Genomic DNA, 57157 nt, shown 5'->3' with positions numbered 1-57157 from the left:
CGGGTTCGGCCATCCTGATCGGCATCTTGCTGCTGACGTTCGCCCTTTGGCGCCTGAGCGGAAATCCGCTGGACGTCACCCGCATCAAGAACCGAGGCGGCGAGCTGTTCTACTGGGTGGCAATCCTGTTTTCCAACACCCTTGGCACCGCGCTGGGCGACTTCCTGGCGGACGACTCAGGCCTCGGTTTCGCCGGTGGCGCACTGCTGATCGGCAGCACCATCGGCCTGGTGGTGCTGGCCCGCTACTGGACCCGTATCCCAGGCGTGGCGCTGTTCTGGATCGCATTCGTCCTGACCCGCCCATTCGGTGCGACCTTGGGCGACTTCCTGACAAAACCGCACGAAAAAGGCGGGATGGACTTCGGTACGGTGGGCTCTTCAGCGGTGCTCGGCGGCATCTTGTTGGTGCTGATTCTGATGGCGTCGTTCTATAACCGCGAAGCGCGTCGGGAGTTAAAAGCTTCCTGACGGCCGTCACTGTCTGGGGCGTAATTGGCTCACTGCTCGCCGAACCATGAAAAAGGGGCGCTCCGTCAGCCGGAGCGCCCCTTTTCGATTACCGCGTGAGCAGGATCAGTCAGTCGTGATCCGCGAATGCTTGGCGGTGTCTTTCATGGTCGCGTAGACCAGCAGCGAGCAAGCGATGCAGCCGGTGACGTACCAGTAGAAGCCGGTTTCCATGCCGTTGCTCTTGAACCACAGGGCCACGTACTCGGCGGTGCCGCCGAAGATCGAGACGGTCAGGGCGTAGGGCAGGCCGACGCCCAGGGCGCGGATCTCGGTGGGGAACAGCTCGGCTTTGACCACGGCGTTAATGGAGGTGTAGCCACTGACGATGATCAGCGCCGCCATGATCAGGAAGAAGGCGCCCCACCAGGTCTGCACGGTGTGCAGGGTGCTGAGGATCGGTACGGTGAACAAGGTTCCGAGCACGCCGAAGGCGATCAGGATCGGACGACGACCGATCTTGTCGGAGAGTCCACCGATCACCGGTTGCAGGCACATGAACAGGAACAAAGTGGCCGCCGAGATGGTGGTCGAGTCGCTGATGCTCATGCCTACGGTGTTCACCAGGTATTTCTGCATGTAGGTGGTGTAGGTGTAGAAGGCCAGGGTGCCGCCCATGGTCAGGCCGACCACGGTGAGCAGTTCCTTGGGATGGCGCAGCAGGGTGCGCATCAGGCTTTCCTTGGACTTTTCCTTCTTGGTGAAGGAGCTGGTCTCCTCCATGCCGCGACGCAGGTACAAGGCGACCACCGCGCACAGCGCGCCGATCACGAAGGGTACGCGCCAGCCCCAGGCATACAGCTGCTCGGTGGTGAGCGTCTGTTGCAGGATGATCAGCACCGCCAGGGCGATCAGCTGACCGGAGATCAGGGTCACGTATTGGAAGCTTGAGAAGAAGCCGCGGCGATCCTTGCTGGCCATCTCGCTGAGGTACGTGGCCGAGGTGCCGTACTCACCGCCGACCGACAGGCCTTGCATCAGGCGCGCCAGGACCAGCAGGATCGGCGCGGCGACGCCGATGGTCTCGTAGCCAGGGGTCAGGGCGATGACCAGGGAGCCTGCGCACATCAGCAGGACCGAGGCCATCAGCGCGGCTTTGCGGCCCTTGCGGTCGGCATACAGGCCCATCAGCCAGCCACCGATCGGGCGCATCAGAAAGCCCACGGCGAAGATGGCGGCGGTGTTGAGCAGTTGTGCGGTGGTATCGCCGGCCGGGAAGAAGGCCTTGGCGAAGTACAGTGAAAACGCCGCATAGACGTACCAGTCGTACCATTCGACCATGTTGCCGATGGAGCCACTGAAAATCGACTTGAGACGGCTTGCGGTGGTTTTTTCCGCGGCGGGCGCAATGGCCGCCCCGGTGGGCAGGGTGCTGGCGTTATCCATCAGGGGATACCTTCTCGTTGTTTTTGTGGAGCGCGCAGGTCAGCGCTTGAGAAGGGTTTTGCAGAAGCTATGCCAAAGGCGTGCACTGGCGGGCCTGAATGCCCCATCTCGGCGCACGACCATTCCATAACCCGCGAATCCAAAGGCCCTGCAGGCGCAACGTCGCCACGCGATGGGCTGCGTAGCCGCGCCCTTCAATACTTTCGATAAGCGGTTTTTTGCTCATCGGCCATGATGGCTAGGCAAAAAACCGCTCATTCGCGCTCGAGAAAATCGTCCCGCACCAGCCCATGACGCTGCATCTTTTCGTTGAGTGTCCGCCGAGGCAGTTGCAAGGCCTCCATCACGGCCTTGATCTCACCCTTGTACTGTCGCAGCGCGGCGCGCAGGCACTGTGCCTCGAACGCCTCCATCTGGCCGGCGAGCGATTGCCCTGCGGCGCTGGCCTCGACGCTCGGCGCGCCCAGCCCCAGGGCGTGGCGCTCGGCGGCATTGGCCAGCTCGCGCACATTGCCTGGCCAATCATGGGCCAGCAGTTGCGCCAACTGCCCACCGCTCACCGGCGGGGCCGTGCGGCCCAGGCGCTCGGCGGCAGCGCGGGCAAAGTGTTCGAACAACAGGGGGATGTCCTCGCGCCGTTCGCGCAGTGGTGCCAGGCGCAGTTCGGCGACGTTCAGACGGTACGCCAGGTCTTCGCGAAAGCGTCCGGCGCGGGCTTCTTCGAGCAGGTCCGGTTTGGTGGCGGCGATAATGCGCAGGTCGACACTGATGCTCTGGTTGGCGCCCAGGCGCTCCAGCTTCTGCTCCTGAATCACCCGCAGCAGTTTGGCCTGCTGGGCCAGCGGCATGCTCTCGATCTCATCGAGAAACACGGTTCCCCCGTTGGCATATTCCAGCTTGCCGATGCGCTTGCCCTGGGCGCCGGTGAAGGCGCCACTCTCGTGTCCGAACAGCTCGGCCTCGAACAGCGTTTCAGGAATCGCCGCGCAGTTGAGGGCGACGAAGGGCTTGTCGGCGCGCGGACCGAAGTCGTGCAGGCAACGGGCCACACGTTCCTTGCCGCTGCCGGTTTCGCCGCGGATCAACACGTTGACCGGCAGGCTGGCCAGGTCCAGCACCTGCCGGCGCAGGCTCTGCAAGCCTTGGGACATGCCCAGCAGGGTGTTTTCCAGGCGCGCCTTGAGATCGGCCTGCTGGTGCAGGCGACGGTTCTCCAGCACCAACTGGCGTTTCTCCAGGGCGCGGCGCAGGCTGCCGAGCAGGGTCTGCGGCGTAAAGGGTTTTTCCAGAAAGTCATAGGCGCCGTTGCGCATGGCCTCGACGGCCATGGGCACGTCGCCATGGCCGGTGAGCAGGATCACCGGAAGGTCCGGGTCCAGTGCCTGCAGCCGTTCGAGCAGTTGCAGGCCATCGATGCCGGGCATGCGCACATCGCTGACGATCACGCCTGGGAAGTGTTCCGGCAATTGGGCCAGGCACTCTTCGGCGCGGGCGAACAGTTGCACGCTGAAGCCCGAAAGGCTCAGCCACTGCTGCACCGCGGTGCGGATGCTGGCTTCATCATCGACGACGATCACCGAATTCAACATACAGGCTCCAGGTCGCGGGGCAAGGTAAGGCTCAGGCGGGCGCCACCGGGCAGGTTTTCGGCCTGCAACTGGCCGCCGGCCTCATGGACGATGCCATAAGAGATCGCCAGACCCAGGCCGAGCCCTTCGCCGACCGGTTTGGTGGTGAAGAACGGATCGAAGATTCGGGCCAGATCCGCCTGGGGGATACCGCCGCCGGAGTCCAGCACGCTCAGGCGCCACTGACCATCATCGGCTTCGATTCGGATCTCCAGGCGTTTGTAACGCTTGTCGGCCATGGCGTCGAGGGCATTGCGCAACAGGTTGATCAACACTTGCTCGAGGCGGATCGCATCGCCCCTGACCCACGCGGGGCGCGCCAGGTACAGCGCCACTTCGACGCCCTCGCCACGGATGCGGGCATCGAGCAGGTGCAACGCCTGGTCGACCACGGTGGCCAGGTCCAGGCGCTCGCGTAGCCCGCCGGGGCTGTTGCGGGCAAAGGTCTTGAGATGGCCGGTCAGTGCCGCCATGCGCGTGAGCATCTGCTCCAGCGGCTCCAGGGCCTGCCGGGCCTCGTCGTAGCGACCGTGGTCGAGCAGCAGGCGCAGGGTCTCGAGCTGCATGCGCTGGGTGGTCAGGGGCTGGTTGATTTCATGGGCCAGAGCCGCCGACATTTGCCCCAGGGCCGCAAGCTTGGCTGACTGCACCAGGCCCTCTTGGGCGGTGCGCAGTTCGCGGGTGCGCTCTTCGACCAGGCGCTTGAGTTCGTTGCGGCTGCGCTGGCGCAGGCGTGCCAGGCGCAGGCGCTGGCTGACGAACAGTGCGGCGAACACCAGGCTCAGCCAGATCGCCGCCGCAGTCAGGGCGGCGTTGCGTCCGTCGGCGCTGACCTGGGGCTTACGCAGCAGATGCAAGGTCCAGCCTTCTGCCTCCAGCGGCAGGCTTTCCCACAGGTAGTCGACGCTGCCATCCGGGCCTTGCACGCGGCTCAAATGGCTGTTGGCGCCGAAGTCGGTCAGCACCTGATGCTGCAGGGGGACCAAGGGTTGCTTGTCGTACTGGCGGGTCTCGGCAAGCTCGGCGCGGTCGGCTGGGGAAATTGGCTGTAGCTCACGGTAGCGCCAGCCGTCCTGGTTGGCGATGAAGGTGATGCCTCGGGCATCGCTGACCAACAGGATGTCGCTGCCTTGGCGCCATTCGCGCTCAAGTTCGGGGAACTCCAGTTTGACCACCATGGCGCCGAGGAAGCGTCCCTGTTCGTCGGTGACCGCGTTGGCCAGGAAGTAGCCTGGTACGCCACTGGTGACACCGACCGCGTAGAAGCGGCCGCTGCCGTGGCTGCGGGTCTGCTTGAAATAGGGGCGAAAGCCGTAGTTGGAGCCGACATAGGTCGTCGGCAGCCGCCAGTTGCTGGCCGCGATGGCCAAGCCCGTGCGATCGAGCAACTCCAGGGTGGAGGAGTTGGCGGCGCCGTTGATGCGTTCGAGCTTGCGGTTCAGGGCGTCCTGCACCTGTTCGGTGACCGGGCCGCGCAAGGCCGCGATCAGCTCCGGGTCCAGCGCCAGTACGGCGGGCAGGGCACGGTAGCGCTCGATCAGGGTGTGCAGGGCATTGGCGTAGAGGGTCAGTTGCTGGCTGGCCCGACGTGCGTCGGTCTCCATCGACTGGCGCTTGGCCTGGTGCATCGCCCAGCCAGCGCTGAGCGCGGTGCCGATGACAATCACCAGGACGATCAGGGCCAGACGCAAGGTTCGGAAGGAAAATAGCATGCGGCTGATCCTTGGCCTGTGCTGGGTGTGTTTAAGGTTTTTCACGCAGACTGTGGGCGCGGGTAAACCCACGCCCACAGGGCTGTGCTTAGGGCGCAACCCTGCGGGCGGAAGTTGTCACAGCAACTCGAAGCTCTGCTGCTGCACAGCCTCGGAGTCGAGGCCGACCTGGACATTGAACTGCCCCGGCTCTGCGACCCGTTGCAGCTGGCCATTGTAGAACTTCAGATCATCCTCGCTGATGCGGAAGGTCAAGGTGCGCGACTCGCCAGCCTTGAGCATCAGTTTCTGGAAGTTTTTCAGTTCTTTGACCGGGCGGCTCATGGAAGCGCTGACATCCTGAACGTAGAGCTGGACCACGGTTTCGCCGTCGCGCTTGCCGGTGTTCTTCACCGTCACCTTGGCCTCCAGCGTGCCGCCACGCTTGAGCTGCTGGCTACCCAACGACAGGCCGGACAGTTCGAAGCTGCTGTAGCTCAGGCCATAGCCGAACGGGTAGAGCGGGCCGTTGGGCTCCTCGAAGTACTGCGAGGTGTAGTTGCCTGGCTTGCCCGGAGTGTATGGCCGGCCGATGCGCATGTGGTTGTAGTACATCGGGATTTGCCCGACCGAACGCGGGAAGGTGATCGCCAGCTTGCCGGACGGGTTGTAGTCGCCGAACAGTACATCGGCGATCGCGTTGCCGCCTTCGGTGCCGCTGAACCAGGTTTCCAGCAATGCGTCGGCCTGCTCACGCTCCCAGGCCAGCGACAGCGGGCGGCCGTTCATCAACACCAGTACCAAAGGCTTGCCGGTAGCCTTCAGCGCCTTGATCAAGTCACGCTGCACTGCCGGGATTTCCAGCGTGGTACGGCTGGAGGATTCGTGGGACATGCCGCGAGACTCGCCGACCACCGCCACCACCACATCCGATTGTTTGGCGGCCTTGACCGCTTCGTCGATCAGCACGGCGGCTGGACGCGGGTCGTCGACGATCTCGGGCGCGGCGAAGTTGAGGAAGTTCAGGTAGTCGAAGATGGCCTTGTCGCCGGTGACGTTCGAGCCTTTGGCGTAAAGCAGCTTGGCCTTGCCCTCCAAGGCGCGGCGCAGGCCTTCGCGCACGGTCACAGAGTGTTCCGGTTTGCCGTCGGCGGCCCAACTGCCCATCATGTCGATTGGTGCATCGGCCAGAGGGCCGACCAAGGCGATGGTGCCGGCCTTCTTCAGAGGCAGGGTCTGGTCGCGGTTTTCCAGCAGGACCAGGCTGCGGCGTGCCACGTCACGGGCGGCTTCGCGGTGCAGGCGGCTTTCAGCGTAGTAATCCTTGACGTCGTTTTCGGCCTTGCCGATGCGCACGTACGGGTCCTTGAACAGGCCCATGTCGTACTTGGCGCCCAGCACTTCGCGCACGGCCTGGTTCAGTTCGGCCTGGGTCACTTCACCGGACTTGAGCAGGCCGGGCAGTTCCTCGCCGTAGAGCGTGTCGTTCATGCTCATGTCGATACCGGCCTTGATGGCCAGCTTGGCGGCTTCGCGACCGTCCTGGGCCACGCCATGGCGGATCAGTTCCTGGATGGCGCCGTGGTCGCTGATGGTCACACCCTTGAAGCCCCACTCCTTGCGCAGCAGGTCGTTCATCAGCCAGGTGTTGGAGGTGGCCGGCACGCCATTGATCGAGTTCAGTGCGACCATCACGCCACCGGCGCCGGCCTCCAGGCTGGCGCGGTAGGGCGGCAGGTAGTCGTTGTACATCTTCGGCAGGCTCATATCGACTGTGTTGTAGTCGCGCCCGCCTTCCACCGCGCCGTACAGGGCGAAGTGCTTGACGATGGCCATGATGCTGTCGGGTTCGGCCGGGCTGGTGCCCTGGAATGCCTTGACCATTACCTGGCCGATTTTCGAAGTGAGATAGGTGTCCTCACCGAAGCCCTCGCTGGTGCGGCCCCAGCGTGGGTCGCGGGCGATATCGACCATCGGGCCGAAGGTCATGTCCAGGGAGTCGGCGGCCGCCTCGATCGCCGAGGTGCGGCCGACCTTGGCAATGGCGTCCATGTCCCAAGTCGCCGCCAGGCCCAGGCCGATCGGGAAAATGGTGCGCTCGCCATGGATGGTGTCGTAGGCGAAGAACATCGGGATCTTCAGGCGGCTGCGCATAGCAGCGTCCTGCATCGGCCGGTTCTCGGGGGCAGTGCGCGAGTTGAAGGTGCCGCCGATGCGTCCGGCCGCGATTTCTTCACGGATCTTCTCGCGGGGCATTTCCGGGCCGATGCTGATCAGGCGCAACTGGCCGATCTTCTCGGCCTCGGTCATCTGGCCGATCAGGTGTTCGATGAACGCCTGCTTGTCCTGCAGCGGCGGTGCGGAGGTGGCGGCCTGGGCCGCCTGACTGGCAAGGCCCATGGCCAGGCCCAGCAAAGACAGTTTCATCATGAATTCCATTGTCGTGGCCCCTTGCCGTATCCAGGGGGATACGTGCACGGCCGGAGTTTTTCTTGGCGGCTATTGTTGTACAGTTCGCCGGGCTTCACTTGGCTGATCGGCCCTGCCTGGTCCAATGCAGCGGCGGATTATGCCTTATATGGCGGGCATCATGAGATACACTTCCCGCCGACCGGCTGTCGGGACAACAACAATAAGAACGATCGAGAGACCCATGGCATGACTGTCTTCAACGAATACGAGCAGCGCCAGATTGCCGAGGCCATCGCTCGGGCCGAGCAACGCACCGATGCGGAACTGGTGACCGTGCTGGCGCGCCGCGCGGACGATTACGCCTACTTGCCCCTGCTATGGGCCGCGCTGCTGGCTTTGGCCATACCGGGCCTGGCGCACATGGCCTTGGGGTGGCCTGATTTGCGCAGTCTGTTGGTGGTCCAGGTAGTGACGTTCGTCGGCCTGTGCCTGCTGCTGCGCAATCCACGTTTGGCCAGCCGCCTGGTCCCGCGCCTGTTGCGTCAGCGCCGCGCCTCGGGCCTGGCTCGGCAACAGTTTCTCGAGCTCAACTTGCAACACACCGCCGGTGCTACCGGGGTGCTGATCTTCGTCAGCGAGGCCGAGCGACATGTGGAGATCCTGGTCGACGAGGGCATTGCCCGGCATCTGCCCGAGCAGCCGTGGGATGCCATCATCGCCCGCTTTACCGAGCAGGTGTGCCAGGGCCAGACCCTGCAGGGCTTCGTCGATTGCATCGAAGCCTGTGGCGAGCTGCTAAGCGAACACGTACCGCCGACCTTCGCGCGCAACGAGCTACCCAACCGCCTGGTGATCCTGGACTGAGCCGCGTCCATCGATTAAAGCTTCGCGCTGGCCGGGCATCGACGTAAAATGCCGGCCATTGCGCGCTGCGCGCCCCCCCCCCGCGATTCGAGGCACCCACTTTCCATGTCCGCCACTCCCTCCGCTACCACCGCGCCGGATGCGCGTGCCCAGTTCCTGGCTTTGCTGGCCGATGCCTTGCAGGCCGGTACCCTGGTCAAGCTGGTGCTGGCGCGCCATGTCGGCGTTGACCAGACCCTTCAGCGGATCATCGCCAAGCCTTTACAGGTCAAGGGCCAGGACTGCCTGTCGCTGGTCTACCGCCACCAGACCCGTGACATTACCCGCAACCTGCCGCTGGAGCAGGCCCAGACGCTGGTGGCCGAGCTGTTGCCCGAGTGTTTTCGCAATGCCCATCTGTTCACCGCCGAGGGCGAGGTGCAGCTGGGTTTCAGCAAAAAGGGCAAGCCGATGCTCCAGCGCCACATCGCCCAACCTGCCCGTGAACAGGCTGCCACTACCCATGATCGGGAGAAGAAGCGCTACCTGGAGCTGTCGCGGCCGTTCTTGCGCGATTTAGGAGTGACCGATGCCCAGGGCGCGTTGATTCCGTCCATGTCGCGCAAGTGGAAGCAGATCAACAAGTTCATCGAGGTCTTCGACCACGCCCTGGCCAGCGCACCCCTGACCATGGACCAGCCGCTACGGGTGGCGGATTTTGGTTCGGGCAAGGGCTACCTGACCTTCGCCATGCACGACTACCTGCGCAACAGCCTGGTGCGTGAAGCCCTGGTGACCGGTGTCGAGCTGCGTCAGGACATGGTCGACCTGTGCAACGCCGCTGCCGCGCGGCTGGAGCACCCTGGCCTTGAGTTCCAGTGCGGCGACGTGCGCAGCGTGGTGCCCGAAGCCATCGAGGTGATGATCGCGTTGCACGCCTGCGACATTGCCACCGACTACGCCATCCATACCGGCATCCGTTGCAACGCCGCGATCATCATGTGCTCGCCGTGTTGCCACAAGCAGATCCGCCCGCAACTGCACAGCCCAGGCCTGCTCCAGCCGATGTTGCAGTACGGCCTGCACCTCGGCCAGCAGGCCGAGATGCTCACCGACAGCCTACGCGCCCTTTACCTCGAGGCCTGCGGCTACGAGACCAAGGTGTTCGAGTTCATCTCCCTGGAGCACACCAACAAGAACAAGATGATTCTGGCGGTCAAGCGCCGGCAGGCGGGGGACAACACCGCATTGCTGGCCAAGATCGAGCAGCTGAAGGCGTTCTATGGCGTGAAGGAGCATTGCCTGGAGACGTTGTTGCGTCAGGATGGGTTGCTCGCCGCTTGACCTGTCTTGGGGTGTACAGCAGCCCATGACAGGTGGAGCATTCATCTGGGTCGGGCGTGTTCTGCCGGCCCCACGATTGCCAACGCCGGGTTGCCCAGCGGGTGGCTGGCGGCGTCGAAGAAGTGCACGGCCGTTCCTGGCAGGTCGGCGAAGCGCTGCATGAAATGCTGCTTCTGGTTGATGATCGACGCCTCGCTCAAGGGGCGGATGGCGATCGACAGGTGCGTGGGCCGGGCTTGGCGAATGGCCTCGAGCAGGTGCTGATCGCTGGCGTCCAGATGCTGGCCGAACAGGCATAGGCCCTCGCGTTCCCCGGACAGTTGGCCCAACCCCCACGACAGGTAGTCCGAGGCGCGGATGGCGCGCAGTTTTTCTTCGCTGCGGCTCTCGTTGACGAACAGCGGCACTTCCCCCGGAATGTTCACGGCAAAGCCTTCGAGCAGCTCGGCGCATTCGGCGCTGCGCTGGCGGGTGGTGCCGTCGGGGAGTTTGAGCAGGTGCAGCCCGCCGTGCAGATGAACGATGCGGATGCCTTCGGTCGCGGTGCGGCGCACATCGAAGAAGCCCTGCTCGTCGAACAGCGTGGCGAAGCCTTCCGGCGCCTGATTGACAGCCCAAGGCAGGAGCAGGTCGTAGTTACTGGTGTAGACGTTGCGGTAGCTGCGCAGAGCCTGGTTGATCGTCGCCAAGGTGTCGCTCGGCACGCGCGTCCAGGGCAGGTGCACGGCGCGCGTGGCGTGGATCAGGGCTTCCTTGATCGAGTAGTAGCGGTTCAGTGGCGCGGTGGAGTTGATGGCCAGCGCGGCATTGGCGCGTACGGTGGTGTTCAGGGTGCTGAGCACCGGCTCGAACAGCTCGGTACCCAGGGACTTGAACAGCGCCTGGTCGCTTACGCCCAAGGCCTTGTGACGGACCCGCTGGGCCTCCTCGAACAGCGAGAAGTAGCCGAACGGCTTCCACACGGCACGGCTGGCGCCGTTGCCCACCAGCAGGGCAGTGCAGGGATGGCGGTCATTGAGCGCCTGCCAGGAGGGCAGGTGGGCATCGAGAGAAGGCATGGCAGGTCCATTGGGCAAGGCGAGGAACGCGGGGACTTTAGCATGCCGCAGCCTTGATGCGGGACGCGCACCGCGCTTGCCTAGGCCAGGCCTCCCCAGCGCGTGCCTGCTCGTGACCGGGCCACGGACTGCTTACGGTTCGAGTACCGGATGTCGGCGTGTGCGGTTGCGCCACACCCGATACGCCCGAATTCCTGCACGCACCGAGCCGAACAGCAGCTTTTCTTCCATTTCCCGCGCCATGCCTGAGCGCACCAGCATGCGCAGGAAGTTGCCACGGGCGCGGGCGATGGCGAAGTAGATACCTTGGGCGGCGAGGGTGTCGCGCACTTCGCGCAGGGCGGCGACGCCGCTGACGTCGATGCTGGTCACCGCCTCGGCGTCGAACAGTACGGCCTGGGGCTTGCTCTCACCTTGGACGGCATCGAGCAGGCGCATCTTGAAGTAGTCGGCGTTGAAAAACAGGATCGCGTCGTCGAAGCGATACACCACAAGGCCCGGCACCGTCCGCGCTTCGGGGTGATGGCGAACGTCGACCTGGCCCTCGACGCCGGGCAGCCAGCCAAGGACGGCGTCGGTGGGCTGATAGATGCTGTACAGCAGGCGCAGGATCGCCAGGGTCACGGCGAAGATGATCCCAGGCAGCACACCCAGACTGAGGACGCCGGCGGTGGTGAGCAGGCACAGCCAGAATTCGAAGCGGCTGAGCTTGTGGATCTTGCTCAGGGACTTCACATCGATCAGCCCCCAGCCGGCCATCAACAAGACGGCGCCCAGCGCCGCCTGGGGAATCCACGCCATGGGGGCGGTGAAGAACAGCAGAATCAAGGCGATCACCAGCGCGGCGATGATGCCGACCAGTTGGCTCTTGCCTCCGACCATGTCGTTGACCGCCGTGCGCGAGTCGGCGCCGCTGATGGCAAAGCCCTGGGACATCCCCGCCGCCAGGTTGCTCACGCCGAGGGCAACGAACTCGTGGTTGGCATTGATCGCATAGCCGTGGCGGGCGGCGAAGCTGCGAGCGGTGAGCATCGCGCTGCAGAAACTGACGGTGGCGATGCCCAGGGCATCGCGCAACAGGCTTTTGGTTTCCGCCAGGGTGCTTTGCGGCCATGCCAGCTCCGGAATGCCCGCTGGCACCGGGCCGAGAATGGCGACGCCGAAGCGGTCGAGGCCGAACAGGCCGGCCAGCAACGTGAATACCGCCACGGTCACCAGCGCTGCCGGCAAGCGGGGGTAGCGTCGCGGCAGCCAGACCAGCAGGCCCAGGCCGACCAGGCCGATGGCCAGGGTCAGCCAGTGGATCTCGCCCAGGCGCTGGAGAAAGTTGATCAGGCTAAGGATGAAACCGTCGCCTTCGATCTTGAACCCCACCACCTTGCTCATCTGCCCGGCGATCAGACTCAGGCCGATACCGTTGAGATAGCCGATCAGGATGGGACGCGAGAAGAAGCTGGCGATGAAGCCCGCCCGCGCGACGCCGGCGGCGATCAGCATCATGCCGACCAGCACCGTGACGATCACCGAAAGCTCGGCGATGCGGTGCGGATCGCCCATCGCCAGTGGGGCGACGGCGCCTGCGATCATGGCGCAAGTAGCGGCGTCCGGGCCGACCATGAGTTGGCGGGAGCTGCCGACCAGGGCATAGACGATCATCGGCAGCACGCAGGCGTATAGCCCGTACTGGGGTGGCAGGCCGACGATCTGGGCGTAGGCGATGGCAATGGGGATCTGGATCGCGGCCACCGAAAGGCCGGCCTGAAGGTCAGCGTGGAACCACTCGCGGCGGTAGTGCAGCAGATTGGCCAGGCCCGGTAGCCAGCGGGAGAGAAACATGCACGCATCCTGGGAAATGTTTCGGGGTGCTGATCAGCATAAGTGTCCTGAGGCCGCTTCGCTTGCGAGCCCACGGACAGCATTCAAGCTGATCGGGTCGATGATGGCTATGGGCTAGGTCAAGAACAGCGGAGATTGGGCAGCGAAAGGGAGGTTCACAATCCCGGAAGCTGTCGGAGCCTGCGATGGATAGCGGCCTTTGGATTGTCCAGGACTACGTAGATACGAACAGGCGCGCCTCGCGATAGGCGATGGGGGCTTGTATTGATTAAGGCTGGATCGGCGCGGGCTGCGCCTGGAGGAAAGTGGAGCGGGTAGAGGGAATCGAACCCTCACCGATAGCTTGGGAAGCTATAGTTGTACCATTCAACTATACCCGCTTCAGAAGCCGACATTTTTACCAGAACACGCCAGTCATGAGAAGCCCGGCCGTGCAAAAAGGCCTGTCGGCGACGTGTAGCCCGGGGCACTACAAGGGCTAGACGTCGCCGAACCACTCAGATAGCCAGTGCATGCTGCCCCTGTACGTAGTGACTGCGTTGACGGGGTTGGCGCAGCGTCGGGTTGAGGAAGCCAAGCATCGCGGCGCGGGTGTCCTCGCACGCGCTCTTGTGCTCGATATCCAGGAAGTGACCGGCATCGCGGATGACGCTGAAATGGCTTTGGACCACGTGCTGGCTGAAATGCCGCGCATCCTCGACGGTGGTGTACTCGTCACGGTCGCCATTGATGAACAGCACCGGGATGTCGATGTTGCGCGCCGATTTCAGGGCTCGCTCCAGATCATGATCCAGCACCTGGTTGATGTGGAAGTGCATTTGCGCGTACTCATGGCTGTCCAGGCTGCTCACATGGCGGTAGTTGAAGCGCTTGAACAGCGACGGCAGGTACTTGCCGATGGTGTCGTTGACCAGGTTGCCCACCTGGTAGCGGTCGCAGGCGGCCAGGTACTGGCAACCGCGCGCCAGGTAGTCGCGCATTGGCTCGTTGATGATCGGCGAGAACGAACTGACCACGGCCTTCTTCACCCGGCTCGGCTGGTGCGCCAGCGCCAGCAGGGCACAGGCACCGCCCCAGGAGAACGACATCACATGGTCGGCCTGGAAGTGCTCGATCATCTCCAGGAGAATGTGCGCCTCGGTCTCCTTGGTGATCAGCCGTTCCTGATGGTTGTGCGGCTTGGACTTGCCAGCATAGGGCTGGTCGTACAACACAACGTTGAAATGCGGGTGCAGGCTGCGCACCGTCTGGGCGAAAGAGGCCGTTGTGGCCAGCGATCCGTTGATCAGGATGATCGTCTTCTCTGCTGCTTCCGCGCGATAGAACTCCGTGTAAACCCGATACTGACCTTGGATATCAAGCACAGCGATTTCTGGCCTCATGTCATCGACTCCTGGCGCAAAAAGGGTATTCGCGTGACCTAGGGTGCACGTTGTTTATGACAGGTAGGCATACGCCTGGAAGAGAAACCGGGGGCCCTTGTGTCGATCCATGGCACGGTCGTCGACGGTATTTGTTCTAGGTGGGCGGTTTGCCGTGCCCCAGGGCATCGAGACCCTGGGTGACCGGCAAAAGGCGTCTTGGACTGCAATCGTGACCGATAAGTCACATGCGGACCGACGAGTTTGATTCAAGCAGCAGGGTGGCGATCTCGCAAGTGCCGTTCAGGGGGATGGCACGAGAAAAACAACGGGATGAACCTGTCTATACCGCTCTATGCAGGGGCCCACCTGCGCAGAGGCTTCGAGGTTCAGACCGAGGCGATCTCTTCGGCCGTCAGTTCACGATACTCACCCGGAGCCAAAGCAGGATCCAGGCCAATGTAGCCCATCCGCTCCCGGTGCAGCCCCACCACCTTGTTGTCGAAGTGCCCGAACATGCGCTTTACCTGGTGATAGCGGCCTTCGACGATTGCCAGCCGCGCCTGGCGCGGTCCGAGAATGTCCAGTTGCGCGGGGAGGGTGGTGAGATCCTCGAAGGCGAAGTAGAAGCCTTCGCGGAACTTGGCCACGTAGTGCTCGCCGATCTCGTCTTCGGTCTGGACGTGATAGATCTTCGGCAGCTTGGTCTTGGGCTGGGTCAGGCGCCGCGACCATTGACCGTCGTTGGTCAGGATCATCAACCCGGTGGTGTTGTAGTCCAGGCGGCCAGCGATGTGCAGGTCTTCGCGCAGTTCGGCCGGCAGCAGGTCTAGCACGGTAGGGTGCTGTGGATCCTGGGTGGCGCTGACGCAGCCGCTGGGCTTGTGCAGCATGAGGTAGCGCGCCGGGCGACCGGCTTGGAGTACTTGCTCGTCCACTTCGACCCGGCTGAATTCGCGTACTTCCTGGCGCGGGTCGGTGGCAACCATGCCATCGACGCGCACGCGCTGTTGCACCAGCAGCAGGCGGACCTGCTGGCGGTTGTAGCAGGGCAAGTTGGCGAGAAAACGATCAAGACGCATGGCACTGAGCGGTTCGAAAAAAGGGCTAGCGGTTGGACGCTGATTGCGCCGCCTTGAGCTGGTCATCGACCTCGGCGCATCGAGGACACAGGCAAGCCTTGTTGCGCAATTCGTCGGGCAGCGCCCTGAGCGCGGCCGGATCGATGGTGACGGTGAAACACCAGCAGGGCTGCGGGGCGAGGCGTGGGTCGGCCAGGCTGCACTGATTCAGGGCGCCACAGGCCGGGCAGCGCTGTTTGTCGTTCATGTCGGATCCAGACGTCTAGGTAGCAGGCATTCTACCGGTTATGGCGACAGGGTGTTTCCGGCTGTCGGCAACCTGTTTCAATTCATTGCGAAAATGGCACTGCACCCGGGCGCAACGGTCTTATTCGGTGTCGATGTACGTATTGCCATCGATGCTCGCCAGCGCCGCTGTGCCGGGCACTCCCGCGGTCCAGGAGGCCGCCATGTACCTACGAATTCTGCTGATCGCCTTGTTGGCACTCCTCACCAGCGCCTGCGTCCCTTACTACGAGGACGGAGGTTACTACCGCTCGGGTTACTACCGCTCGGACTACTACTCAAGCGACCGCGACTATTATCCGGGCTATTATCGTCAGGATCGTTACTACATCAGCCAGCCGCGCTACTACCAGAGCGCGCCTCGCTACTATCAACCCGCACCTCGTTATTACCGCCCGGCGCCCACGCCCCACTATCGGCCTTACCCGGGGCATCAGGTGAATCAATGGCATGGCAATCCGCGCAACGACTATGGCAACCGTCATCGCTATGACTATGGGCGGGACCGGGACCGTCATGACTATCGCAACGACAATCGCCGGCCGCAGAACGACCGTTGGCATTCCAATGGTCGAGGCGACAACAATCGTCGTCATGATGGCAGGCACGGGGACGACGGTCGTAACTGGCGGCGTTGATCACCGGGCTTGAGCCCGGTCTGCCTGCCGGAGCGGCGCTCATTCCAGATCAGCCAGGGGATGGCGCCCCTCCCAGACTTTGGTGAAATGCGCCTCGACCACCGCCGCTGGCACCTGGGCGATGTCCGGCCAGTGCCAGCGTGGCTGGTTGTCCTTGTCCAGCAAACGGGCACGCACGCCCTCGCTGAACTCCGGGTGACGGCAGCAGTTCAGGCTCATGGTGAATTCCATCTGGAACACTTGGGCCAGCGACAGGTATTTGGCCCGGCGGATCTGCTCCCACACCAAGTGCGCGGTCAGCGGACAGCCCTCGTGCAAGCGTCGGCCGGCCTCGGCCAGCAGTGGGTCGGCATGACGGCTCAGGTCGGATAACGCCCGCCAGGCGGCAACAGGGTCGGCTACGTCGAGCAGCTCGTCGATCAATGCCCGGCGCGGCAACCACTGGGCTTCGGGCAGGTCGGCGCAGGCCCGGTGCTGTTCGGCCTTGAGCAGGCTGTTCAGCTGTAGGGCGGTCTGCTCCTGCCAATTCAGTTGCAGCAGTTCCTCGATCAGGGCTTCTTGCTGATGCTCGCCCAGCAGGCGATCAGCCAGGCCAAGGTCCAGGGCGTCGCGGGCGTTGATCGGCGCGCCAGTCAGCCCAAGGAACAGGCCGAGCTTGCCGGGCAGGCGGGAAAGGAACCAGCTGGCGCCGACGTCCGGATACAGCCCGATGCTGATTTCCGGCATGGCCAGCCGGCAGCTGGGAGTGACGATGCGGATGCCCGCGGCCTGCAGAAGGCCCATCCCCCCGCCGAGCACGTGGCCATGCCCCCAGCACAGCAAGGGCTTGGGATAGGTGTGCAGGCGATAATCGAGCCGGTACTCGGCGGCGAAGAAGGTGGCGGCCAGGGGCGGGACGCTACCGGGGTGGTCGCGGCAGGCCTGGACCAGCGCACGTACATCGCCGCCTGCACAGAACGCCTTGGGCCCGCTGCCGCGCAGCAGCACGCAGACGATGCCCGGATCGTTGGCCCAGGCGCGCAGGCGCTCATCGAGGACCTCGATCATAGGCAGGTTCAGGGCATTGAGCGCCTTGGGCGCATCCAGGGTGGCGATGCCGATGCGCGCGCCATCGGCGCCTGTGAGTACCTCGCATTGAATGGACATGGGCGACCTCGTGTAGTCATCGCACAAGTATGGACCCCACAGACGATCATGGCGGTCGTCGGTCGGATCGATTGACAAGGCCGGGCGGCTTACCTAGTGTCGCGCCATTGTTTACGGATGGCCCCATGACTGACGACGATCGCATCAAACTCGAACCCGGCTGGAAGGCCGCGTTGCGCGCCGAGTTCGACCAACCCTACATGCACAAGCTGCGCGAGTTCCTGCGCGAGGAATATGCGGCGGGCAAGGAGATCTACCCGCCGGGGCCGCTGATCTTCAACGCGCTCAATTCCACGCCGCTGGACAAGGTGAAGGTGGTGATCCTCGGCCAGGACCCGTACCACGGGCCAGGCCAGGCCCATGGCCTGTGCTTCTCGGTGCAGCCTGGCGTGCCGACGCCGCCGTCGCTGGTGAACATCTACAAAGAGCTGCACCGCGACCTCAACTTGCCGATTCCCAACCATGGTTACCTGCAAAGCTGGGCGGAGCAGGGGGTGTTGCTGCTCAACACCACCATGACCGTGCAACGCGGCAACGCGGCCTCCCACGCCAACGCGGGCTGGCAGCCATTCACCGATCGGGTCATCCAGGTGGTCAGCGAGCAGTGCGAAAACGTGGTGTTCCTGCTGTGGGGCTCGCATGCCCAGAGCAAGCAGAAGCTGATCGACGGCACTCGGCACCTGGTACTCAAGTCGGTGCACCCGTCGCCGCTGTCGGCGTATCGGGGCTTCTTCGGATGCGGGCATTTCAGCCGTACCAACAGCTTCCTCGAGCAGCGTGGGCTGGCGCCGATCAACTGGTCGTTGCCGCCGCTCTGAAAAAACGTGTGGCCTTCTTCGCGGGAACGCTCCCACAGGGGCGGCGATAAGCCTTGTGGGAGCGGGTTTACCCGCGAAGAAAACTGCACGCCGTCACGGTCGGTTCGTGTTCCAGCGCCGGAACAACGGCTCGGCCAGAAACAGCACGAACAGCAACCTCATCACCTGCAGTGCCGTCACCAACGGTACCGACAGCTGCAAGGTCTCGGCCGTCAGGCTCATTTCGGCGATACCGCCAGGCATCATTCCCAGGGTCAGCGAGCGCAGGTCCAGTTGGGTCATCACACTCAACACCCAGGCCGCGCTGGCGGCGATCAACATGCACAGGAAGGTCGCCAGCAAGGTCCGCCCCAGGAAGGACGGCGCCCGGCGAAAGAACGCCCGGTTGAAGTGGCAGGCCAGGCCACTGCCGATCAGCCACTGTCCGATCTGGCTGGCGCCGGGCGGCAGGGCGATCTGCAGGTTCCCCGCCAGGCTCACGCAGGCGGCAATCAACAGCGGACCGAACAGCCACGGGTTGGGCTGGCGCAGGCGCTGCCAGATCAACGCGGCCAACACACCAAACGGCGCGATCAGGGTCAGCCAGCCCCAACTGACGCTGCCTGCGTGGGTCAGCGGCACGCCATCGCCGAGCAAGAACTTGAACAGCGCCGGCACGCACAGCACCACTGCCAACACCCGCAGGCTCTGGGCTGCGGCCACCTGGCTGAGCACCGCACCGTTGCGTGCGCCCAGGTTGACCATCTCACCCGAGCCCCCCGGCATGCTGGCGAAGAACGCCGTGGCGCGGTCTTCACCGGTACGCCTGAGCAGCCAGACGCTGATCACTGCTGACAACGTGGTGAACAGTGCCCCGAAGAAGATCAGACCAAAGTGGCTGGCCACTTGCTCGATGACCGCTGGGGTGAAGTGCAGGCCGATACCGATGCCGATGATCCACTGCCCGCACTTGCGGCCATTGGGGATTTCCGACAGCTGCCAGGGTGTCAGGCAGCGCACCAGGATGATTGCCAACAACGAGCCGACCATCCACGGCAAAGGCCAGCCGACCTTGCTGGCGAGAAACCCGCCAGCAAGACCGACCAGCCCGGTAGCCCAGAACGGCGGTGACCGATCAGGCATCGGCCATCGCCCGACGCTGCAGGCTACGTTTACGCCAGCTGCGCAGCAACGGCAGGGTCAGCATGCAGAAGGTCAGCACCCACACCGACATGCTGATCGGGCTCGACCAGAGGATGCCCAGCTCGCCGTTGGAGATCGATAGTGCGCGGCGCAGGTTCTGCTCCATCAGCCCGCCCAGGATGAAGCCGAGCAGAATCGGCGACAGCGGGAAGTCCAGCTTGCGCAGGATGTAGCCCATGATGCCGATGCCGACCATCAGGAACAGATCGAAGGTGGTCGCATGCACGGCGTACACGCCGATCCCGGTGATGATCGCGATCACCGGCACCAGCGCCCAATTCGGCACGGCGAGGATGCGGGTGAAGATGCGGATCATCGGAATGTTCAGGATCACCAGCATGATGTTGGCGATGAACAGCGAGGCGATCAGCCCCCAGACAATGTCAGGTTGCTGTTCGAACAGCAGCGGGCCTGGGGTGATGTTGTACAGGGTCAGTGCACCGATCATCACCGCGGTGGTGCCGGAACCCGGCACGCCCAGGGTCAGCATCGGCACCAGGGCGCCGCAGCAGGAGGCGCCGATGGCGGTTTCCGGAGCGGCCAGGCCGCGCGCGTCGCCCTTGCCGAACTTGCCCTTGTCGCCAGCGATGCGTTTCTCGGTCATGTAGGCCACGGCACTGGCCAGGGTCGCGCCGGCGCCGGGCAGTACGCCCATGACGAAGCCCAGCAGGCCGCAGCGCAGGTTGACGATGAACACCGAAGCGGCTTCCTTGAGGTTGAACAGCATGCGCCCAGTGGCCTTCACCGCTTCGTGGCCATGGTGGGTCTTTTCCAGCAACAGCAAGATCTCGCTGATGGAGAACAGACCCAGTACCAGCACCACGAACTGGATGCCATCGGCCAGGTGCACGCTGTCGCCGGTAAAGCGGTACACGCCGCTGTTGGCGTCGATGCCGACGCTGGACAGGAACAGGCCGATCAGCGCGGCGATGAAAGTCTTAAGTGGTTTGTCGCCGGCCATGCCGCCCAGGGCGACGATGGCGAACACCATCAACACGAAGTATTCGGCGGGCCCGAAGGCGATCGCCCATTTCGCCAGCAGCGGAGCGAATAGCACCATGCCGCAGGTGGCGATGAAGGCGCCGATGAACGAGCTCCACGCCGACAGCGACAGAGCGACGCCGGCCAGGCCTTGGCGGGCCATGGGGTAGCCGTCAAGGGTGGTCATCACGGTGGAGGCTTCGCCGGGAATGTTCAGCAGGATCGAGCTGATCCTTCCGCCATACTCGCAGCCGAGGTAGACCGCGGCCAGCAGGATCAGCGCCGATTCAGGTGGCAGGCCCAGGGCAAAGGCGATGGGGATCAGCAGTGCCACACCATTGATCGGCCCAAGGCCCGGCAGCAGGCCGACCACGGTGCCGATGAGGGTGCCGGTCAGGGCGGTGACCAGGTTGTACGGGCTCAGGGCGACGCCGAAGCCCTGGCCCAGATAGCTCAAGGTATCCATGTGTCAGTTCTCCAGTACATCCAGCAGGCCGAGGGGCAGAGGTACATCCATCACGCGGTCGAACAGCCAGTAGAGCAGCAGGCTCATGGCGCCCACCACGATCAGACTGTGCAGCCAGCGCCCGCCATACAGGCGTGCCATGGGTACGCCGACGAGTACGGCGCTGAGGATGAAACCGAGCGACTCGAAGGTGCTCGCGAAGACGATCAGCAGGCCCACACAGCCGCTGATCTTGACCAGGGTTTCACGGTCCAGTGGCGGTTCGTCGTCCTTGCGCACGATGGGCGTTGGGCGAACGGCCAGGTAGAGCAGAGCCACGCCCATCAGGCCGAGCATCAGCAAGGGATAGGCCCGTGGACCTACAGGCTCGTAGGAAAACGCAGCCTGGTACGGCCAGGCCATCACGGCCAGGGCGGCGCATACCGCCAGCAGAGCCAGGGCAAAAATGCGTTGCAGGATCATGAGGGAATCCTCGGAATTGTTCGGTACGGCGCCGACCCTTTGGGAGCGGGTTTACCTTCGACCCAGGGCGCAGCCCAGGCCACGCGTCGGCGGTGTCCGTTTCGCGGGTAAACCCGCCCCCTAAAGGGGAGCGGCGTTGCAGCTCGATCTACTGGACCAGGCCGAATTCCCGGGCCAGGGCCTTGTAGTCGGCGACCTGCTTCTTCACGTAGGTGTCCAGCTCCTGCCCGGTCATGGCGAACGGGAATAGCTCACGCTGGTCACGCAGCTTGGCGAAGTCCTCGGAGGCCAGCAGCTTGTCGAAGGAGGCTTTCCACCAGGCGTAGTCCTCGTCGCTGACCTTTGGCCCTAGGTAGAAGCCGCGTACTACTGGCCAGACGATGTCGTAGCCTTGTTCCTTGGCGGTGGGGATGTCTTTCATTTCCGGCTCGTCCAGGCGGGTTTCGGAGAACACCGCGAGGATGCGCATGTCACCGCTCTGGATGTGCGGCATGGAGTCCGAGATGTCGGTGGAGCCCACCTGAATATGCCCGCCGAGCAGCGCTGTGGCGATTTCACCGCCGCCTTCCAGGGCCACGTAGCGAAGGTCGCGAGGATTGATGCCGGCGGCCTTGGCGATCAGGGCGGTCTGCATCCAGTCCTGGCTGCCGACGGTGCCGCCGGAGCCGATGACGACTTTGCTCGGGTCTTTCTTCAAGGCCGCGACCAGATCATCGAGGGTCTTGTAGGGCGAGTCGCTCTTCACGGCGATGGCACCATAGCTGGTGCCGACAGCTGCCAGCCATTTCACGGCGTTCTCGTCGAAGCGCCCGAACTTGCCCTGGGCCAGGTTGAGCAGGGAGCCGCTGGACCAGGCCACCAGAGTGCCGGCATCGGCCGGGCGCTGGGCGACCACGGCGTTGTAGGCCACCGCGCCGACGCCGCCGGGCATGTAGGTCACGCGCATGGGCTTGGAGAGGATCTTCTCGTTGACCAAGGCGCTTTGCACCAGTTTGCAGGTCAGGTCGAAGCCGCCACCGGGCGAGGCGGGGGCGATGCATTCGGGGCGTTTCGGTTCAGCGGCCAGGGCGTTGCCAGCCAGCAGCAGGCAACCGGTAGCCAGGACGAGGCGGCGCATTGAAAAGGTCATCGTCTATCTCCGTGAGCGTTGTTGTTATGGGTTACCACAGAGCCACGCTGTAGCTCACCAGCAGCCTGACTTCGTCGGCGTCGCGGGCGAAGTTGGAGCGGAAGGTGGCGTTGCGCAGGCGAACGGCGACGTCCTTCAACGGGCCGCTTTGTACCACGTACTTGAACTCGGTGTTGCGCTCCCACTCCTTGCCCTCGCCACCGTCGGCGCGGCTGACGTTGTCGCCGCTGATATAGCGGGTCATGAAGGTCAGCCCGGGGATGCCCAGGGCAGCGAAGTTGTAGTCGTAGCGTGCTTGCCAGGAGCGCTCGTCGGCGCCGGCGAAGTCGTTGATCTGGACGAAGTTGACCAGGTACGGGTCGGCGCCATCGACGTAGGGGAAGGCGCTGTCGCCCGACAGGTGCTGGTAGGCGGCGCTGACCTTGTGACCGCCAAGGGCATAGCTGAGCATGCCGTTGACGGTGGTGTTGTCGATGTTGCCGGCCTTGGCCTGACCTGCATCGTCGCTCACTGCCAGGCGCAGGTCGGCACCGAAGGTGCCCGGGCCCCAGGGCTGGGTAGCGACCATGCCGATGAAATGCTGACGGTAGATGTCGTCGAGTTCGGCGAAGTGGTAGCTGCCGGTGATGCGATCGGTGAACTGGTAATCCAGCCCGGCCAGGTCGAAGTTGTCGGCGCTGAAAGTGCCGCCGAAACGGCCATTCTTGTTGTTGAGGGCGAGGTCTTCCCAGTTGGTGTCGTTGCGGTCCTTGGCTTTTTCCAGGCGCCCGCCGGTGAACGTCAGGCCCTTGAGCTCCTTGGAGGTGAGCAGGCCGCCCTCGAAGGTCTGCGGCAGGATGCGCCCGTCGTTGGGCTGCAGGGTCGGCAGTTCTGGGATGAGTGTGCCGACCTTGAGCTCGGTGTTGGAGACCTTGATCTTGCCGGTCAGGCCGAGCTTGGAGTATTCGTCGGCGGCCTTACCGTCATCATGGGTCGGCAGCAGGCCTGTGTCGGTGCGGTCTGGGCTGGAGTCGAGCTTGATGCCGAGCATGCCCAGCGCGTCCAGGCCGAACCCTACGGTGCCGTCGGTGTAGCCGGACTCGAAATTGAGCATGAAGCCCTGGGCCCATTCGTCGCGCTTGGATTGCTGGCTGCTGGTGCCATCGCGAAAGTCACGGTTGAAGTACATGTTGCGGGTTTCGAAGGTGGCCGTGCTGTCTTCGAAAAAAGCGGCCTGGCTCAGCGGGGCGACACCGGCTAGCGCAAGGGCGCTGGCGATGGCGGACGGGCGTGCGGACAGGGAACGGGTAGGCGCGAACGCCTGCGGCTGCATGGACAGCATCGTCGGGAGACTCCGTTTATTGTTCTTATCGGGCGCACCTTGCTGGTGCTTTTTTTCGGCGCGCGGGGCGACCGTGGTGCGATGCTAGGTAATGAACCTTTCGCTAACCTTTCAGAGTGAAAGGTTTGCCGGGAGGGCTTCACAGGCCCCCCGACGGCGGTACACTCCGCGCCAAAGCCCCACCCGAGCAGGGAGAATCCGATGCGAGTGTTGCTGGTCGAAGACCACCTGCAACTGGCCGAAAGCGTGGCCCTGGCCCTTAAAAGCCAAGGTCTGACCGTGGATGTGCTGCACGATGGCGTGGCCGCCGACCTGGCCCTGGCCAGCGAGGACTATGCGGTGGCAGTCCTCGATGTCGGCCTGCCGCGCATGGACGGCTTCGAAGTGCTGGCGCGCCTGCGTGGCCGTGGCAAGACGCTGCCGGTGCTGATGCTCACCGCGCGCAGCGATGTCAAGGATCGGGTACATGGCCTGAACCTGGGCGCCGATGACTACCTGGCCAAACCCTTCGAACTGACCGAACTGGAAGCGCGAGTCAAGGCACTGCTGCGCCGTAGCGTGCTCGGTGGCGAGCGTCAGCAGCGCTGCGGGCCGCTGGTCTACGATTTGGATACCCGCCGCTTCACCCTGGGTGAAGAAGCTCTGACCCTGACCCAGCGCGAACAAAGCGTGCTCGAAGCCCTGATCGCCCGCCCGGGCCGAGTGATGAGCAAGGAGCAACTGGCGGCCCAGGTATTTGGCCTGGACGAAGAGGCCAGCCCCGATGCCATCGAGATCTACATCCATCGGCTACGCAAGAAGCTCGATGGCCATCCAGTGGCTATCGTCACGTTCCGCGGCCTGGGTTATTTGCTCGAGCACCGCGATGCGTGACAACGGCAGCCTGCGTGGGCGTTTGCTGGGCAATTTGGCGCTGCTGTTGGTGGTGCTGATGCTCGCCAGCGGCCTGAGCGCCTACTGGAACGGCCGCGAGGCCGCCGACACCGCTTACGATCGCACGTTGCTGGCTTCGGCACGGACCATTGCCGCAGGCCTGTCGCAGCGCGACGGGACCCTGAGCGCGGATGTGCCCTACGTGGCCCTGGACACCTTTGCCTACGACAGCGCCGGACGTATCTACTACCAAGTGCTGGATATTCATCAGCGGCTGATTTCCGGCTACGAGAACCTCCCGCCTCCGCCGCCGGGCACCCCGCGTACCGACGACTATCCGGCCTTGGCGCGTTTCTACAACGCCACCTACCAGGGCCAGGATGTACGCGTGGTCAGCTTGCTCAAGCCAGTCAGCGAACCGAACATGAACGGCATGGCCGAGATCCGCGTGGCCGAGACCGAGGAGGCACGGGTGCGCATGGCCCGGGGCCTGATGGCCGATACCTTGCTGCGTCTGGGCATGCTGGCGCTGGGGGCGCTCATGATGGTCTGGTTCGCCGTGAGCGCAGCACTGCGGCCGCTGGAGCGGCTGCGTACGGCGGTCGAAGAGCGCCAACCTGATGACTTGCGGTCCTTGCCGGTGGTTCAGGTGCAGCGAGAGCTCGGGCCCTTGGTGCACGCCTTGAACCATTTCACCGAGCGGCTGCGTGGTCAGTTCGAGCGTCAGGCACAATTCATCGCCGACGCCGCCCATGAGTTGCGCACGCCGTTGGCCGCCCTCAAGGCGCGGCTTGAGCTGGGCTTGCGCTCCCAGGAGCCGGAGCAGTGGCGACAAACCCTCGAAGCCGCCACCCAGGGTACTGACCGTCTGACTCACCTGGCCAATCAGTTGTTGTCCCTGGCGCGGGTGGAAAATGGGGCCCGGGCGATTGCCGAAGGGGGTGCCCAGCGTCTGGACCTGTGCCAATTGACGCGTGAGCTCGGCATGGCCATGGCGCCTCTGGCCCATGCCCGGGGCGTGGCCCTGGCGCTGGAAGCCGAGGCGCCGGTATGGCTCAAAGGCGAGCCGACTTTGCTCAATGAGCTGCTCAGCAACCTGGTGGACAATGCCCTGGCCCATACGCCCAAGGGTGGCAACGTGATCCTGCGCGTGATGGCCCCGGCCATGCTGGAAGTGGAGGATGACGGGCCGGGTATTCCCGAGTCTGACCGCGAGCGCGTGTTCGAGCGCTTCTATCGACGCAGCGCCCAGGGCACAGGCCTGGGGCTGGCGATCGTCGGCGAAATCTGCCGCGCGCACCTGGCGCAGATCAGCCTGCATGATGGCGAAAAGGGCGGGTTGCGCGTGCGGGTGAGTTTTATCGCCGATTGAGCGGCTTCCCGGGGCTTGGAGAGCAACTGTCCTGGGTTATCTGCGCTGGCCTATTCTCGGGTAAACCCGCTACCACGGGGTTGGCGGTGATCCTTGTGGAGCGGATGTCTTGCTTAGCGCAGCATGCTGCGGGCATCGAGCAGGTCGGCGACATCCAACTCGGTCCCGTAAGGGAGTCCGAGATGCTGGTAGGCAGGCAAGGCCGCCAGGGGCCGGCTGCGGGTCCGATGGCTGAGGTGACGGGCGATCTGCACGATGTCGATGTAGTCGATGCTCTCGGTGCGTCGATCCAGGTCCTGCACTTGGCTGGGCAGGTTGACCAACTGCTCGGGAAACTCCCAGGCCTTGAGAATTTTGTCGCCCAGCACCGGCTGGATCTGCTCGATCACATAGTGCAGGCACACAGGGTCCGAAAGCAGCTCGTTGTGCTCCTCGGCGTAGATCAGAACTGGCAGGGCGCCGATTTGGTAGACCAAGCCCCCTAGGGTGGCCTGGTCAGGCTTGAGCTGGGTGTAGCGGCGGCAGAGTTCATAGCTGATACCCGCGACTTCAAGGCTGTTGGCCCAAATATCGCGCAGTTTTTGTTCGACGGCCGGTGAGCGGGCGTGGAAGATCTGCTCGATTACCAGGCCGATCGCCAAGTTGCAGCTGTAGTTGATACCCAGGCGAGTGATGGCGGTGTGCAGGTCGGTGACCTCCACTGCCGCACGCAGCAGCGGGCTGTTGACCACCTTGATCAGGCGCGCCGAGAGGGCGGCGTCGCGGCCGATCACCTTGCTCAAGGCGGCGACGCTGATCTCGCTGTCCTCCGCCGCCTCGCGGATGCTCAAGGCAACCTCCGGAAGGGTCGGCAGGACCAGGTCGTCCTTGTCGATGGCTGCGAGCAATTGTGCTTGAACCGTCTCGGCCAGCTTGTTCATCTAACTTCTCTACCGCAGTGGTGGTGCGACCCCGCAGGGCAGCGGGGCAGGCTGGTCAGCGAAGGATTTCCCGGTCGCGGTCCAGTTCATAGGGCAGGTCCAGCAGTGTCAGGCGCGGGCCTTCGAGGCTAGCCAGGTGCAGGTTGTCGTCTGCCACGGCTTCGGCACTGAGCACGGCGAGCAGTTCGCAGCCGTCACCGGTACTGGCGGCGATGACCACTTCGCCCACCGACGAACCGTGGGTGGGCGAGAAGATCTCGGCACCAGGGGCGGGCACGTCCCGCTGGGCCAGGGCCAAGCGGTACTGTCGGCGCTTGAGCTTACCCAGGTACTGCATACGCGCGACGATCTCTTGGCCGGTGTAGCAGCCTTTCTTGAAGCTCACCCCATCGACCGCCTGCAGATTGATCATCTGCGGGATGAACAGTTCACGGGTGGGGCCCATGACCTGGCCGATGCCGGCACGGATCTGGCCCAACAGCCAGTCGTTGAGGCTGCCTTCGGTCAGGTGAGTGGCGAGGGTCTGGCGCACGGTGTCTGCTTGCGCGGCGGGCGCCCAGAGCTCCACACGGCCGGTGCTGACGCCAATGGCGATCAGGCCGTCGTGGCGTACCGTGGCGCCAGCTTCGGTCGGCGTGGCCAAGCCCAGCGCGTTTAGCGCGGCATCGCCTTGCGTCAGGCCGAAGCGGACCCACGCGGCGCTCTCATCGGTCAAGGTAGCCTTGGAGAAGACAGCGTACTTCTTGAGGTCGGCCAGTTGCGCGTCGAGCAGCTCGCTGGCCATGGCCAGCAAGTAACCGTTGCCCTCGGGGAGAATGCGGAAGCTCGACTGCATGCGGCCCTTGACCATGCACCGGGCGCCGAGGCTCGCGTGCTCTTGGCTCAGGTAGTTGATGTTGCAGGTCAGCTGGCCTTGCAGGAACTTGCCGGCATCGGAGCCGCGGACGGCGAGGATGCCCTCGTGGGACAGGGGACAGAAGAAAGCGGAATCGGCCATGGGTCATCGCGGTTGCTTGAGACTGGCGGCCATCATAGAACGCCGGTAACAAAATAGGTAGGTGACTAGACCAACGCCTTGTGCCCCCGCGAGCGCCCCGCTGTATACTGGCGACCCATTCGAGGAGGGCCCCATGGTCGAACAAACTGAACTCAACCGGCTTTTCTGGCACAGCCGCCGCGGCATGCTGGAACTGGACGTACTGCTGGTGCCATTCACCCAGGAGGTCTACCCCACCCTGAGCGAAGCGGACCGCGAGCTGTACCGTCGCCTGCTGACCTGCGAAGACCAGGACATGTTCGGCTGGTTCATGGAGCGCACCGAGTCCGACGACCCTGAGCTGCAACGCATGGTTCGCATCATCCTGGACCGTGTCCAGCCCAAGTGAGCATTTCGAGTGCCGCTGGCAAGGCTCGCGCCTGCTGCTGGCGGCCTACCTGACCTGCCAGGTGCTCGCACTCTGGGCCATGGTCCTGAGCGCGCAGCCCTGGTGGTTGAGCGTTCCCCTCGTCCTTGCTTGCCTTGCCCACGCCTGCTGGGCCATCCCCCGTCGTATCTTGCTGACCCATCCCGAGGCCATCACTGGCCTGCGCCGTGATCGAACCGGCTGGCGGCTGTTCAGCCGTGCCAGAGGATGGCAGCAGGTGAGGTTGTGTCGGGATAGCGTGGCGATGCCAGGTCTGGTTGTGCTGCGCTTTGTCAGATCGGGACGCTGGTTTGGCGAGAGCCAGTGCGTACCGCGCGATGCCCTGGATGCGGATCAGCATCGGCGTTTGCGCGTGAGGTTGAAGTTCAGCCGCAGGCGCTGGGCCGAGGTTTCAGTGCAATAACCCGCTCCCACAGGGCTCGCAGGGTTCTGTGGGAGCGGGTCGAACCGCGAACGCGTCAGTTCAGACCGGACTGAGGATGGTGTCCTTGGCCTCGGGCAGCATTCCCGGATAGTCCAGTGTGTAATGCAGCCCGCGGCTTTCCTTACGCTGCATGGCTGAGCGGATCATCAGCTCGGCGACCTGGGCCAGGTTACGCAGTTCGATCAGGTCGCGGCTGACCTTGTAGTTGCTGTAGAACTCGTCGATCTCGTCGAGCAGCAGGCGCACCCGATGCTCGGCTCGTTGCAGGCGTTTGCTGGTGCGCACGATACCTACGTAGTCCCACATGAAGCGCCGCAGTTCGTCCCAGTTGTGCGCAATGATCACGTCCTCGTCCGAGTCGGTAACCTGGCTTGCGTCCCAGCAGGGTAGGGCGGTCGGAGCCTGCACTTCATCAAGGTGCGCCTCGATGTCGGCGGCAGCGGCACGGCCATAGACGAAGCATTCGAGCAACGAATTGCTGGCCATGCGGTTGGCCCCGTGCAGGCCAGTGAAGCTGGTTTCGCCAATGGCGTACAGGCCGGGGACATCGGTATGGCCGCGATCATCGACCATCACGCCGCCGCAGGTGTAATGGGCGGCCGGGACCACCGGAATCGCCTGGCGGGTGATGTCGATACCGAAGGCCAGGCAGCGTTCATAGACCGTAGGGAAGTGATTCTTGATGAAGTCGGCTGGCTTGTGGCTGATGTCCAGATAGACACAATCAACGCCCAAACGCTTCATTTCGTGGTCGATGGCGCGGGCGACGATATCTCGGGGCGCGAGCTCCTCGCGGGGGTCGAAGCGCGGCATGAAGCGTTCGCCATTGGGCAGGCGCAGCAGGGCGCCTTCGCCGCGCAGGGCCTCTGTGATCAGGAAGCTCTTGGCCTGCGGGTGGTACAGGCAGGTGGGGTGGAACTGGTTGAATTCCAGGTTGGCCACCCGACAGCCGGCGCGCCAGGCCATGGCGATGCCATCTCCGCAGGCACCGTCGGGATTGCTGGTATAGAGGTAGACCTTGGCCGCACCGCCGGTGGCCAGCACGGTGAAGCGCGCACCGAAGGTGTCGACTTCGCCGGTATTGCGGTCCAGTACATAGGCGCCCAGGCAACGTTCGCCTGGCAGGCCCAGACGACGCTCGGTGATCAGGTCGACCGCGACGCGCTGTTCCAGCAGCTCGATGTTCGGCCGTTGGCGTGCTTGGTTCAGCAAAGTGGTGAAAATCGCGGCGCCCGTTGCGTCGGCGGCATGAATGATGCGTCGGTGGCTGTGACCTCCTTCACGGGTCAGATGGAACTCGAAGCCGCCGTCATCGACGCTGTAATGCTCGTCGCGAGTGAAGGGCACCCCTTGTTCGATCAACCACTCGATGGCTTCGCGGCTGTGCTCGACGGTGAAGCGCACGGCATCTTCATGGCAGAGGCCGCCGCCGGCATTGAGCGTGTCCTCGACATGGGACTGGACGGTATCGGTGTTGTCCAGGACCGCGGCTACGCCGCCCTGGGCCCAGAAGGTCGAACCATTGGCCAGGTCGCCCTTGCTCAGCACGGCGATGCGCAAGCGGCTGGGAAGGTTCAGTGCCAGGCTGAGGCCAGCGGCGCCGCTGCCGATCACCAGGACATCGTGTTGGAATTGTTGGCTCATGTCTTGACACTAGTAATCTTGGGAAGGGGAGCGGCACAATAGTCATGCGCAGATGGCATTGTGAAACTATCGTTAAGCCTGTCCGGCTGCCTTTATAGCAGTCACAGGTGTCTGATTTCCAATGGCATCTGCACCGGCGTCGCGATCTTTATGGGAACTTTCCGATACCGGTGGAAATCCTAAGAAGGCTGCCCGCACGCCACCAAATGCCACGGCGACGCATGGCGGTAGCTCTTTCGGGGCTGACACCTGCGTATTCGAAATCAGATTATCGACGCAGCCGGCCGTGACCGCGCTGCGTCTTTCGTGCGAGCCGACCAAGGGCCGCAGGAAACTTGCTTGGAGGGGAGAACTTTTGCGCAAAGGCCGAGTCTATGGTTGCAAGCCTGAACGATGGCTGTTGCAACGCTCCTTCGAGACCACTGAGGAGTGTTCATGCTAACCCAGGAAGAGGATCAGCAGCTTGTCGAGCGCGTGCAGCGCGGCGACAGGCGAGCGTTCGATCTGTTGGTGCTGAAGTATCAGCACAAGATTCTCGGGTTGATCGTGCGGTTCGTACACGACACCCACGAGGCCCAGGATGTGGCGCAGGAGGCTTTCATCAAGGCCTACCGGGCGCTAGGAAATTTTCGCGGTGACAGCGCTTTCTATACCTGGCTGTACCGCATCGCCATTAACACGGCGAAGAACTACCTGGTGTCCCGCGGAAGACGGCCACCAGACAGTGATGTGAGCTCCGAGGATGCGGAGTTTTACGACGGCGATCATGGCCTCAAGGATCTCGAGTCTCCAGAGCGCGCGTTGTTGAGGGATGAAATCGAAGGCACCGTCCATCGCACCATCCAGCAACTGCCCGAGGACCTGCGCACGGCATTGACCCTACGTGAGTTCGACGGACTGAGTTACGAAGACATTGCCAGTGTCATGCAATGTCCGGTAGGTACCGTGCGCTCTCGAATTTTCCGCGCTCGGGAGGCCATTGATAAAGCCCTGCAGCCTTTGTTGCAGGAAACCTGAGACAGCGGCGACAGCCAAGAGAGGAACCGCCATGAGTCGTGAAGCTTTGCAGGAATCGCTGTCCGCGGTGATGGATAACGAAGCGGACGAACTTGAACTGCGTCGCGTGTTGAACGCGGTCGACGATCCTGAAACCCGTGCCACCTGGTCCCGCTACCAAGTGGCGCGCGCAGCGATGCACAACGAGCTGGTACTGCCCAAGCTCGATATCGCCTCGGCGGTATCCGCAGCGCTGGCCGACGAAGCCGTGCCTGCCAAGGTCAAGCAAGGCCCATGGCGCACCATTGGTCGCCTGGCTGTAGCCGCCTCGGTGACCGTTGCCGTGCTGGCTGGCGTGCGCCTGTACAACCAGGACGAAATCACCGGTGCCGAGCTCGCTGCCCAGCAGCCTGTCCAGCAAGGGCTGAGCGTGCCACAAGCACAGGGCCCCGCCGTTTTGGCAGGCTATAGTGAGAGCAGTGAGCAACCGACCGGGCCGATGGCCAACGGCGTGCTGCAGAACCAGGCCGGCTGGGATCAGCGTCTGCCAGGGTATCTGCGCCAGCATGCCCAGGAATCTGCGCTCAAGGGTACTGAGACCGCTCTGCCCTATGCACGCGCCGCCAGCCTGGAAAACCGTTAAGTAAGGAGGATCATGCGCGCGCTACCTCTCCTGACGCTTCTGCTTGGCAGTTGCATGATGGTGCCGGCCTTGGCGGCCAACTCCTCGCCCGAGGCGAGCGAGTGGCTGAACAAGCTGGCACAGGCCGAGCGAGAACAGAGTTACCAGGGTTCCTTCGTCTACGAACGTAATGGCAGCTTCTCCTCACACGATATCTGGCACCGCGTCCAGGACGGCAAGGTCAGCGAGCGTTTGTTGCAGCTCGATGGGGCGACCCAGGAAATCGTGCGGGTCGATGGCAAGGTCCAGTGCGTCAGCGGCTCCCTGGTTAGCCGCGTAGGAACCCCGCCGGACTCCGCGCCCCGTGTGCTCGATCCTCTGAAACTGATGAGCTGGTACGACCTGAGCGTCGCAGGCAAGTCCCGGGTTGCCGGGCGCGATGCCGTGATCGTGACGCTCACGCCGCGAGACCAGCATCGCTACGCTTTCGAACTGCATTTGGATCGCCGCACTGGACTGCCCTTGCGCTCGTTGATGATCAACGACAAGGGCCAGCTGCTCGAGCGCTTCCAGATGACCCGCCTGGATACCGACGATCTACCCAGCGATGACGACCTGCGCGCCAGTTCTTCGTGCAAGCCGGTCGAGCACGTCGCAGCCGCGCATTCCGACGCTGCCTCTGCCTGGCGTTCGGACTGGTTGCCGCCGGGCTTCGAATTGATCAACAGCTCCGTGCGCCGGGACCCGGTGCGTGACAGCATGGTCAGCAGCCTCATGTATGACGATGGCTTGGCACGCTTCTCGGTGTTCCTGGAGCCGGTGAGCGATGATGCCGGACCGGATACCCGTGCGCAGTTAGGGCCTACCGTCGCCGTGTCGCGTCGTCTCAACACGCCCAAGGGCAAGGTCATGGTCACTGTGGTTGGCGAGATTCCCTTGGGAACCGCCGAGCGTGTCGCCCTGTCCATGCGGGCCCAGGATGCCCAGGCGCGTCAGTGATAGCGCGCCTTCCTACATCTCGTAGGGCATGCTTCTGACATGAAATTAAAGCATTGTCATTTGCAATCCCTTCGTAAATTTTCTATAGGTCAGGCTTCTCGGGGTCTGGCCTTTCTTGCTTGTGCAAAGGCCTCACTTTGTTAACTACGCTCGTTGTGACGGGAGCCGTATGTCAATACCACGCTTGAAATCCTACCTATCGATGTTCGCCGCCGTGCTGATGCTTGGCCAGGTGCTCACCGCCCAGGCCGAGGAAGCCCTGCCGGACTTCACCACCCTGGTCGAGCAGGCCTCGCCTGCTGTGGTGAACATCAGTACCAAGCAGAAGCTGCCGGACCGCCGTGTCGCCGCCGGGCAGATGCCGGACCTGGAAGGCCTGCCGCCGATGTTCCGCGAGTTCTTCGAGCGCAACATGCCGCAAGTGCCGCGCTCGCCCCGTGGTGACCGTCAACGAGAAGCCCAGTCGCTCGGTTCGGGCTTCATCATCTCCAGCGATGGCTATGTGCTGACCAACAACCATGTGGTCGCCGATGCCGATGAGATCATCGTGCGTCTGTCCGACCGCAGCGAGCTGCAGGCCAAGCTGGTCGGTACCGATCCGCGCACAGACGTGGCCTTGCTCAAGGTCGAAGGCAAGAACCTGCCGACCGTCAAGCTCGGCGACTCCGAAAAGCTCAAGGTCGGTGAGTGGGTGCTGGCGATCGGCTCGCCGTTCGGCTTCGACCATTCGGTGACCAAGGGCATCGTGAGCGCCAAGGGGCGGACCCTGCCCAACGACACTTATGTCCCGTTCATCCAGACCGACGTGGCGATCAACCCGGGTAACTCCGGTGGCCCGCTATTCAACATGAATGGCGAGGTGGTGGGCATCAACTCGCAGATTTTCACCCGTTCCGGTGGCTTCATGGGGCTGTCGTTCGCTATCCCGATCGATGTGGCGCTGGATGTTTCCAATCAGCTGAAGAAGGACGGCAAGGTCAGTCGTGGCTGGCTTGGCGTGGTGATCCAGGAGGTCAACAAGGACCTGGCTGAATCCTTCGGTCTGGACAAGCCAGCCGGTGCCTTGGTCGCCCAAGTGCTAGAGGACGGTCCGGCAGCCAAGGGTGGCTTGCAGGTAGGGGACGTGATTCTGAGCATGAATGGCCAGCCGATCATCATGTCGGCCGACCTGCCGCACTTGGTCGGCAGCCTCAAGGACGGCGCCAAGGCTCGTTTGGAGATCATCCGCAACGGCAAGCGCCAGAATCTGGATATCACCATCGGCGCGCTGCCCGAGGACGATGCGGACATCGGTACCGGCGCTGGAGCCGGCGCAGAACGCAACAGCAACCGTCTGGGCGTTTCCGTGGCCGACCTGACCGCCGAGCAGAAAAAGTCCCTGGAACTCAAGGGCGGCGTGGTCATCAAGGAGGTCCAGGATGGTCCGGCGGCGTTGATTGGCCTGCGTCCTGGCGATGTCATCAGTCACCTGAACAACCAGGCGATCGCTTCGGCCAAGCAGTTCACCGAAATTGCCAAGGATCTGCCGAAGAATCGTTCGGTGTCGATGCGCGTGCTGCGTCAGGGCCGAGCCAGCTTCATTACCTTCAAGTTGGCGGAATAATCTGCGCACTGCATAGGAAAGGGCAGCTTCGGCTGCCCTTTTTCATGAAATATTCCGTTGTCGCCCCTCATCCAAGGGCTGCGGGTAGCTCGGGCGCGCGCAATTCGGGGCTCCTACAGGGCAGCGCTCGTTACCATGTCGCTTGATCTGGAATCTCCCATATCCCTGCCGCTTAAGGTACAATTCCCGGCTATTTTTCGGCGGGCGTCCGGCTCGCAGCCTTTTCGAGTGTTGACCCGTGAGTGATTTGAGTCATATCCGCAATTTCTCCATCATCGCCCACATCGACCATGGCAAGTCGACGCTGGCCGACCGTTTCATCCAGATGTGCGGTGGCCTGTCGGCACGCGAAATGGAAGCCCAGGTCCTCGATTCCATGGATCTGGAGCGTGAGCGCGGGATCACCATCAAGGCCCACAGCGTCACGCTGAGCTATAAGGCCCAGGACGGCAAGGTCTACCAGCTGAACTTCATCGATACTCCCGGCCACGTCGACTTCACCTATGAAGTCAGCCGTTCCCTGGCCGCGTGCGAAGGCGCGCTGCTGGTCGTGGACGCCGGTCAGGGTGTCGAGGCCCAGTCCGTGGCCAACTGCTACACCGCTATCGAGCAGGGCCTGGAGGTCATGCCGGTGCTTAACAAGATGGACCTGCCCCAGGCCGACCCAGACCGCGTCAAGGACGAGATCGAGAAGATCATCGGCATCGACGCCACCGATGCCGTGGCATGCAGCGCCAAGAGCGGCATGGGCGTCGATGAGGTCCTCGAGCGTCTGGTGCAGACCATTCCCGCCCCGGAAGGCGAAATCGATGCTCCTCTGCAGGCACTGATCATCGATTCCTGGTTCGACAATTACTTGGGCGTCGTCTCCCTGGTCCGCGTGCGTCATGGCCGGGTCAAGAAAGGGGACAAGATCTTGGTCAAGTCCACCGGCAAGGTGCATCTGGTGGACAGCGTCGGTGTCTTCACCCCGAAACACACGCAGACCGCCGACCTCAAGGCGGGCGAGGTGGGCTTCATCATCGCCAGCATCAAAGACATTCACGGGGCACCGGTCGGTGACACCCTGACCCTGTCCTCGACCCCAGAGGTCGAAGTGCTGCCAGGCTTCAAAAAGATCCAGCCGCAGGTTTATGCCGGCCTGTTCCCGGTCAGCTCCGACGATTTTGAAGATTTCCGCGACGCACTGTCGAAGCTGACCTTGAACGACTCCTCGCTGCAATACCTGCCGGAAAGCTCCGACGCACTGGGCTTCGGCTTCCGTTGCGGCTTCCTCGGCATGTTGCACATGGAGATCATTCAGGAGCGCCTGGAGCGCGAATACGACCTGGACCTGATCACCACCGCGCCGAGCGTGATCTACGAGCTGGTGCTCAAGACCGGTGAGACCATCTACGTCGACAACCCATCCAAGCTACCGGATGTTTCTGCGGTCCAGGACTTCCGTGAGCCAATCGTCACCGCCACCATCCTCGTGCCTCAGGAGCACCTGGGTAACGTCATCACCCTGTGCATCGAGAAGCGTGGCGTGCAGCGCGACATGCAGTTCCTCGGCAGCCAGGTACAGGTGCGCTACGACCTGCCGATGAACGAAGTGGTGCTGGACTTCTTCGATAAACTCAAGTCCACCAGCCGCGGTTACGCTTCGCTGGACTATCATTTCGATCGCTACCAGTCGGCCAACCTGGTCAAGCTGGACGTGCTGATCAACGGCGACAAGGTAGACGCCCTGGCGCTGATCGTTCACCGCGACAATGCCCACTACAAGGGCCGTGCGCTGACTGAGAAGATGAAGGAGCTGATCCCTCGGCAGATGTTCGATGTGGCGATCCAGGCAGCCATCGGTGGCCAGATCGTCGCCCGTACGACCGTCAAGGCGCTCAGAAAGAACGTACTGGCTAAGTGCTACGGCGGTGACGTCAGCCGTAAGAAGAAGCTGCTGGAGAAGCAGAAGGCCGGTAAGAAACGCATGAAGCAGGTCGGCAACGTGGAGATCCCGCAGGAAGCCTTCCTCGCCGTGCTCAGGTTGGATAGCTAGGTCCTATGTCGCTAAATTTCCCGCTGTTGCTAGTCATCGCCGTAGCTGTCTGCGGCCTGTTGGGCTTGATCGACCTGCTGTTCCTGGCTCCGCGCCGGCGAGCGGCGGTCGCCAACTACCAGGGCAGCGTCAGCCAGCCCGAGATGGCAGTGCTCGAGCGCCTGAACAAGGAGCCGTTGCTCGTCGAGTACGGCAAGTCGTTCTTCCCGGTGCTGTTCATCGTGCTGGTGTTGCGTTCGTTCCTGGTCGAGCCGTTCCAGATCCCATCGGGATCGATGAAACCGACTCTGGAAGTGGGCGATTTCATCTTGGTGAACAAGTTCTCCTACGGTATTCGCCTGCCGGTGATCGACAAGAAAGTCATCGAGGTGGGAGACCCGCAGCGCGGCGACGTGATGGTGTTCCGCTACCCGAGCGACCCGAATGTCAACTACATCAAGCGTGTGGTCGGGCTGCCGGGCGATCAGGTGCGCTACACCAGCGACAAGCGTCTGTACGTCAATGGCCAGCCGGTCGCCGAGCAATTGGTCGGTACCGAGCCAGGCACCCTGGGCAGTGCCCAGCTGTACAAGGAAAAACTCGGCGAGGCCGAGCACCTGATCCGCAAGGAAATGAGCCGCTACCGCATGCCGCCGGACCAGCAATGGACCGTTCCGGCTGGCCATTACTTCATGATGGGTGACAACCGCGACAACTCCAACGACAGCCGCTACTGGGACGATCCGAACATTCCCAAGGAACTGCACGGCATGGTTCCGGATCGCAACATTGTCGGCAAGGCCTTCGCGGTCTGGATGAGCTGGCCGGAGCCCAAGCTCAGCCACTTCCCCAACCTGTCGCGGGTAGGCCTGATCCATTGATACCCAACGGCGCTGTCTGACAGACAGCGCCGAATGCATTTCTGACATAGGCTGTGTTCTCAGGGATCGAGAGATTCCGCCGCCCACAAGGTGGTGGGCCACAGCCAAACAGTCTTTCAGGATGTTGATTTGAACAACGCGTTGAACAATCCACGGGTGGCCCCATGAGTGCTTCCCTCGCGCGCCTGGAGCGCAAGCTCGGCTATACCTTCAAGAACCAGGACCAGATGCTCCTGGCCCTGACTCATCGCAGCTATGCCGGGCGCAACAACGAGCGCCTGGAGTTTCTGGGCGATGCCATCCTCAACTTCGTGGCCGGCGAAGCGCTGTTCGAGCGTTTTCCGCAGGCCCGCGAAGGCCAGCTCTCGCGCCTGCGCGCCCGTCTGGTCAAAGGTGAGACCCTGGCCCGTCTGGCCCGGGGCTTCGATCTGGGCGAATACCTGCGCTTGGGCTCGGGTGAGCTCAAGAGCGGTGGTTTCCGGCGGGAGTCGATCCTGGCCGATGCCCTCGAAGCGCTGATCGGGGCGATCTACCTGGACGCCGACATGGAGACCGCACGCGAACGCATCCTGGCCTGGCTGGCCGGTGAGTTCGATGGGTTGACTCTGGTCGACACCAACAAAGACCCCAAGACTCGTCTGCAGGAGTTCCTGCAGTCGCGTGCCTGCGAACTGCCACGCTATGAAGTGGTGGACATCCAGGGCGAACCGCACTGCCGTACCTTCTTCGTCGAATGCGAGGTGGTGCTGCTGAACAACAAGAGCCGTGGCCAGGGCGTGAGCCGGCGTATCGCCGAGCAGGTCGCCGCCGCTGCTGCATTGATCGCCCTTGGCGTGGAGAATGGCAATGACTGAGAACACTTCGACCCGTTGCGGCTATGTCGCGATCGTCGGTCGCCCCAACGTGGGCAAGTCCACGCTGCTCAACCACATCCTCGGCCAGAAGCTGGCGATCACCTCGCGCAAGCCGCAGACCACCCGGCACAACATGCTCGGTATCAAGACCGAGGGCGACGTGCAGGCGATCTACGTCGATACGCCCGGTATGCACAAGGCCAACGACAAGGCCTTGAACCGCTACATGAACCGCAACGCATCGGCTGCCTTGAAGGATGTCGACGTAGTCATCTTCGTGGTCGACCGGACCCGCTGGACCGACGAGGACCAACTGGTGCTCGAGCGTGTGCAGTACGTGAGTGGCCCGGTGATCCTGGCGGTCAACAAGACCGACCGCATGGATGAGAAAGCCGAGCTGATCCCGCACTTGCAGTGGCTGCAGCAGCAGTTGCCCAATGCCGAGATCGTGCCGATTTCCGCCCAGCAAGGCCACAACCTCGAAGCCTTGGAAGCGTTGATCGCCAAGCATCTGCCCGAGAACGAGCATTTCTTCCCGGAAGATCAGATCACCGACCGCAGTAGCCGCTTCCTGGCTGCGGAACTGGTGCGCGAAAAGATCATGCGCCAGCTCGGTGCTGAGCTTCCGTACCAGATCACCGTGGAGATCGAGGAATTCAAGCAGCAGGGCCATGTGCTGCATATCCATGCGTTGATCCTGGTCGAGCGTGACGGTCAGAAGAAGATCATCATTGGTGACAAGGGCGAGCGCATCAAGCGCATCGGCTCGGACGCGCGCAAGGATATGGAAGTGCTGTTCGACGCCAAGGTCATGCTCAACCTGTGGGTCAAGGTCAAAGGCGGCTGGTCCGACGATGAGCGCGCCCTGCGCTCGCTGGGCTACGGCGACCTGTAACCGCTCGAGCCAACAGACAGCTGGCTCGTACCCTGTGGGAGCGGGTTCACCTTCGAGTGACAGTGGTTTCACTGATGCGTTCGAAGGTGGCCCCGCTCCCACAGGCACATTCAAACCCCAGAGATCGCTGATGGAACAACCCGCCGGCCAGCCGGCCTACGTGCTTCACAGCCGTGCCTACAAGGAAACCAGCGCGCTGGTGGATTTCCTCACGCCCCAAGGCCGTGTACGTGCGGTGCTGCGCCGTGCCCGGGGCAAGGGGGGCAGCCTGGTCCGGCCGTTCGTGGAGCTGGAGGTGGAGTTGCGTGGGCGAGGGGAGCTGAAGAACGTCGGTCGCCTGGACAGTGTCGGCATCGGCGGCTGGTTGCATGGCGATGCCTTGTTCAGCGGGCTGTACCTCAATGAACTGTTGATGCGCCTGCTGCCTGCGGAGGCGCCGCATCCTGCGTTGTTCGAGCACTACACCTTGACGCTGCAGGCCCTGGCCGCCGGTCGGCCCCTGGAGCCGCTGTTGCGTGCCTTCGAGTGGCGCCTGTTGGATGAGTTAGGTTATGCCTTTGCCCTGACCCACGATATCAACGACGACCCCATCGACACCCAAGGACTGTATCGCCTGCAGGTCGATGCGGGCCTGGAGCGGGTTTACCTGGCGCAGCCTGGGTTGTTCACCGGGGCAGAGCTGCTGGCACTGGCCGAGGCCGATTGGCAAGCCCCGGGTGCGTTGCTCGCTGCCAAGCGCCTGATGCGCCAGGCCTTGGCGGTACACCTGGGGCCGAAGCCGCTGGTGAGCCGGGAACTGTTTCGCAAGCGTTGAGCACATCGTATGCTGTGGGGCTCAACTTTCAGGAGAGCCCTTTCGTGACTCACAGCAACCGCATGCTTCTTGGCGTCAACATCGACCACGTGGCGACCCTTCGCCAGGCCCGGGGCACCCGTTACCCAGACCCGGTCAAGGCCGCGCTGGATGCCGAGGAAGCGGGCGCCGATGGTATCACCGTGCACCTGCGCGAAGACCGCCGGCATATCCAGGAGCGCGACGTGCTGCTGCTCAAGGACGTGCTGCAGACCCGCATGAACTTCGAAATGGGCATCACCGAAGAAATGATGGCCTTCGCCGAGAAGATCCGTCCGGCGCATATCTGCCTGGTGCCTGAAACCCGCCAGGAACTGACGACCGAGGGTGGCCTGGACGTCGCCGGCCAGGAGGCTCGGATCAAGGCTGCGGTGGAGCGTCTGTCGCGCACAGGGGCTGAAGTTTCGCTGTTCATCGATCCGGACGCGCGTCAGATCGAAGCTTCGCGCCGTGTCGGTGCACCGGCGATCGAACTGCACACCGGCCGCTATGCCGATGCCGAAACCCCGACCGAGGTGGCCGAAGAGCTGCAGCGGATCATTGACGGCGTGGCCGTGGGGGTAGGGCAGGGGCTGATCGTCAATGCCGGCCATGGCCTTCACTACCACAACGTCGAGGCGGTGGCGGCGATCAAGGGCATCAATGAACTGAACATCGGCCATGCGCTGGTGGCCCATGCGCTGTTCGTCGGTTTCAAGGCGGCTGTGGCCGAGATGAAGGCGCTGATCGTAGCGGCTTCTCGCTAATTGCCGTTCGGCTGTACTGGCCCCTTCGCCGGTACAGCCCCCGTCATTGCGCTCGGAATACCAAGGTGAAGCGGGTAGGGCCAGCAGGCGTGCTGCTGGCCTCGACTCGTCCGCCATGCAACTGCATGATCGACTTCACGATCGCCAGTCCCAATCCTGTCCCACCCTCCAGCCGCGAGCGTCCGCATCCTGCGCGGTAAAAGCGTTCGAACAGGTGCGGCAGATGACACCCGGCTATGCCTGGCCCCTGGTTGCGCACCCCTAGGTGTATCTCATCGCCCTGACGTTCGATCAGGACCGTCACCACCTGGTTCTCCGGGCTGTGGCGGATGGCATTGCTCAACAGGTTGGACAGTGCCCGCTGGAACATCAAGCGATCGGCCATGGCCGTCCCCCAACCCTGCAGATGCAGTTCGATCCCCTTGAGCTCGGCGCTGACGGCGAACAGCTCGCAGACACGCTCCGCTTCCTGAGCCAGGGCCAGTGGTCCGAACAGTACCTGGGCCTGGGGTTGGCTGACTTGGGCGAGAAACAACATGTCGTTGATGATGCGGTTGAGGCGGGTCAATTCCTCGACACTGTCCTCCAGTGCTTCCCGGTAATAGGTGCCATCGCGGTCCCGGGCCAGGGTGACCTGGGCCTTGCCCATGAGATTACCGATGGGCGTGCGAAGCTCATGGGCCAGATCATCGGAGAATTGCGAGAGCTGGCGTACACCTTGATCCAGGCGATCGAGCATGACATTGATGGCCTTGGCCAGTTCGGCCAGTTCCACCGGCAAGCCTGTGTCGGGAAGGCGATGCCCCAGGTCCTGGGCCGAGACGCGCCCGGCAATCCGGCGAAAGTGACGCAAAGGGCGCAATCCCATTTGCATCAGTTTCCAGGCACTGAGGCCGATCAGTACCAGCAACAAGGGCAGGGCCAACAATGTCGAGTTCAGGTAGGCCTGGAGCAGGGTGTTATCGTCGGCGCGATTGAGCGACATCATCACCCGAACGGTGGTGTCGTCGCGCAGGCGCATCAGGCGGGTGGCGGTGAGGATCTGGGCATCGGCACTGTCGCGCCACTCGTGGAAGCTCAGCCGGTCGCCGACCGGCAGCTCGTTCAGGCGTGCTTCCAGCGCAGGTCCCAGGCTCAGCAGCAAGGGGTGACGACCGTCGAGCGCCAGGATGCTCAGGCTCAGGTTGTCATGGCCCATGATCACATCGAGCAAGGGATGGGCGCGGCGGGCCAGATCCTCGTTGCGTAGATCGACGCGCAGATTGTGTTCGATCTGCAGCATCTTACGGTCCAGGTCTTTGCGGGCGCGGCTGTCCAGTTCGTGTTGCAGAGCGAACACGGCCAGGCAAGCCAGCAATAGCACCAGCGTGGCGCCCATCAGGGTCACCGACAACCCCAGGCGCAAGGACAGGCTGGCAGGTTTCATGGCCTGGCCTCGAGCACGTAGCCCACGCCGCGCAGAGTGTGGATCAGTTTGTCGTCGAACGGGTCGTCGATCTTGGCCCGCAGGCGACGGATCGACACCTCCACCACGTTGGTGTCGCAGTCGAAATTCATGTCCCAGACCAGCGAGATGATCTGCGTGCGCGACAACACTTCGCCGCTCTGGCGCATCAATAGGTGCAGCAGAGCGAACTCCTTGGCGGTCAGGTCGATGCGCCGCCCTGCGCGGTAGGCGCGGTGGCGGCCAGGGTCCAGTTCCAGGTCAGCGACGCGCAGGGTGCTCGGTTGCAGATGCTGGTCGTTGCGCCGCAGAAGGCTGCGGATTCGAGCCAGCAATTCCGGGAATTCGAAGGGTTTGAGCAGATAATCGTCGGCGCCCAGGTCCAGGCCTTTGACCCGGTCATCCAGGCGGCCATGGGCCGTAAGCATCATGATCCGCGTGGCCGATTCGCTGCGCAGGCGTTGCAGTACGCTCCAGCCGTCCAGGCCGGGCAGGTTGACGTCGAGAATCACCAGGTCATAGGGCTGCTGGCGGGCCAAATGCAGCCCGTCGATACCGGTATGGGCGCAGTCGACCACGTAGCCGTTCTCGCGCAGACCCTGTTGCAGGTAATCAGCGGTACGCAGTTCGTCTTCGATGATCAGTAGGCGCATGGGAAGCTCGGTGTAATGAAAGGTGGCGATTCTCGACCCTGTAGCGAGATCAGGGTCAAGGTTGCCGATGTTACGGGATGCAACCGAGCGGAAAGCTTGAATAACGGATTTGTAATGGGCCGGACATGTGGCTGAAAGGCGTTGCGCAAGTCTGTGCCGAAACGCCGCTCAAGTCTTGCAACACTGTAATGTCCGCCTCACCTTGGCGTTAGCTGCGCCTCGCTACGATGGCCTCGAACGACTGGTTATCACGAGGCAAACACGATGAACCTGACCCAATACTTGTTGTTGGCTGTACTCGCCCTGGGCAGTTCTGGGGCAATGGCCGAAGGCGGCGCCGAGCGTTCCAGGCAGTTCTGGGAGGCGTTCCGGCAAGACCAGCAGCGCCTGCATGGCGACAAAGAGCAAGCCGTGGTGGCGCGTGAGCGCAAGGCGAACGAGAAGGCCCGTGAATTGGCCAAGGATTGACGTGTAGCCGCCTTCGCAGTCGCTCCTCTGACGAAGGCGAGTCTGGCGCCCCTACGGGGGCGCCTTTTTTATTTGCGTGCCAGCAAGGTGGCGCGACGTGGGGCCGGGAGGCCCTCGATGGTGCGGCTGTGATCGTTCGGGTCGAGGAAGTCGGCGAGCGACTGGTAGCGCATCCAGTCGGTACTGCGCTGCTCGTCCACGCTGGTGACGCTGACATCGACACAGCGCACGTCGCTGAACCCGGCACGGCGCAGCCAGCGCTCCAGGGCCGGCACCGACGGCAGGAACCAAACGTTGCGCATCTGCGCGTAGCGGTCCTCGGGCACCAGCACCTGGTGTTCGTCGCCCTCGACGACCAGGGTTTCCAGCACCAGCTCGCCACCTTTGATCAGGCAGTCCTTGAGCGCCAGCAGGTGCTCGATGGGCGAGCGTCGGTGATAGAACACGCCCATGGAGAACACGGTGTCGAAGCCTTCTAGGTTCGCTGGCAGCTCTTCCAGAGCGAAGGGCAGGTGCCAGGCGGGAAGCTCCGGCAGGTACTTTTGCACGGCCTGGAACTGGCAGAAGAACAGCCAGTTGGGGTCCACGCCGATCACCATGTCGGCGCCGGCACCTAGCATGCGCCACTGGTAGTAGCCATTGCCGCAGCCGACGTCGAGCACGCGTTTGCCTTTCAGATCCAGATGCGGGCTTACCCGCGACCACTTCCAGTCAGAGCGCCATTCGGTGTCCACGTGGACGCCGAACAGGTCGAACGGCCCCTTGCGCCAGGGCGAGAGCCCCATCAACGCTTGGTGCATCCGGGCTCGGGTGGCATCGTCACAGTCGCTGTCCAGACGCAGGCCGTTTTGCAAGTCGACCTCGCTGGGCAGCAGATCCGGCAGGGCATCCAGCGCGCCGCGCCAACGATCGAGATCGCCATGGCCTTTCTCCAGCTTGGTGTGCAGTTGTGCTTGCAGGCCTTGGGACCACGTGGCAAGGGGCGTGCCCGCCAGGCGGCGGACGAGGGGGGAGAGGTCGATCATGGCAGGGCAATCAGTGAGGCGAAATTGAGGCATTGGAACCAAGGCACGACCTTGGAGAAGCCGGCGGCATGCAGGCGGTCTTTGTGGGTCTGCAGGGTGTCGGGTTTCATCACGTTCTCGATGGCGCTGCGCTTCTGGGCGATTTCCAGTTCGCTGTAGCCATTGGCACGCTTGAAGTCCAGGTGCAACTCGTTGAGCAGGTCCTGCTCCTGGTCATCGGCAAAACGCAGCTTCTCGGAGAGGACGAGCGCGCCGCCGGGCAGCAGCGCCTGGCGGATGCGACCTAGCAGTGCCAGGCGTTGGTCCGGGGCGATGAACTGCAAGGTGAAGTTCATCGCCACCACCGAGGCCGGCTCGAAGGGCAGGGCCAGGATATCGGCCTCCAGCACCTGTACTGGCAGCAGTTCCTGGAACATCGAGTCCTGGGCGGTGAGGTACTGACGGCAGCGCTCGACCATGGCTGCGGAATTGTCCACCGCAATCACCCGGCAGCCGTCGGCACGCACGTGCCGGCGCAGGGACTGGGTCACCGCGCCCAGTGATGCGCCCAGGTCGTACAGCGCAGTGTGCGGCTGGGCGAAGCGGGCGGCGAGCACGCCGAGGTTCTCGACAATGGTCGGGTAACCTGGCACCGAACGCTTGATCATGTCCGGGAACACCCGCACCACGTCCTCGTTGAAGGCAAAGTCGGGCACCTGCTCCAAGGGCTGGGCGAAGAGGCGGTCGGGTTGTTGGCTCACGGAAGTACCAGGTGGGGGTGGTAAAGAGCGTGCATTTTAGCCAACCCTGACCGTTTGCGCATCGCCTCTGGGCAGGTTCAGTCGACCGTCACGGCGCAGTCGAAGGTCTGTGCAGGGCGCACTTCGGGTGCCCAGGGTTGCTGATACACCAGAATGAGATGGCTCACGCCTTGGCCCTGGGCCTGGAAGCGCCACAAGGACTGGCCTGCACTGCCCACCACACCTGTGTCTTCTGGATCGCTATACACCTCAGGGCCCAGGCTGCGCAGGATGTTGGCCGCCGGGTGTTGAACCAGCCAGCGGTAACCGGTGCTGGGATTGCTGGGCAAACGCAAGGTCAATGTTTGTCCGGGCACCAGGGTGATTGGGCATTCACTGGCTTTTTCCAGAACGATAGGTTCAGGGGAGGACGGGGTTTGGCTGCAGGCGCTCAACAGCCCGAAGGCCAGGGGAAACAGTGCAAGGCGAGATCTCATGAAGTCTCCTGTCTGAATATACCAATAGATCTTGTAGGAGGAACGATTGCCATCTGATGACTCATCGGGGCGAGTCATAACTTTGTACCACCAAACCAGCCCGGTTTGGGTACAAGGAGAAATGTATGAGTTTCCAAAGAGCCAGCTATGAAACGCTGGCAAATGAGGCGGCCAGCCAACCTGTAGCAATGGTTACAGCAATGGCCGAGCGCGACGGTAGTAATGAGGGCGGCCTGACACTCAGCCGCGAGCACATCGTCACCATCAACCAATATGCCAATTTTGTTTTTGGTTTGCCCAAGACCCCACAAACCGTTGAGCAATGGCTGGGCTACAAGACCATCGATGAGCCTGAGCTGAAGCCCTCGGCCATGTCCAGCCTGTTTGAGGGGCTGCGTCGTCATGCCAACGCCTGGACAACACTGTCAGATCGCAGCAAGCGGCTCTCGAGCGAACTGGCAACCACCGCCAACTTGATCGATGTCGTTGGCGAGGAAATTGTTGCAGAGTGCAGTCGCCTGAGATTTCTGAAACCGCAAATGACCTGGGAGCAAGTGGCGCTCGCGAGGCCGGTCAAACTGGGCGCCGAGGACCAGAAAGCCGTCACGCAACTGGTCGAGTACATGCAAATCCTCAACGACGATGTCAGGAACTATGCCAAGCGTGTAGACGGTGTAAAGAAAGACAGCGAAGCCTTCAGGGACACCGTTAAAAAGGAGTTGCTGCCTGCAGTCGGCAACAAGGACAAGGCGCTAAAACGCAAGAAACAAGACGGGCTGGTTGAAGCGTTGCGCACTGAACTCAAAGCCCTCGACGTCGAGATCGGCGAACTTAAAAAAGAATACGACAGGTACCTTTCCAACGGACTGAGCAGCCTCGCTGGGGGGCCGCTTGGGGCTATTGTCGGCGGTGCGATCTATGGCGCCAAAGCAGAATCTGCGCGTAAGCAACGTAAAAAGTTAGAACAACAGCGCAGGGGGGTCGCAGCGAAACTGAAGGCCCGTGTGAATCTGGAAGGCCGGCTCAAGGAAATGACCCAGTTTGTGGATGATCTGGACGTGCGTCTTAACGATGTCCTGACCTCAGCCTCCCATTTGCAGACGGTCTGGGAGCGTGTCGAGGTCTACATCACCAGCTCCATCGAAGAGCTCGGAAAGATCACAGATGGCCAGCGGCTGGCGATCTTTCTGATCTTTTTCAAACGATTCCTCCGGCAGTGGAAGGAAATCGAGCGCACTTCGCTGCAACTGACAGCGGTTTTCGACAATGCCGCATCGGCACGCTAATTCATTAAAGGACTATTACCATGAATGCCAAGGTTTCTTATCTGTCGCCTGCCAGCCAGCAACCCGTACTGGACGACATTCTCTCGACGACCCGTGTTTTCCTGCTTGAGTGGCAGCAGGGCAACCTGAAGCCCTTGCCGACGTTGTATGAATCGATTGAGCGACATGCCAAGTTTCTGGACAGCATTACCAAGCGAATGGCAACTCAAGCCCTGCGGATGGAGGCAGAGCTGCATGCAAGCGGGTTAGAGGATATCGTCGATGCGCTTGAGGACATCGGCGAAGACCCTGAGCTTCTGTTCATTGCCCAGGAAACTATCAATAAAGTGCTGTCGAATCTGACGATTCAAATCAGTGGCGTAAAGAATGCCTCTACGGAGTTGTCGGCTTTGTCTGCCCCCAACGCCTCCCGCGACGAAGCCCGTTTATTCAGGCAGCAGATGGAACTGGAAACGACCAGTGTCGCCTTGAAAGCCGAAATAGACGCCGAGTCGTCCAAGATCGAGGCACTGCATACCGCCCTCAAAGCGCTGGAAGCTATCGATATCGAGGTCAAGTTCGACGGCCTGATTCCCACGCCCGAGCAATTGGCTGCGCTGGCAGTGCCCGGTGGGCAGATCGCCTTACTGAGTGAGGCCGCAGCCCAGGCCCTGAAAAACCTGGAGAAAACGCTTGGACAGTTGTCTGCCGACCTCAATTACAGCCGACTGCAGGCACAGCGTCGGCAATTGACACTCGGACTCAGAACGCTGCAGCGGGACCTTGCCGCCAATAGCCGAACCCTGGCGACATGCCGTCAACAGCTCAAGGCGCTGGAAAATGTGCCTAGGCTCGTCGCGCAACGTAAGGCCTGCCTGATTGCCTTGAATGCGCTGAGCATGGCGTTGGGGAGTTTCTACAACCTGCTGAAGAACGCCAAGTACAAGGGAATCGAAGACCTGCGTGCTATCGATGCGTTTTTGAAGACGCTCCTGGCTTATCAGCGCAGCATGATCAAGCAGATCAGCAATGCATTTTGATTCGTGATCGATAGCCTGACTGCCATTCATCAGAGCGGCGGTCAGGCTTACGGAGTTAATGCTCATGGAACAAAGGATGCTGATGCCGATGGGGAGCGCTGCACGGGCGATGGAAGTGCGAGTGGCAGCGCTCTTCAAACAGGCGCGAAGCGGCGTGGGTGATCTAAAAGCCTCTGTTGCGCAGCTGGATGCCTATGTCCGCAGGGTTCACGATTTACCTCAAGGACGATTGGCGCGTTGGGTGAGCTATTCGTATGTCTCTGAGCCAGTCCTGACTATTGGTAATTTGGAACGGCTGATCGCTAGGCTGTCCTACAGGAGTGGTTTTTGGTGGTCCTTGCGTGAGCGTGGAAGTGCGCTGAGTCAGGCATTGGTCGGGCATACCCAAACGGTCACGCAGCGGAGTGCAGAAATACAGAACATTGCGTCTCGGCTCGAGATGGCGAACGGTCATGCAGATAGATGGGAGGCGTTGTCTCGCGAAAAGGATTTGGCACTCAGTCCCAGGGATTTGACGCGTGTGGAAACAATGATTGCATACGTGGTCAGTCTTCGGAGGGAGGTCGAGGCCTTTGACATCCATCTCACTGAATACATGTCAGGTATCGAGGACTTTCGCGAAACGCACCGGCGTGAATTACAACCCGACCTGGATAGGGTGATCAAAGCGCTTGATACGGTTGAGGTGCGCAAGTGCACGCTGAGATTCGAGCCGTTTTGGACAAACTGTCGGAAAGCGACTTTTGAAGAAGAAGATCGCGAGCAGCTTAGGGCTTTGTTTGGCGTGCGTGATCTACAGCTGGCTGGCGTGCATGGCAATATTGAAAAACTTCATACGGCTTGGCAAGCGATAGGCACGTATGTCGAAAGTGCACACAATCATTTGAGCAAAGTGAAACGCCAGCGAGAGCTGGCGCTTTTCATGGTGTACTTCAAAATATTCTTGGGACAGTGGAAACAGGTTGCCGTGCACGCGCAGCGATTGCGTGAGGCTTTTGCCTGAAAAACAGAGGGGCCGTGGCCCCTCTGTTCAATCAAGCGAACAACACTTTCGCCACGTCGGCATAGCGCTTGGCGAAATGCACAGTCAGCCCTTCACGTAGATAGTCCGGCAGCTCTTCGAAGTCGCCGCGGTTGGCCTCTGGCAGGATCAGTTCGAAGATCTTCTGTCGCCGTGCGGCGATTACCTTCTCACGGACCCCACCAATCGGTAGCACCTGCCCGGTGAGTGTCAGTTCACCGGTCATGGCCACGCCTTTTTTCGGCGCCTGGTCCCGGGCGAGCGACAACAGGGCGCTTGCCATGGTGATGCCGGCGCTCGGCCCATCCTTGGGCGTGGCGCCCTCGGGTACGTGCAAGTGAATGAAGGCTTCGTTGAAAAAGCTCGGGTCGCCACCGTACTGCTTCAGGTTCGAGCTTACATAGCTGTAAGCGATCTCGGCCGATTCCTTCATCACATCGCCCAGCTTGCCGGTGAGCTTGAAGCCACGGTTGAGGGTATGGATACGGGTGGCTTCGATCGGCAAGGTGGCCCCGCCCATGCTGGTCCAGGCAAGGCCGGTGATCACGCCCTTGCCAGCGAGCACCTGCTCGCTGCGGAACACCGGCATACCGAGTGCCGCTTCCAAGTCCTTGGTGCCGATCTTGAGCTTGGCCTGCGGCGTCTCGAGCAGCTTGACCACTGCCTTGCGCACCAGTTTGCCCAGCTGTTTTTCCAGTTGGCGCACACCGGCCTCGCGTGCATACCCCTCGATCACCATGCGCAGAGCGCTGTCGCTGATGCTCAGGCTGGATTTGGCGACTCCGGCTTTGGCCAGTTGCTTGGGCCATAGATGGCGCTTGGCGATCGCCAGTTTCTCTTCGGTGATGTAGCCGGAGAGGCGGATCACTTCCATGCGGTCGAGCAGTGGGCCGGGGATCGAGTCCAAGGTGTTGGCGGTGCAAACGAACAGCACTTTGGACAAGTCCAGGCGCAGGTCCAGGTAATGGTCGAGGAAGTCGACGTTCTGTTCGGGGTCGAGTGTTTCGAGCAGCGCCGAGGCCGGGTCGCCTTGGTAGCTCTGGCCCATCTTGTCGATCTCGTCGAGCATGATCACCGGGTTCATCACCTCGACGTCCTTCAGGGCCTGCACCAGCTTGCCCGGCTGGGCGCCGATATAGGTGCGTCGGTGGCCCTTGATCTCCGCCTCGTCGCGCATGCCGCCGACGCTGAAGCGGAAGAACGGCCGGCCGAGGCTTTCGGCGATGGACTTGCCGATACTGGTCTTGCCCACCCCGGGCGGGCCGACCAGCAGGACAATGGAGCCGCTGATTTCGCCTTTCCAGGCCCCAACGGCAAGGAACTCCAGGATCCGATCCTTGATGTCGTCCAGCCCGGCGTGATGCTGGTCGAGGACTTTGCGCGCATGGGTGAGGTCAAGCTTGTCTTGGCCGTAAACGCCCCAGGGCAGTGCGGTGGCCCAGTCCAGATAGTTGCGGGTGACGGCGTATTCCGGCGAACCGGTCTCGAGGATCGACAGCTTGTTCATTTCCTCGTCGATGCGCTTTTTCGCCTGCTCCGGCAGGGTCTTGCCTTCCAGGCGCTGCTGGAACTGCTCCAGGTCGGCGCTACGGTCGTCTTTGGTCAGGCCCAACTCCTGCTGGATGACTTTGAGCTGTTCCTTGAGGAAGAACTCGCGCTGGTGTTCGCCAATCTGCCGGTTGACCTCGGCGGAGATCTCGTTTTGCAGACGCGCAACCTCGACCTCCTTGCGCAGCATCGGCAGGACTTTTTCCATGCGCTTGAGCATTGGCACACAGTCGAGCACTTCCTGCAGCTGCGCGCCGGTAGCCGAGGTCAGCGCGGCGGCGAAATCGGTCAAGGGCGATGGGTCGTTTGGGCTGAAGCGGTTGAGGTAGTTCTTCAGCTCTTCGCTGTACAACGGATTGAGCGGCAACAGCTCCTTGATCGCATTGATCAGGGCCATGCCATAGGCCTTCACCTCGTCGGTGGGTTCGGCGGGTTGATGCGGGTAGTCCACTTCCACCAAGTAGGGCGGGCGATGGTGCTTGAGCCAGGTCCGGATGCGCACCCGGGTCAGGCCCTGGGCGACGAACTGCAGCTTGCCGTTCTCGCGGCTGGCGTGGTGGACCTTGACCAAGGTGCCGTACTGCGGCAGGGACGAGGTGTCGAAATGACGATGGTCTTCTGGCGGCTCGTCCAGGAAGAACAGGGCCAGGGAGTGGTGCGGGGTCTTGGCGACCAGATCCAGGGTTTCTGCCCAAGGTTCTTCATTGACGATCACCGGCAGGACCTGGGCCGGGAAGAACGGGCGGTTGTGGATCGGGATCACATAGACCTTGTCCGGCAGTTGTTGGCCGGGCAGGGCAAGGTGGTGGCCGGGGGTGGCCTTGGCGTGGAGATGTTCGACTGTCTCGTGTTCGTCTGGATGGTCCGGTAGATCTTGCTGGTCGCTCATGGGGCACCTGCGCAAATGACTATGGTGCTTAGATGGGGCGGGGGGGGATGGGTTTCAAGCTTTGAGCTTCGAGCTGCAAGCTGCAAGAAAAAAGCGGGGCCTCGTAGGCCCCGCTTTCTTTTGTCGCTTGCCGCTTAGTCGGCGAGCTTGTAGGCGATGATGTAGTCGCCCATCTTGGTGCCCAGCGAGCCGTGGCCGCCGGCGGTGACCAGCACGTACTGCTTGCCATCCTTGCCGGTGTAGGTCATTGGCGTGGCTTGGCCACCCGCTGGCAGGCGGGCTTTCCACAGCTCCTTGCCGTTGTGCACGTCATAAGCGCGCAGGTACTGGTCCAGGGTGCCGCTGAGGAAGCCTACGCCACCTGCGGTGACGATCGAGCCACCCATGCTCGGTACGCCGACCGGCAGGCCGATCGGTATTGGAGTGCTGTCGCGGGTGGTGCCGTTCTTGTGCTTCCAGATCACTTTGTTGGTGAACAGGTCGATCGCCGCGACGTAACCCCAGGCCGGCGCCTGGCACGGTACGCCCAAAGGCGACATGAACGGATGCATGATCACCGCGTAGGGCGCACCGGTGTTCGGTTGCACGCCGCTGGTCTCGCTCTCGCGCTTGCTGCCGGCGGCAACTTGCTCGCGGGGCACCATCTTCGAGACGAACGCCATGTAGTTTGGCGAGGTGAACAGCACCTGGCGAACTGGGTCGACCGACACGCTACCCCAGTTGAACACGCCAACGTTGCCTGGGTAGACCAGCGAGCCCTGCTCGGACGGCGGGGTGTACTGGCCCTCGTAGCGCAGGCTGCGGAACTGGATACGGCAGAGCATCTGATCGAACGGCGTTGCGCCCCACATGGCCTTTTCGGTCAGCTCGGGGCCGAGCAGGTTGAGGTCCGAACGTGCCTGGGTCGGTGCGGTGTGATCGCCTTTGACGGCGCCTTGGGGGACTGGAATCTCACGGATCGGCACGATCGGCGTGCCGTCGCGACGGTCTAGCACATACAGGCTGCCTTGCTTGGTCGGCACGATGACCGCGGGCTTGATGCCATCGTCGGTTTTCAGGTGCACCAGGGTCGGCTGGCTGCCCACGTCCATATCCCACAGGTCGTGGTGGGTGAACTGGTAGTTCCAGCGCACTTTACCGGTGGCCAGGTCCAGGGCGACGATACCGGCGCTGTACTTCTCGGCGCCTGGGGTACGGTCGGCGCCCCACTGGTCGGGGGTCTGGTTGCCCAGCGGCAGGTAGATCATCCCCAGGTCTTCGTCGACGCTGGCGATCGACCACATGTTGGCCGAGTTGCGGCTGTAGGTCTGGCCGGCGGCGAGTGGCTTGGTGTCCTCTGGGTTGTTGCTGTCCCAGTTCCACACCAGGTGGCCGTCGTGCACGTCGTACGCGCGGATCACGCCGGACGGCTCATTGGTCGACTCGTTGTCGGTGACGTGACCGCCAATGATCACCAGCTCGCGGGTGACCGCCGCTGGCGAGGTGGAGTAGTACCCGCCGGCGGTGAAGGGCCCAAGGCCGGTGGTCAGGTCGATCACGCCCTGGTTGGCGAAGCCTTCGCAGACCTTGCCATTGTCGGCGTTGATGGCGATCAGGCGGGCGTCGGCGGTCGGCAGGTACAGGCGGCGCGGGCAGGTCTGGGCCACGATCTGGCCTGCGTCGGAGATCTTTGGCGCAGGCTTGCCGTCGCGGCTGACGTAGCGGTTTTCGTCATAGTACGAAACGCCGCGGCAGGTCATGTGGGCAAAGCCCTTGAGCGAGCCGGTAGGGCTCTTGATCTGCGGGTCGAAGCGCCAGATCTCGGCACCGGTGTCCGGATCCAAGGCCAGCAGCTTGCTGTGAGCGGTGCACGCATAGAGCATGCCGTTGACCTTCAGCGGCGTGTTCTGGTTGGTCAGCTCTACCGGATCGTCATCGGTCGGTAGGTCACCGGTGCGGATGCGCCAGGCTTCTTCCAGTCGGTAGGCATTCTGCGGGGTGATCTGGCGCAGCGGCGAGTAGCGGTCGCCGTGTTCTGTACGGCCGTAGGCCTGCCATTCGCCGTCCGGCATGTCGGGGGCTGCGCTGCCCATTTCGCTGTTGTCGCGATTGAGCGTGCCGAAGGTCTCGCCCGGGTGTGTGAACTGGCTGCCCAGGGCGCTGGCGCCGGCGGCGACCACCGCGACGCTGAGCAGCGCGGTGTTGATTTTCGATGACGGGCCGATCAGGGGACGACGTGCCCACGGCAGCAGCAGGACGACCCCGACGGCGAACCAGATCGCCAGACGTGGCACCAGTTGCCACCAGTCCAGGCCGACTTCCCACAGTGCCCAGATCGTGCTGCCCAACAGCACCAAGCCATACAGGCCCAAAGCGATACGGCGCATGGCCAGCAGGAGGATGCCGGACAGGGCAAAGCCAATGCCGGCGATAAGGTAGTACAGGGATCCTCCCAGCTGGCTCAGCTTGATGCCGCCTGCCAGCAGGGCCAGGCCCATCAGCAACAGCAGCACGCCCAGAAGGCGCGGTAGCCAGCGGGTTCCATTCTTGGCACCGTCAGTGCTCATCGTATGTTCTCCGTAGGTCGAAGGGGTGGGTTAGAAACTGCTCTGAATTTTCAGGCCGCCGATCAGGGCGGCGTCGACCTGCGACACACCGCCTGGATGGCGGATGTATTGCAGGTTGGGTCGTACGGTGAGCCAATCGGCCAGGTGAATGCCGTAGTAGAGCTCGGCGCTGTATTCGGTGTCTTGGACGGGCAGGTAGCCAGGGTTGTCGTAATCGTCCAGGCCGGCGGCCTGGTTGATGAGGCGGGCATTCTTGCGATAGCCGGGATTGACGTGCACGCGGGCGAGGGCGAAACCGATGTCGTCCTTGGCGCGGGCATCGAAGGGCCCTTTGTACACCACACCTGCCTGAACATAGTTGTCGATGGCATTGGTCTTCTTGTCGTGCATCGTGGCATTGGCGAACAGGCTCAAGCCGCGGGAGTGGTCCGAGGCCAGCGACGTCACTTGCTGCTGGGCTCCGAGCCAGAAGCCATGCTTGCTCGAGCTGCTGCGATAGGCCTGGCCGCTCAAGGCAGCCGGCTGGCCGTTGCTGTCCTTCAGAACATCCTGTGCCTTGGCATTACTGTAGTAGTAGCCAGCGCGATATTCCCCTTCAAAGCCATTGACCCGCGGGCTCCACACCAGTTCGATCGGCATGACCGCGCCCTGGGTACCGCTGCCGCTGAGCTTGAAGCCGTTACCGCTTTCAAGGTTCGAGGGGTTCTGTTCGAAGACGCCGACCTGGGCGTACAGCGAGTCGTTGAGGTTGTAGCGAACGCGCAGGGCCCACTGGCTGACGGGCCAGTTGTACCAGATGCCACCCACCCAGTTGCCCACCTGGGAGCCGCAGAAGGCCAGGTTCTGGAAGTCGCAAGGGAAGCTGTTGAAGTCCTCGCCTTCACCGAAGCGCCCGAATTTCACATCCAGGGCGCCATCGAAGTACTTCTGCTTGATCCACATCTGCGTCAGCCGCCAGGACTGGCCGCGGCCCCAGACTTCCTGGGCCGAGGTGAAGCCGCCGACCCGGGGGGCGTTGATCCGGTCGTTGCTGATGTTCTGGCCATGGCGTTCGGTGATCGCCAGCTTGAACTCGGCATCCTGCCAGCCAAGGATCTTTTCCAGATCAAGGTGGCTGGCGAAGGTGAACTGGTCGCTGTAGCGCGCGGTACGGTCGTGGTCATAGCCGCCGTGCAGGTTGCTGCCCATCTCGCCGGTGTAGCCGAGGGTGAAGTCGTAGCCTTTTTCCAGCAATTCGGTGCGGGTGCCACCCCAGTCGCCAAGCATCCACGGGGAGTCGCTGGCGAACAGCTCATGGGCTGCGCTGGTGGACGACAACCCGCCCAGAACAGTGGCGAGGGCGAAGCTGGAAAAACGGGTTTTGGGCAGTTGGAGCATGAGATAGCGCTATCTTTTGATTATTGAAAAAACGGCAAGCGCATCGAAGGGCGGGCCCTTCAATGGAGATGGCTGCAAGGTTCGTGGATGAAGCGTTTCAGCGTGCGGCGTGGAGGATATAGGGGAAGTTGTAAGAAAAAAAGACAAATTGTCGCAGCGGATTGTTGCTCAGAGAGTAATAGTTGGGGCAGTTGGGCAGCCTTTTGTAGGCTTCGCCAGCTCCCGCGCCACTGAGGGAACTGGCTTGTCCTGGCTCCGGACCATCGCGATTGGGCCCATGGCGCCGCCAGAATGCTTAGAACGAGGTGCGCAATCCCACCTGTACACTGCGTCCAGGCGCTGGTGCGATGTCTCGCAGGATCGAACTGGCATAGCGCACGGTCTGGTCGGTCAGGTTTTCTCCGCGCACGAATACCAGCCAGTCGCTCTGACCGATATCGAAGCGGTAGCCCAGACTGGCGCCGAGGGTGGTGTAGCCGTCGGTACTGGTCTCGTTGGCGGGTTTGCGGTGCTGCGAGGCCGCGTGCTGCACGTCGACCCGCGCTTGCCAGCGATCCCGTTCCCAGAGCAAACCGCTGTTCAGGCGTAGCGGCGCGATACGCGGCAGAGGCTCACCGCTGTCAAGATTCTTGGCGCGGGTGTAATCGCCTGAGAGCTCCAGTGCGAAGCTGCCGTAGCGGTTTTCGGCCAACTGCCAGCGGTCTTGGGCTTCGATGCCATAGAACCGGGCGCGCACGCCTTGGTACAGGTATTCGGGCAGTTCGCCATGGTCGTGATCGTGATCGTGATCATCATGATCGTGGTGGTGGCCTTCGCGCAGGTTGCCGGTGCCGATCAGGCCGATGTAGTTGCGAAAATGGCTGTAGAACACGCCCACGCTGCCCTTGTGGGTGCCATTGTCGAAGCGCAGGGCCAGGTCGGTGGAAACGGCTTTTTCCTTGTTCAGGTTCGGGTCGCCCACTTCGAAGGCGCCCGTGGCTACGTGTGCGCCGTTGGCGTACAACTCGTAGAAGGTCGGGGCGCGCTCGGTGTAGGCGAGGTTCGCGGCCAGCGACCAGACCGGGTCGAGTTGGTACACCGCGCCGGACGAGAGACTTGCGGAAGTGAAGCTTTCCGAGTTGTCGGCACTGGCAAAGGTGGCGTTGCCCTTGGCATCCGGATCGATGCGGGTGTGTTCCAGACGCGCGCCGAGGCTCAGGTTCAAGCGCTCGCTGGTCTGCCATTGTTCGAGCATGAACAGCGCCAGGCTGTCGGTGTCGGTGTGGGGGACGAACGCTTCCTCGCCCAGGGCGGAGAATTCGTTGCGGCTGATTTGCGCGCCCAGGACGCCCTCGACGGGGCCGAAGGGCTGGTGGCGTGCTTCGACCCGCGCCTCGTAGCCTTTGTTCTTGAACGTGGTGTGAACTTCGCCGCTTTCGATCTCGCGGTGCTGGTAATCGGTGTAGCCCGCATCGACTTTGATCGAGCTGAACGGGCCTTCGAGGTCGCGCAGCTCGCTGGCAAAACCATAGTGATCTTGCTGCATGTCCAGGCGGACCCCGGGCTCTGCGACCGAGCCGTAGTTACTGTCGTAGCGACTGTAAGAAAGGCCGGTGTAGCCCCGGTCCCAATGGTACGCACCGCCGATGGCGCCGCCATCCTGGCGTCCGTCGCTATTTTCCAGTCGATGACGGCTGCCGGGCTCATCGCTGTCGCGCACTTTCGAACTGCGGGCATAGCCTGGGATACGCAGGTCGTTGAACTGGCGGCTGTTGGCGTCCAGGTGCAAGGCGAAAGCCCCATTGCCGGCCTCCAGCTTGCCGGCGCTGCTGCGGGTGGTGTCGGCGCCGCCGTAGCGCAGCTCGCCGGCGCCGTGGATCCCCTCGATGGGCGAGTCGGGAATGCGGTTGTCGAAGGTGTTGACCACACCGCCGATGGCATTGCCGCCATAGAGCAGGGCGGCCGGGCCGCGGACGATTTCGATG

General features: G+C 62.7%; 50 protein-coding genes and 1 tRNA gene (2 of these 51 only partly in view). 23 read left to right on the top strand and 28 right to left on the bottom strand.

Going from position 1 to position 57157, the window contains the following annotated elements; translation table 11 throughout:
* A protein-coding gene (locus J5X93_RS21015) for a COG4705 family protein (protein ID WP_102081804.1) crosses the window boundary here: on the top strand, positions 1 to 470 show its 3' portion. The gene continues 280 nt to the left of window position 1, outside the view; only the last 470 of its 750 coding nucleotides appear in the window; its start codon lies off the left edge, out of view; the stop codon is at positions 468 to 470.
* Positions 471 to 575: 105 nt separating this feature from the next.
* Here the strand turns inward: J5X93_RS21015 and J5X93_RS21010 are convergent, their stop codons facing one another.
* The 4 genes from J5X93_RS21010 to bglX form a co-directional block, all read right to left on the bottom strand.
* The gene (locus J5X93_RS21010) at positions 576 to 1895 is read right to left on the bottom strand and encodes an MFS transporter (RefSeq protein WP_043206437.1); all 1320 of its coding nucleotides are present in this window, start codon (positions 1893 to 1895) and stop codon (positions 576 to 578) included.
* A gap of 254 nt (positions 1896 to 2149) precedes the next feature.
* Positions 2150 to 3484 (bottom strand): two-component system response regulator MifR, encoded by a 1335-nt coding sequence (gene mifR, locus J5X93_RS21005; protein WP_043206438.1) that lies wholly within the window; start codon positions 3482 to 3484, stop codon positions 2150 to 2152.
* Positions 3478 to 5235, bottom strand: coding sequence for a sensor histidine kinase (locus J5X93_RS21000; RefSeq protein WP_043206439.1), 1758 nt, complete (start codon positions 5233 to 5235; stop codon positions 3478 to 3480). Before J5X93_RS21000 ends, mifR begins: the two co-directional genes overlap by 7 nt.
* Before the next feature lie 117 nt (positions 5236 to 5352).
* Positions 5353 to 7644, bottom strand: coding sequence for a beta-glucosidase BglX (gene bglX, locus J5X93_RS20995; protein WP_250033965.1), 2292 nt, complete (start codon positions 7642 to 7644; stop codon positions 5353 to 5355).
* Between the two features lie 228 nt (positions 7645 to 7872).
* On the opposite strand from bglX, the gene J5X93_RS20990 reads away from it, so the two are divergent.
* On the top strand, positions 7873 to 8490 hold the full coding sequence (locus J5X93_RS20990) for a TPM domain-containing protein (protein ID WP_070574840.1): 618 nt from the start codon (positions 7873 to 7875) through the stop codon (positions 8488 to 8490).
* A 105-nt stretch (positions 8491 to 8595) separates the two neighbouring features.
* Positions 8596 to 9813 (top strand): class I SAM-dependent methyltransferase, encoded by a 1218-nt coding sequence (locus tag J5X93_RS20985; RefSeq protein WP_102081805.1) that lies wholly within the window; start codon positions 8596 to 8598, stop codon positions 9811 to 9813.
* Positions 9814 to 9854: 41 nt separating this feature from the next.
* Here J5X93_RS20985 and J5X93_RS20980 read toward each other — a convergent pair whose 3' ends face one another.
* The 6 genes from J5X93_RS20980 to J5X93_RS20955 form a co-directional block, all read right to left on the bottom strand.
* Positions 9855 to 10871, bottom strand: a complete 1017-nt coding sequence (locus tag J5X93_RS20980) for a DUF4917 family protein (RefSeq protein ID WP_043206441.1) — start codon at positions 10869 to 10871, stop codon at positions 9855 to 9857.
* Between the two features lie 132 nt (positions 10872 to 11003).
* Positions 11004 to 12707: a SulP family inorganic anion transporter gene (locus tag J5X93_RS20975; RefSeq protein WP_102081806.1), complete on the bottom strand. Its 1704-nt coding sequence runs from the start codon at positions 12705 to 12707 to the stop codon at positions 11004 to 11006.
* A 306-nt stretch (positions 12708 to 13013) separates the two neighbouring features.
* Positions 13014 to 13087 (bottom strand) — tRNA-Gly (locus tag J5X93_RS20970).
* Positions 13088 to 13204: 117 nt separating this feature from the next.
* Entirely contained in the window at positions 13205 to 14089 is an 885-nt protein-coding gene (locus tag J5X93_RS20965) for an alpha/beta fold hydrolase (RefSeq protein ID WP_102081807.1), read from the bottom strand.
* A 368-nt stretch (positions 14090 to 14457) separates the two neighbouring features.
* A complete protein-coding gene (locus tag J5X93_RS20960) occupies positions 14458 to 15150 on the bottom strand; it encodes a pseudouridine synthase (protein ID WP_102081808.1) in 693 nt (230 codons plus the stop codon).
* A 25-nt stretch (positions 15151 to 15175) separates the two neighbouring features.
* Positions 15176 to 15397 carry a cysteine-rich CWC family protein gene (locus J5X93_RS20955; protein WP_102081809.1) on the bottom strand — a complete coding sequence of 74 codons (222 nt, stop codon included), beginning with the start codon at positions 15395 to 15397 and terminating at the stop codon, positions 15176 to 15178.
* A gap of 202 nt (positions 15398 to 15599) precedes the next feature.
* Between J5X93_RS20955 and J5X93_RS20950 the strand changes: the two genes are divergently transcribed.
* Complete coding sequence (locus tag J5X93_RS20950) at positions 15600 to 16073, top strand: hypothetical protein (RefSeq protein WP_090344996.1); 474 nt, start codon at positions 15600 to 15602, stop codon at positions 16071 to 16073.
* 39 nt (positions 16074 to 16112) lie between these two features.
* Here the strand turns inward: J5X93_RS20950 and dspII are convergent, their stop codons facing one another.
* A complete protein-coding gene (gene dspII / locus J5X93_RS20945) occupies positions 16113 to 17219 on the bottom strand; it encodes an enoyl-CoA hydratase/isomerase DspII (protein ID WP_102081810.1) in 1107 nt (368 codons plus the stop codon).
* 125 nt (positions 17220 to 17344) lie between these two features.
* Here dspII and ung point away from each other — a divergent pair, with 125 nt between their 5' ends.
* Positions 17345 to 18037: a uracil-DNA glycosylase gene (gene ung, locus J5X93_RS20940; protein WP_043206451.1), complete on the top strand. Its 693-nt coding sequence runs from the start codon at positions 17345 to 17347 to the stop codon at positions 18035 to 18037.
* Between the two features lie 93 nt (positions 18038 to 18130).
* Here ung and J5X93_RS20935 read toward each other — a convergent pair whose 3' ends face one another.
* From J5X93_RS20935 to J5X93_RS20915, 5 genes are all read right to left on the bottom strand, one after another.
* Positions 18131 to 19159 carry an AbrB family transcriptional regulator gene (locus J5X93_RS20935; protein ID WP_070574875.1) on the bottom strand — a complete coding sequence of 343 codons (1029 nt, stop codon included), beginning with the start codon at positions 19157 to 19159 and terminating at the stop codon, positions 18131 to 18133.
* Entirely contained in the window at positions 19152 to 20666 is a 1515-nt protein-coding gene (locus J5X93_RS20930) for a tripartite tricarboxylate transporter permease (protein ID WP_043206453.1), read from the bottom strand. Before J5X93_RS20930 ends, J5X93_RS20935 begins: the two co-directional genes overlap by 8 nt.
* 3 nt (positions 20667 to 20669) lie before the next feature.
* Positions 20670 to 21128: a tripartite tricarboxylate transporter TctB family protein gene (locus J5X93_RS20925; RefSeq protein WP_043206454.1), complete on the bottom strand. Its 459-nt coding sequence runs from the start codon at positions 21126 to 21128 to the stop codon at positions 20670 to 20672.
* A 148-nt stretch (positions 21129 to 21276) separates the two neighbouring features.
* Complete coding sequence (locus tag J5X93_RS20920; RefSeq protein ID WP_070574884.1) at positions 21277 to 22257, bottom strand: Bug family tripartite tricarboxylate transporter substrate binding protein; 981 nt, start codon at positions 22255 to 22257, stop codon at positions 21277 to 21279.
* A 31-nt stretch (positions 22258 to 22288) separates the two neighbouring features.
* A complete protein-coding gene (locus J5X93_RS20915; RefSeq protein ID WP_043206457.1) occupies positions 22289 to 23578 on the bottom strand; it encodes an OprD family porin in 1290 nt (429 codons plus the stop codon).
* A gap of 201 nt (positions 23579 to 23779) precedes the next feature.
* On the opposite strand from J5X93_RS20915, the gene tctD reads away from it, so the two are divergent.
* On the top strand, positions 23780 to 24451 hold the full coding sequence (gene tctD / locus J5X93_RS20910) for a two-component system response regulator TctD (protein WP_043206458.1): 672 nt from the start codon (positions 23780 to 23782) through the stop codon (positions 24449 to 24451).
* Positions 24444 to 25823: a two-component system sensor histidine kinase TctE gene (tctE, locus tag J5X93_RS20905; RefSeq protein WP_043206459.1), complete on the top strand. Its 1380-nt coding sequence runs from the start codon at positions 24444 to 24446 to the stop codon at positions 25821 to 25823. The genes tctD and tctE overlap by 8 nt, the downstream gene beginning before the upstream one ends.
* A gap of 113 nt (positions 25824 to 25936) precedes the next feature.
* On the opposite strand, the gene J5X93_RS20900 is transcribed toward tctE, so the two are convergent.
* Both J5X93_RS20900 and ygfZ read right to left on the bottom strand, forming a co-directional pair.
* On the bottom strand, positions 25937 to 26743 hold the full coding sequence (locus J5X93_RS20900) for an HDOD domain-containing protein (protein ID WP_043206460.1): 807 nt from the start codon (positions 26741 to 26743) through the stop codon (positions 25937 to 25939).
* 55 nt (positions 26744 to 26798) lie between these two features.
* Positions 26799 to 27740: a CAF17-like 4Fe-4S cluster assembly/insertion protein YgfZ gene (ygfZ, locus tag J5X93_RS20895; RefSeq protein WP_043206461.1), complete on the bottom strand. Its 942-nt coding sequence runs from the start codon at positions 27738 to 27740 to the stop codon at positions 26799 to 26801.
* 133 nt (positions 27741 to 27873) lie between these two features.
* Here ygfZ and J5X93_RS20890 point away from each other — a divergent pair, with 133 nt between their 5' ends.
* Both J5X93_RS20890 and J5X93_RS20885 read left to right on the top strand, forming a co-directional pair.
* Entirely contained in the window at positions 27874 to 28128 is a 255-nt protein-coding gene (locus J5X93_RS20890; RefSeq protein WP_043206462.1) for an FAD assembly factor SdhE, read from the top strand.
* Complete coding sequence (locus J5X93_RS20885; RefSeq protein ID WP_102081811.1) at positions 28112 to 28570, top strand: protein YgfX; 459 nt, start codon at positions 28112 to 28114, stop codon at positions 28568 to 28570. The genes J5X93_RS20890 and J5X93_RS20885 overlap by 17 nt, the downstream gene beginning before the upstream one ends.
* Before the next feature lie 60 nt (positions 28571 to 28630).
* Here the strand turns inward: J5X93_RS20885 and nadB are convergent, their stop codons facing one another.
* Positions 28631 to 30235, bottom strand: a complete 1605-nt coding sequence (gene nadB / locus J5X93_RS20880; RefSeq protein ID WP_102081812.1) for an L-aspartate oxidase — start codon at positions 30233 to 30235, stop codon at positions 28631 to 28633.
* 435 nt (positions 30236 to 30670) lie between these two features.
* Between nadB and rpoE the strand changes: the two genes are divergently transcribed.
* The 10 genes from rpoE (at position 30671) to pdxJ (ending at position 40701) form a co-directional block, all read left to right on the top strand.
* Complete coding sequence (gene rpoE / locus J5X93_RS20875; RefSeq protein WP_010220971.1) at positions 30671 to 31252, top strand: RNA polymerase sigma factor RpoE/AlgU; 582 nt, start codon at positions 30671 to 30673, stop codon at positions 31250 to 31252.
* A 31-nt stretch (positions 31253 to 31283) separates the two neighbouring features.
* Positions 31284 to 31874, top strand: a complete 591-nt coding sequence (locus J5X93_RS20870) for a sigma-E factor negative regulatory protein (RefSeq protein WP_043206465.1) — start codon at positions 31284 to 31286, stop codon at positions 31872 to 31874.
* A gap of 12 nt (positions 31875 to 31886) precedes the next feature.
* Positions 31887 to 32852, top strand: coding sequence for a MucB/RseB C-terminal domain-containing protein (locus J5X93_RS20865; protein ID WP_043206467.1), 966 nt, complete (start codon positions 31887 to 31889; stop codon positions 32850 to 32852).
* A gap of 202 nt (positions 32853 to 33054) precedes the next feature.
* The gene (locus J5X93_RS20860) at positions 33055 to 34455 is read left to right on the top strand and encodes a DegQ family serine endoprotease (RefSeq protein WP_371906690.1); all 1401 of its coding nucleotides are present in this window, start codon (positions 33055 to 33057) and stop codon (positions 34453 to 34455) included.
* A gap of 238 nt (positions 34456 to 34693) precedes the next feature.
* On the top strand, positions 34694 to 36493 hold the full coding sequence (lepA, locus tag J5X93_RS20855; RefSeq protein ID WP_043206469.1) for a translation elongation factor 4: 1800 nt from the start codon (positions 34694 to 34696) through the stop codon (positions 36491 to 36493).
* Positions 36494 to 36498: 5 nt separating this feature from the next.
* The gene (lepB, locus tag J5X93_RS20850) at positions 36499 to 37353 is read left to right on the top strand and encodes a signal peptidase I (protein WP_043206470.1); all 855 of its coding nucleotides are present in this window, start codon (positions 36499 to 36501) and stop codon (positions 37351 to 37353) included.
* A 164-nt stretch (positions 37354 to 37517) separates the two neighbouring features.
* Positions 37518 to 38207: a ribonuclease III gene (rnc, locus tag J5X93_RS20845; protein WP_043206471.1), complete on the top strand. Its 690-nt coding sequence runs from the start codon at positions 37518 to 37520 to the stop codon at positions 38205 to 38207.
* Positions 38200 to 39102 carry a GTPase Era gene (era, locus tag J5X93_RS20840; protein WP_043206472.1) on the top strand — a complete coding sequence of 301 codons (903 nt, stop codon included), beginning with the start codon at positions 38200 to 38202 and terminating at the stop codon, positions 39100 to 39102. Before rnc ends, era begins: the two co-directional genes overlap by 8 nt.
* A gap of 130 nt (positions 39103 to 39232) precedes the next feature.
* Positions 39233 to 39916: a DNA repair protein RecO gene (recO, locus tag J5X93_RS20835; protein ID WP_043206473.1), complete on the top strand. Its 684-nt coding sequence runs from the start codon at positions 39233 to 39235 to the stop codon at positions 39914 to 39916.
* A 62-nt stretch (positions 39917 to 39978) separates the two neighbouring features.
* On the top strand, positions 39979 to 40701 hold the full coding sequence (gene pdxJ / locus J5X93_RS20830) for a pyridoxine 5'-phosphate synthase (protein WP_232111557.1): 723 nt from the start codon (positions 39979 to 39981) through the stop codon (positions 40699 to 40701).
* A gap of 43 nt (positions 40702 to 40744) precedes the next feature.
* Here the strand turns inward: pdxJ and J5X93_RS20825 are convergent, their stop codons facing one another.
* Together J5X93_RS20825 and J5X93_RS20820 are read right to left on the bottom strand one after the other, a co-directional pair.
* Positions 40745 to 42127: a heavy metal sensor histidine kinase gene (locus J5X93_RS20825; protein ID WP_102081813.1), complete on the bottom strand. Its 1383-nt coding sequence runs from the start codon at positions 42125 to 42127 to the stop codon at positions 40745 to 40747.
* The gene (locus J5X93_RS20820) at positions 42124 to 42798 is read right to left on the bottom strand and encodes a heavy metal response regulator transcription factor (RefSeq protein WP_043206476.1); all 675 of its coding nucleotides are present in this window, start codon (positions 42796 to 42798) and stop codon (positions 42124 to 42126) included. The genes J5X93_RS20825 and J5X93_RS20820 overlap by 4 nt, the downstream gene beginning before the upstream one ends.
* A 264-nt stretch (positions 42799 to 43062) precedes the next feature.
* Here J5X93_RS20820 and J5X93_RS20815 point away from each other — a divergent pair, with 264 nt between their 5' ends.
* A complete protein-coding gene (locus J5X93_RS20815; RefSeq protein ID WP_043206477.1) occupies positions 43063 to 43266 on the top strand; it encodes a DUF2790 domain-containing protein in 204 nt (67 codons plus the stop codon).
* Positions 43267 to 43334: 68 nt separating this feature from the next.
* Here the strand turns inward: J5X93_RS20815 and cmoB are convergent, their stop codons facing one another.
* The 3 genes from cmoB to J5X93_RS20800 all read right to left on the bottom strand — a co-directional run bounded on the left by cmoB (position 43335) and on the right by J5X93_RS20800 (position 45507).
* A complete protein-coding gene (gene cmoB / locus J5X93_RS20810; protein WP_102081814.1) occupies positions 43335 to 44291 on the bottom strand; it encodes a tRNA 5-methoxyuridine(34)/uridine 5-oxyacetic acid(34) synthase CmoB in 957 nt (318 codons plus the stop codon).
* Positions 44288 to 45031 (bottom strand): carboxy-S-adenosyl-L-methionine synthase CmoA, encoded by a 744-nt coding sequence (gene cmoA, locus J5X93_RS20805; RefSeq protein WP_070574921.1) that lies wholly within the window; start codon positions 45029 to 45031, stop codon positions 44288 to 44290. The genes cmoB and cmoA overlap by 4 nt, the downstream gene beginning before the upstream one ends.
* A 77-nt stretch (positions 45032 to 45108) precedes the next feature.
* Entirely contained in the window at positions 45109 to 45507 is a 399-nt protein-coding gene (locus J5X93_RS20800; protein ID WP_043206480.1) for a protease inhibitor I42 family protein, read from the bottom strand.
* Between the two features lie 125 nt (positions 45508 to 45632).
* Between J5X93_RS20800 and J5X93_RS20795 the strand changes: the two genes are divergently transcribed.
* The 3 genes from J5X93_RS20795 to J5X93_RS20785 all read left to right on the top strand — a co-directional run bounded on the left by J5X93_RS20795 (position 45633) and on the right by J5X93_RS20785 (position 48815).
* A complete protein-coding gene (locus J5X93_RS20795; RefSeq protein WP_043206481.1) occupies positions 45633 to 46793 on the top strand; it encodes an alpha-xenorhabdolysin family binary toxin subunit A in 1161 nt (386 codons plus the stop codon).
* Positions 46794 to 46813: 20 nt separating this feature from the next.
* Positions 46814 to 47812 carry an alpha-xenorhabdolysin family binary toxin subunit B gene (locus tag J5X93_RS20790; protein WP_043206482.1) on the top strand — a complete coding sequence of 333 codons (999 nt, stop codon included), beginning with the start codon at positions 46814 to 46816 and terminating at the stop codon, positions 47810 to 47812.
* A 76-nt stretch (positions 47813 to 47888) separates the two neighbouring features.
* The gene (locus J5X93_RS20785; protein ID WP_250033963.1) at positions 47889 to 48815 is read left to right on the top strand and encodes a hypothetical protein; all 927 of its coding nucleotides are present in this window, start codon (positions 47889 to 47891) and stop codon (positions 48813 to 48815) included.
* 31 nt (positions 48816 to 48846) lie between these two features.
* Here J5X93_RS20785 and lon read toward each other — a convergent pair whose 3' ends face one another.
* The 4 genes from lon to J5X93_RS20765 all read right to left on the bottom strand — a co-directional run.
* Positions 48847 to 51270: an endopeptidase La gene (gene lon / locus J5X93_RS20780; RefSeq protein WP_043206485.1), complete on the bottom strand. Its 2424-nt coding sequence runs from the start codon at positions 51268 to 51270 to the stop codon at positions 48847 to 48849.
* A gap of 134 nt (positions 51271 to 51404) precedes the next feature.
* Positions 51405 to 53816 (bottom strand): glucose/quinate/shikimate family membrane-bound PQQ-dependent dehydrogenase, encoded by a 2412-nt coding sequence (locus tag J5X93_RS20775; protein WP_102081816.1) that lies wholly within the window; start codon positions 53814 to 53816, stop codon positions 51405 to 51407.
* 30 nt (positions 53817 to 53846) lie between these two features.
* Positions 53847 to 55193 (bottom strand): carbohydrate porin, encoded by a 1347-nt coding sequence (locus J5X93_RS20770; protein WP_250033961.1) that lies wholly within the window; start codon positions 55191 to 55193, stop codon positions 53847 to 53849.
* 295 nt (positions 55194 to 55488) lie between these two features.
* Positions 55489 to 57157, bottom strand: the 3' portion of a protein-coding gene (locus tag J5X93_RS20765) for a TonB-dependent receptor (protein WP_102081818.1). The gene runs 371 nt beyond the window's last position; the window shows 1669 of its 2040 coding nt (coding positions 372–2040); its start codon lies beyond the right edge, outside the window; the stop codon is at positions 55489 to 55491.

The organism is Pseudomonas sp. BYT-1 (assembly GCF_023611805.1).
GTDB classification, from domain to species: domain Bacteria; phylum Pseudomonadota; class Gammaproteobacteria; order Pseudomonadales; family Pseudomonadaceae; genus Aquipseudomonas; species Aquipseudomonas guariconensis.
This window is presented reverse-complemented; position numbering and strand designations above follow the sequence as displayed.

Coding starts and splice junctions, on each gene's coding strand:
- J5X93_RS20890 (WP_043206462.1), top strand. CDS start 27,874: ATGGTCGAACAAACTGAACTCAACCGGCTTTTCTGGCACAGCCGCCGC.
- J5X93_RS20915 (WP_043206457.1), bottom strand. CDS start 23,578: ATGCTGTCCATGCAGCCGCAGGCGTTCGCGCCTACCCGTTCCCTGTCC.
- bglX (WP_250033965.1), bottom strand. CDS start 7,644: ATGATGAAACTGTCTTTGCTGGGCCTGGCCATGGGCCTTGCCAGTCAG.
- J5X93_RS20795 (WP_043206481.1), top strand. CDS start 45,633: ATGAGTTTCCAAAGAGCCAGCTATGAAACGCTGGCAAATGAGGCGGCC.
- tctE (WP_043206459.1), top strand. CDS start 24,444: ATGCGTGACAACGGCAGCCTGCGTGGGCGTTTGCTGGGCAATTTGGCG.
- tctD (WP_043206458.1), top strand. CDS start 23,780: ATGCGAGTGTTGCTGGTCGAAGACCACCTGCAACTGGCCGAAAGCGTG.
- era (WP_043206472.1), top strand. CDS start 38,200: ATGACTGAGAACACTTCGACCCGTTGCGGCTATGTCGCGATCGTCGGT.
- J5X93_RS20985 (WP_102081805.1), top strand. CDS start 8,596: ATGTCCGCCACTCCCTCCGCTACCACCGCGCCGGATGCGCGTGCCCAG.
- J5X93_RS20870 (WP_043206465.1), top strand. CDS start 31,284: ATGAGTCGTGAAGCTTTGCAGGAATCGCTGTCCGCGGTGATGGATAAC.
- pdxJ (WP_232111557.1), top strand. CDS start 39,979: ATGCTTCTTGGCGTCAACATCGACCACGTGGCGACCCTTCGCCAGGCC.
- J5X93_RS20990 (WP_070574840.1), top strand. CDS start 7,873: ATGACTGTCTTCAACGAATACGAGCAGCGCCAGATTGCCGAGGCCATC.
- J5X93_RS20975 (WP_102081806.1), bottom strand. CDS start 12,707: ATGTTTCTCTCCCGCTGGCTACCGGGCCTGGCCAATCTGCTGCACTAC.
- rnc (WP_043206471.1), top strand. CDS start 37,518: ATGAGTGCTTCCCTCGCGCGCCTGGAGCGCAAGCTCGGCTATACCTTC.
- J5X93_RS20965 (WP_102081807.1), bottom strand. CDS start 14,089: ATGAGGCCAGAAATCGCTGTGCTTGATATCCAAGGTCAGTATCGGGTT.
- J5X93_RS20800 (WP_043206480.1), bottom strand. CDS start 45,507: ATGAGATCTCGCCTTGCACTGTTTCCCCTGGCCTTCGGGCTGTTGAGC.
- J5X93_RS20865 (WP_043206467.1), top strand. CDS start 31,887: ATGCGCGCGCTACCTCTCCTGACGCTTCTGCTTGGCAGTTGCATGATG.
- dspII (WP_102081810.1), bottom strand. CDS start 17,219: ATGTCCATTCAATGCGAGGTACTCACAGGCGCCGATGGCGCGCGCATC.
- J5X93_RS20775 (WP_102081816.1), bottom strand. CDS start 53,816: ATGAGCACTGACGGTGCCAAGAATGGAACCCGCTGGCTACCGCGCCTT.
- recO (WP_043206473.1), top strand. CDS start 39,233: ATGGAACAACCCGCCGGCCAGCCGGCCTACGTGCTTCACAGCCGTGCC.
- mifR (WP_043206438.1), bottom strand. CDS start 3,484: ATGTTGAATTCGGTGATCGTCGTCGATGATGAAGCCAGCATCCGCACC.
- J5X93_RS20860 (WP_371906690.1), top strand. CDS start 33,055: ATGTTCGCCGCCGTGCTGATGCTTGGCCAGGTGCTCACCGCCCAGGCC.
- J5X93_RS20790 (WP_043206482.1), top strand. CDS start 46,814: ATGAATGCCAAGGTTTCTTATCTGTCGCCTGCCAGCCAGCAACCCGTA.
- J5X93_RS20785 (WP_250033963.1), top strand. CDS start 47,889: ATGCTGATGCCGATGGGGAGCGCTGCACGGGCGATGGAAGTGCGAGTG.
- J5X93_RS20950 (WP_090344996.1), top strand. CDS start 15,600: ATGTACCTACGAATTCTGCTGATCGCCTTGTTGGCACTCCTCACCAGC.
- J5X93_RS21010 (WP_043206437.1), bottom strand. CDS start 1,895: ATGGATAACGCCAGCACCCTGCCCACCGGGGCGGCCATTGCGCCCGCC.
- J5X93_RS20925 (WP_043206454.1), bottom strand. CDS start 21,128: ATGATCCTGCAACGCATTTTTGCCCTGGCTCTGCTGGCGGTATGCGCC.
- J5X93_RS20980 (WP_043206441.1), bottom strand. CDS start 10,871: ATGCCTTCTCTCGATGCCCACCTGCCCTCCTGGCAGGCGCTCAATGAC.
- J5X93_RS20770 (WP_250033961.1), bottom strand. CDS start 55,193: ATGCTCCAACTGCCCAAAACCCGTTTTTCCAGCTTCGCCCTCGCCACT.
- lepB (WP_043206470.1), top strand. CDS start 36,499: ATGTCGCTAAATTTCCCGCTGTTGCTAGTCATCGCCGTAGCTGTCTGC.
- nadB (WP_102081812.1), bottom strand. CDS start 30,235: ATGAGCCAACAATTCCAACACGATGTCCTGGTGATCGGCAGCGGCGCC.
- J5X93_RS20820 (WP_043206476.1), bottom strand. CDS start 42,798: ATGCGCCTACTGATCATCGAAGACGAACTGCGTACCGCTGATTACCTG.
- J5X93_RS20955 (WP_102081809.1), bottom strand. CDS start 15,397: ATGAACGACAAACAGCGCTGCCCGGCCTGTGGCGCCCTGAATCAGTGC.
- J5X93_RS20815 (WP_043206477.1), top strand. CDS start 43,063: ATGAACCTGACCCAATACTTGTTGTTGGCTGTACTCGCCCTGGGCAGT.
- rpoE (WP_010220971.1), top strand. CDS start 30,671: ATGCTAACCCAGGAAGAGGATCAGCAGCTTGTCGAGCGCGTGCAGCGC.
- J5X93_RS20960 (WP_102081808.1), bottom strand. CDS start 15,150: ATGCGTCTTGATCGTTTTCTCGCCAACTTGCCCTGCTACAACCGCCAG.
- J5X93_RS20920 (WP_070574884.1), bottom strand. CDS start 22,257: ATGACCTTTTCAATGCGCCGCCTCGTCCTGGCTACCGGTTGCCTGCTG.
- J5X93_RS20825 (WP_102081813.1), bottom strand. CDS start 42,127: ATGAAACCTGCCAGCCTGTCCTTGCGCCTGGGGTTGTCGGTGACCCTG.
- cmoB (WP_102081814.1), bottom strand. CDS start 44,291: ATGATCGACCTCTCCCCCCTCGTCCGCCGCCTGGCGGGCACGCCCCTT.
- ung (WP_043206451.1), top strand. CDS start 17,345: ATGACTGACGACGATCGCATCAAACTCGAACCCGGCTGGAAGGCCGCG.
- lon (WP_043206485.1), bottom strand. CDS start 51,270: ATGAGCGACCAGCAAGATCTACCGGACCATCCAGACGAACACGAGACA.
- J5X93_RS20930 (WP_043206453.1), bottom strand. CDS start 20,666: ATGGATACCTTGAGCTATCTGGGCCAGGGCTTCGGCGTCGCCCTGAGC.
- J5X93_RS20935 (WP_070574875.1), bottom strand. CDS start 19,159: ATGCCTGATCGGTCACCGCCGTTCTGGGCTACCGGGCTGGTCGGTCTT.
- J5X93_RS20900 (WP_043206460.1), bottom strand. CDS start 26,743: ATGAACAAGCTGGCCGAGACGGTTCAAGCACAATTGCTCGCAGCCATC.
- ygfZ (WP_043206461.1), bottom strand. CDS start 27,740: ATGGCCGATTCCGCTTTCTTCTGTCCCCTGTCCCACGAGGGCATCCTC.
- J5X93_RS21000 (WP_043206439.1), bottom strand. CDS start 5,235: ATGCTATTTTCCTTCCGAACCTTGCGTCTGGCCCTGATCGTCCTGGTG.